This window comes from Bacillus sp. B2-WWTP-C-10-Post-4 (assembly GCF_009183805.1).
GTDB classification, from domain to species: Bacteria; Bacillota; Bacilli; order Bacillales; family Bacillaceae_G; genus Bacillus_A; species Bacillus_A cereus.
This window is the reverse complement of record NZ_WEII01000034.1, coordinates 1-47,529: the sequence shown is the minus strand read 5'-3', so window position 1 is coordinate 47,529 and position 47,529 is coordinate 1. Positions and strand designations below refer to the sequence as shown.

The window sequence follows — 47,529 nt, the reverse complement described above, 5'->3', positions numbered from 1 at the left end:
ATTATGACAGATTGTATATACTTTTTTTGATTAATCATATTATGACTCCGTTTCAATAAAGTTGAATCTCGGGGAGAAAATGCTAATTTAAATAATAGCATATAAAACAGAATGTTTTTTACTATAAAAATTACTTTTTTGAAAAAATGGTGCAAAGTTACAATTTACCACTGTAACATTGCACCACTTATTCTTTTAATTCCTCTTATAGCAGAAAGTTCATCTATTAATTGGAATAGTGCTAAGTCTTTTTGTTTACTTTCAATCATAATATCGAAATTATGATTGTGTTTTTTTGCAATGTGTAAGAAAGGCTTAATAAACTCTAAATCGATATATTCAGCATGAGCCCTAAATTCTTTTTCCGATCTCGGGGAGGAAATGTGAACTTTAGGAGAGATATTTGTATGTGACCAAGTTTCAAAAATTGCAGGAAGCAACTCTTCTAGTGGTTCCTCGCAAAGATTGGCCATATGATGATGATAATCAAATACAAATGGAATATTTTCTTTTTGGCAAATGGATAAAGTTTCAGCGGTTGTATAGGTTTTATCATCATTTTCAAGAGTCATTTGTTTTTTTATATGTGTAGGAAGTTTTTTTATGTTTTCATGGAAGCGCTCAATTGCCTTTTCTTTATTTCCATAGGCTCCACCTACATGAATATTAATGTAAGAAGAATCTGCAATGCCTATAGCATCCAATATTTTATAATGATAAGTCATATCCGTAATAGCGTTAGTAGTAATATGTGGCTTGTCGCTTGTAAATAGCGTAAATTGATTTGGATGAAAACTTATTCGTAAATTGTGTTCTTTAATTAAAGCCCCTATTTTACGCCAAAGTGGTGTGAATACCCCAATATAGTCAAACTCGACTTCGAGATGTGTTGCAAGTGGGACGATGGAAGACGATAGGCGATATAGTGGGATTTCATGCGCTATATTGTAATGAAGGATACGTATTGTGTGCTCTAAATTTTGCTTTATAACATGGTACAGTTTGTCTTCTCGTTCTTGCTTGCTAAGTTTCTTAAAACTTGTAAACGTCATTGTTTTGGCAGGAGAACAGTCCCAGAGTGCCATTGCATGTGAGACATATCCAAACCGTATAATCATATGAGATACACCTCTTTTATTCATTGTCTTTCCTATAAAAAGAAAGCAAGTATTGTTCCAATCCATTCCTTTCCTCTATTGATAAGAGAAGGCGGGTTTACATCGCTATAGGAAAGTACGGATGCATTCTCTAGATCTTCATGAAATTTATTTTTTACTGTTTGAATGAAATGTTTATTATATAACAGGCAGTTTATTTCATGGTTAATATATAAACTTCTCATATCAAAGTTTGCCGTTCCGATATCACAAATATCATCGTCCACTATAATAATTTTGGCGTGAAAAAACCCTTGTTGAAATGCATAAATATTGCAACCAGCCTGTATTAATTTTCGGCAGTACGGGAATTTTGCTTCCCGAACGAGAGGGTGATCAGCTTTTTCTGGAACAAGAATTGTGATTTGAACCCCTCTTTCTCTTGCTTTTAATAAGGCATTCATAATTTTTTTTCCAGGAATGAAATATGGCGTACCGATACAGATTTCTTTTTTTGCTCCGTTAATTAAATGTAAAAAAGTATGCTGTAAATAAGCACCATCAGTCGGAATAAATTGATGCAAGATGGTACCTGGTTGTTGTTTTGGAAAATAAAGAGAAGCATCCAATAAATTCTGTTTCGTATCATCAAACCAATCATGCAAAAATTGCTTTTGTAAATCTTGAACCCCTTCTCCTGTAAGACGTAAATGATAGTCTCGCCATAATCCTAAGTGTTCATTATGACCTAGATACTCTTCGCCAATATTAAATCCCCCGATATAGCCGGTTTTCCCATCAATCACTGTAATTTTTCTATGATTTCTTTGATTGGCAGAAAAGAAAGGAAGAGGAAATTTTACCTTATGACAAAATGAAAAAGATACACCATGTTTTTGCAGGGAGCGAATAGCTTCGTTTGATAAAGAATGGCTGCCAAATCGATCAAGTAAAAGTCGTACTTCAATTCCTTCCTGAGCCTTATCAATCAGCAAATTTAAAAATTCACGACTGATTTTATCGTTTTTTACAATGAAGAATAAAATATGAATGTGGTGCTGTGCTTGTTTTATATCAGTAAATAAAGCGTCATATAAATCTTTCCCATATGTATAAAGGTGAAAATCACTTTGACGTAAAGGGAAAGTGCGAGAGCTTACCCGTTTTAAATGAAGAAGTCTCCCGTATGAAAGGTCAATTGTAATCCAAAGAGCAACGGATATTAACAAAAGAGATAAGTAGAGCATCAGTGAATTCCCTCCTTCGCATTCTTTTCACCTTCAGTGTGTTACAAATGATACGGGTAGCACGGTTGTTATTATAAATTTCATTAGAGGATAGTATGTTGCACTGATTAAAGTTTCACTTTACCCCGCTTTAACGGGTAGTAAGCTTCCTATTTCAAAAATTGATGAATAAGCAGAAGCTAGTTAGGAAATCAACTGCCCGTAAAAGCCCGATTGGTTCAACTAATAATCAGCGGGGGAAGAACCGCCCTTACTGATTAAAGTTTCACTTTATAGTTTCACCGAAATAAACAGCTTTATGAAAAAATGTGTTGTTCTATAACAAAAAACTGTTGACTGAATGCTCACTCATTATATAATGGGGATAGGGGATATAATTCAGAAAATTATATATTTTTGAAGATTCAAAAAGAAAGAGGGCTTACAAAGAGAGGGGTAGCATAAAAATGAATAGCTTACTGATTATTAATTGGCTGGCTGCCATTGCTGTTATTGCTTATGCAGGATATTTGTTTGTATATCTTATACGGACGAGAATGGCCTACATACAATTAGGAAAAAAAATTGAGTTTGACCGTCGTTTTAAAGAGCGTTGGGATCTCCTTAAGGTCAATGTTTTCGGTCAGAAAAAGCTGCTGAAAGATAAGAAAAGCGGCATCATTCACGTTATGTTCTTTTACGGATTTATTCTTGTCCAATTTGGAGCAATTGACTTCGTTTGGAAAGGACTCGCACCAGGATCACATCTTCCACTTGGACCACTATACCCTGCATTTACATTCTTCCAGGAAATTGTCACACTTGTTATTTTAATTGCAGTATTTTGGGCTTTTCATAGACGTTATGTAGAAAAGCTTGTTCGTTTAAAACGTAACTTCAAATCAGGTCTTGTTCTTATCTTTATCGGTGGCTTAATGATTTCTGTGCTACTTGGTAACGGTATGGGACTTATATGGCATGGCGAGGAGCTTTCATGGAGTGAGCCAATTGCTTCTGCAATCGCTTACGTTTTTAGCGGGATAAATGAAACCGTAGCCATTTCAGTGTTCTATTTTTCTTGGTGGGTGCATTTACTAATTTTGTTAACGTTTTTAGTGTATGTTCCACAATCAAAACATGCGCATTTAATTGCAGGACCAGCTAATGTATTCTTCGGTCGTCTTTCAAACCCAGGGAAGCTTGAAAAGATTGATTTTGAAGATGAAACGCAAGAAACATTTGGTGTTGGTAAAATTGAAGAGTTTAGACAAAATCAACTTATTGACTTATACGCTTGTGTAGAGTGTGGCCGTTGTACAAATATGTGTCCGGCAACAGGAACAGGAAAAATGTTATCACCGATGGACTTAATTTTAAAACTTCGCGATCATTTAACTGATAAAGGAGCTGCGGTAACATCAAAAGCACCGTGGGTTCCAGTAGTTGCCTTCAATAATACACAAGGAAATCAGTTAGCGATGATGGCAGCTGGAAAAGGGCAACAAGAATCAGCGTCTACAACGCTCGCTTACGATCCGAGTTTAATCGGAGATGTTATTACAGAAGAAGAGATTTGGGCATGTACAACGTGTCGTAACTGTGAAGATCAATGCCCAGTTATGAATGAGCATGTTGACAAAATTATTGACTTACGTCGATATCTCGTTTTGACTGAAGGGAAAATGGACGCGGAAGCACAACGCGCAATGACAAATATCGAGCGTCAAGGAAATCCGTGGGGGCTGAACCGTAAAGAGCGTGAAACATGGCGCCAAGGTGATGACGAAGTAACAGTTCCAACTGTAAAAGAAAAATCAAAAGCTGGGGAGGAATTCGAGTATTTATTCTGGGTTGGTTCAATGGGATCATACGACAATCGTAGTCAGAAGATTGCGATATCGTTTGCGAAGTTAATGAACGAAGCAGGCATTTCATTCGCAATTCTCGGTAATAAAGAAAAGAATTCTGGAGATACACCACGCCGCCTTGGAAATGAATTTGTATTCCAAGAGATGGCGACAAAGAATATCGAAGAATTTGAAAAGGCAGGAGTGAAGAAAATCGTTACGATTGATCCTCATGCTTATAACACATTTAAAAATGAGTATCCGGACTTTGGCTTGCAAGCAGAAGTCTATCATCATACAGAATTGTTAGCTCAGTGGGTGAAAGAAGGGCGCTTAAAGCCTGTTCACGCTATTGAAGAAACAGTTACGTACCATGATTCCTGTTATTTAGGAAGATACAACGAAGTGTACGAAGCGCCACGTGACATTTTGAAAGCGATTCCTGGAGTGAATCTTGTAGAAATGGCACGTAACCGTGAAACGGGAATGTGCTGTGGCGCAGGTGGTGGCTTAATGTGGATGGAAGAAACAACAGGTTCTCGTATTAACGTTGCTCGTACAGAACAAGCATTAGCTGTACAGCCATCTATTATCGGTACAGGTTGTCCATATTGCTTAACGATGATCAGTGATGGAACGAAAGCGAAAGAGGTAGAAGAGAAAGTTCAAACTCTTGATGTGACAGAGATTTTAGAACGATCTGTTATCGGACAGAAAAAAGAAGCGATGTAGTTTGTAAGAATGTATACAACTTTAGAAAGAGGTGCAATGATTGCACCTCTTCTCAACGTAGGGATATCGAGCGAGCGCTCAGTGTTAAAAAATGAAATGGGGGAAAGAAACATGAGTAAAACAGTTATTTTAAGTGCCGCAAGAACACCAGTTGGAAAATTTGGAGGATCTTTAAAAGATGTAAAAGCGACGGAACTTGGAGGAATTGCAATTAAAGCAGCGCTTGAAAGAGCAAATGTTGCGGCTAGTGAGGTTGAAGAAGTTATATTTGGAACGGTTATTCAAGGTGGGCAGGGACAAATTCCATCGCGCCAAGCTGCGAGGGCTGCTGGAATCCCTTGGGAAGTGCAGACGGAAACAGTGAATAAAGTTTGTGCATCAGGGCTTCGTGCGGTTACGTTAGCGGATCAGATTATTCGTACTGGCGATCAATCACTAATTGTAGCTGGCGGTATGGAGTCGATGAGTAACAGTCCTTACATTTTACGCGGAGCAAGATGGGGATACAGAATGGGCAATAACGAAGTTGTTGATTTAAACGTTGCTGACGGTTTAACATGTGCATTTTCAGGTACACACATGGGCGTTTATGGTGGAGAAGTTGCGAAGGAAGATGGAATTTCTCGCGAAGCGCAAGATGAATGGGCATATCGTAGCCATCAGCGTGCGGTTTCAGCGCATAAAGAAGGGCGTTTTGAAGAGGAAATCGTGCCAGTAACGATTCCGCAAAGAAAAGGCGATCCTATTGTCGTTGCAAAGGATGAGGCGCCACGTGAAGATACAACGATTGAAAAGTTAGCAAAGTTAAAACCTGTATTTGATAAGACAGCAACGGTGACAGCTGGTAATGCGCCGGGACTAAATGATGGTGGTGCCGCACTTGTATTAATGAGCGAAGACAGAGCGAAGCAAGAAGGAAGAAAGCCATTAGCGACAATTTTGGCGCATACAGCAATTGCAGTGGAATCTAAAGATTTCCCAAGAACGCCAGGTTATGCAATTAACGCATTGCTTGAAAAAACAGGCAAGAAAATTGAAGACATCGATTTATTCGAGATTAATGAAGCATTTGCAGCGGTAGCAATTGCAAGTACAGAAATCGCAGGAATTGATCCGGAAAAATTGAATGTAAATGGCGGCGCGGTAGCGATGGGACATCCAATTGGAGCAAGCGGAGCGCGCATTATCGTTACACTAATCCATGCACTTAAGCAGCGCGGCGGCGGAATTGGAATTGCTTCGATTTGTAGCGGTGGCGGTCAAGGGGACGCAGTGATGATTGAAGTCCACTAATTAAAGTTCGAGGGTATAAAATTTATTAACAATTAAGGGGGAAGAAAAAATGGGTGTACAAAACATTGTTGTAATTGGTGCAGGGCAAATGGGATCAGGAATTGCACAAGTATGTGCAATGGCAGGATATGACGTGAAGGTACAAGATTTAAAGCAAGAGCAATTAGATAGAGGAATGGCTATCATTACGAAAAACTTAGCGCGCCAAGTAGAAAAAGGACGCATGAAGGAAGAAGAGAAGGAAGCGACATTAAATCGTCTTACAGTAACGCTTGATTTAGATTGTGTGAAAGAAGCGGATCTTATTATTGAAGCAGCTGTTGAGAAAATGGATATTAAAAAGAAAATCTTTGCGAATCTAGATGAAATTGCTCCAGAACACGCAATTTTAGCGACGAATACGTCATCTCTGCCAATTACAGAAATTGCAGCGGTAACGAAGCGTCCGGAAAAAGTAATCGGTATGCACTTTATGAATCCAGTTCCAGTTATGAAGCTTGTTGAGATTATTCGTGGTTTGGCTACCGATGATGCGGTATATGAAGCAATTGAAGATATTACGAAAAAAATTGGGAAAGTACCAGTTGAAGTGAATGATTTCCCAGGTTTTGTATCAAACCGCATTTTACTACCGATGATTAACGAAGCAATTTATACGTTATATGAAGGTGTAGCGACGAAAGAAGCAATTGATGAAGTCATGAAGCTTGGTATGAACCATCCGATGGGGCCTTTGACACTCGCTGATTTTATCGGTTTAGATACGTGTTTATACATTATGGAAGTGTTGCATGAAGGATTAGGAGATAGTAAATATCGCCCATGTCCATTATTACGTAAGTATGTGAATGCAGGATGGTTAGGGCGTAAAACAGGTCGTGGATTCTACGTTTACGAATAAATGCCCCCTTTGTTACAACATAGTGGTCTTACCAAATTATTTAAAGGATATATAGCAAATGGAGGCGGAATATATGAACTTTCGTTTTAATGAAGAGCAGCAAATGATGAGGAAAATGGTTCGGGATTTTGCACAGAAGGAAATAGCTCCCTTTGTTCCTAGTATGGAACAAGGGGTGTTCCCGAAAGAGATTTTGCAAAAGATGGGTGAGCTTGGATTAATGGGTATTCCAGCGCCTGCAAAATACGGCGGGGCAGAAATGGACTTTATTTCTTACATTCTAGCAATTGAGGAAATCTCAAAGGTAAGTGCAACAGTTGGTGTAATTTTAGCTGTACATACGTCAGTTGGAATGAATCCGATTTTATATTTTGGAACAGAAGAACAGAAGAAAAAATATGTTTCTAAACTTGCAACCGGGGAATATTTAGGTGCATTTGCTTTAACAGAGCCAAATGCAGGATCAGATGCAGGGAGTTTGAAATCAAGAGCTGTGAAAAAAGGTGATCATTATATTATTAATGGATCGAAAGTGTTTATTACAAATGGTGGTGAAGCAAGTACATACATTGTATTTGCTTCTACAAATCCAGAGGCAGGGAAAAGTGGTATTTCTGCATTTATAGTAGAGAAAGATACACCTGGTTTAATCATTGGAAAAGATGAACATAAGATGGGACTTCTCGGTTCTCGTACAGTACAACTTACTTTTGAAGATATGAAAGTGCCAGCTGAGAATTTACTTGGGGAAGAAGGACAAGGATTCAAGGTGGCGATGGCGAATTTAGATGTTGGGCGAATTGGAATCGGTGCGCAGGCGTTAGGAATTGCTGAAGCGGGGCTTGGCTGTGCAATTGATTATGCAAAAGAAAGAGAGCAATTCGGGAAGCCCATTGCGGCGCAGCAAGGGATTGGCTTCAAGCTTGCAGATATGGCAACAAGTATCGAGGCAGCAAGGTTACTCGTATATAGAGCGGCATCTCTTAGGGCACAGGGATTACCATGCGGTAAAGAAGCATCTATTGCGAAATTATTTGCTTCTAAGACAGCGGTTGAAGTCGCGATTGAGGCGGTGCAAGTATTTGGTGGTTACGGTTATACGAAAGACTATCCAGTAGAACGATTTTTCCGTGATGCGAAAATCACGCAAATATATGAAGGAACAAGTGAAATACAGAAACTTGTTATTAGCCGTGCTTTATAAAAGGGCGAGGGGGAGACGGAGATGCATTTTAAACTATCAGAAGAACATGAAATGATAAGAAAAATGGTTCGAGATTTTGCTAAAAATGAAGTGGCACCAACAGCAGCTGAGCGTGATGAAGAAGAGCGATTTGATCGAGAGTTATTTGATCAAATGGCAGAGCTTGGTTTAACTGGTATTCCATGGCCTGAAGAGTACGGTGGAATTGGAAGCGATTACTTAGCATACGTAATCGCTATTGAAGAATTATCTCGCGTTTGTGCTTCAACAGGTGTAACACTGTCTGCGCATACTTCACTTGCGGGATGGCCAATTTTTAAATTTGGGACGGAAGAGCAAAAGCAAAAGTTTTTACGGCCGATGGCTGAAGGGAAGAAAATTGGTGCATACGGCTTAACGGAACCAGGATCTGGATCGGATGCTGGTGGAATGAAGACAATCGCAAAGAGAGATGGCGATCATTATATTTTAAATGGATCAAAAATTTTCATTACAAATGGCGGTATTGCTGATATTTATGTTGTTTTTGCGCTAACTGATCCTGAATCGAAGCAGCGCGGTACGAGTGCATTTATTGTAGAAAGTGATACACCGGGATTTTCAGTTGGGAAGAAGGAGAGCAAGCTAGGGATTCGCTCTTCACCAACGACTGAAATTATGTTTGAAGATTGCCGTATTCCTGTAGAGAATCTACTTGGAGGAGAGGGGCAAGGGTTTAAAGTTGCGATGCAAACATTAGATGGAGGTCGTAACGGTATTGCGGCGCAAGCTGTTGGGATTGCACAAGGGGCTTTAGATGCTTCTGTAGAATATGCAAGGGAGCGCCATCAGTTTGGAAAACCAATTGCGGCGCAGCAAGGGATTGGCTTTAAACTTGCGGATATGGCAACAGATGTAGAAGCAGCACGCCTTTTAACATATCAAGCGGCTTGGCTTGAATCAGAAGGGCTTCCGTATGGAAAAGAATCAGCGATGTCAAAAGTATTTGCAGGCGATGCAGCGATGAAGGTGACGACTGAAGCGGTGCAAGTATTTGGTGGTTACGGTTATACGAAAGATTATCCAGTAGAGCGTTATATGCGAGATGCAAAGATTACACAAATATATGAAGGAACACAAGAGATTCAGAGGCTTGTAATTTCTCGTATGTTAACGAAGTAGGAACGAAAGCGTAGGTATTTTCCTACGCTTTTTCCTTCCAAAAAATAATAGAGAGAGGTGAAGGGAATGGTTAAACATAATGTGCATGCATCGGTGAAAGATGAAAAATTAGTTGCGTTAAGACGTGAACAAATGATTAAAGGTGCGGTGCAACTGTTTAAACAAAAAGGATTTCCGCGTACAACAACGAGAGAGATTGCAAAAGCGGCTGGGTTTAGTATAGGGACACTTTATGAGTACATTCGTACCAAAGATGATGTTTTATATTTAGTTTGTGATAGTATATATGAACATGTAAAAGAAAGATTAGAGGAAGTAGTGTGTACAGAAAAAGGGAGTATAGAAAGTTTAAAGATAGCAATAACGAATTACTTTAAAGTGATGGACGAATTACAGGAAGAAGTATTGATAATGTATCAAGAGGTACGCTTTTTACCGAAAGAATCACTTCCGTATGTATTAGAAAAGGAGTTTCAAATGGTAGGAATGTTCGAGAATATTTTAGAACAGTGTACGGAAAATGGAACATTTACATTAAATAAAAAAGAAATACAGCTTCTTGCGCATAATATTTTTATACAAGGACAGATGTGGGGATTTAGACGCTGGGCGCTGCAAAAACTGTATACGCTCGAAGAATATACAGAAATGCAAATTAGGTATGTATTGCAAGGGGCCCATATGCTTCCGAAATAAGGAACAGACAAATTATAATTTTACTGCCCTATAAAAGTTTCCCGTTTTTTTTGTAGCATATTTGTGCGACTTTTGTTTATAATGAATAGTATGGATTTTTTTAAGCAGGCCGTTATATATAAGGTTATATTTGATGAAAGGAAGTGCCGCATAAGTGGATTTTAAGCAATATTCACCAGAAGAGCTAAAAGAATGTTCAATGATTGAAGTTGTACATAGCGTTTTAGGGGATAAAAAACAAGCAACGACATTCAACGAGTTGGTTCAAGAAATCGCTCAAGTGCTGGGACTATCTCAAGAGCAAGTTAATGCGAAAATCGCACAATTTTATACAGACTTAAACATCGATGGACGTTTCATTAATTTAGGAGAAAATCGTTGGGGACTACGCAGCTGGTACCCATATGAGCAAATTGATGAAGAAATCTTGCCTCAACCAAAACCGAAGAAGAAACGTAAAGTTGAAGAAGACGGTTTTGACGACTACATTGAAGAAGACGAAGATGACTTCGACGATGCAGACGTAAGTGAAGATGAAGACGATGTAGAAGATTTGGACAAGGTTCTTGAAGAAGAAGACGGAGATGACGACGATCTTGATGATTTAGACGAAGATGACGACGACTTCGCTGAAGAAGAACTTGAGTATGATGAAACTGAAGAAGAAGAAGAGGAAGAACTGTAGTTCTTGACTTTTCATTATCGTCCATGTAGAATCATTTTTGGGCTCTTTAAAAAAGGACGATAATACTTTTAAAGTGTAAATATAAAAGAAAATTGCTCCCTACTTATTACTTTTTGTGATGAGGGGAGCAATTTTCTTTTTTGTTTTTTGTTTAGAAAATAAAAAGAGTCTAACAATAAGATGGATACAGTGTTATCTACATACGTTGCGCTTTGCAACGGTGATTATATAACAGCAAAATAGAAGGGAGCTTTTTCATGACTAAGTATATTTTTGTAACAGGCGGTGTAGTATCGTCTTTAGGAAAAGGTATTACAGCAGCATCTCTTGGAAGACTTTTAAAAAATCGTGGTTTAAACGTAACGATTCAAAAGTTTGATCCATACATTAACGTAGACCCAGGGACTATGAGCCCATACCAACACGGTGAGGTATTCGTAACAGATGATGGCGCAGAAACTGACTTAGACCTTGGTCACTATGAGCGTTTCATCGACATTAACTTAAACAAATACAGCAACGTAACAACAGGTAAAATTTACTCTTCAGTTCTTCAAAAAGAGCGTCGCGGTGAATATTTAGGAGGAACAGTTCAAGTTATTCCTCATATTACTAACGAAATTAAAGAACGCGTATATCGTTCTGGTCGTGAAACAAATGCGGATGTTGTTATTACAGAAATCGGTGGAACTGTTGGTGATATCGAGTCTCTACCATTCTTAGAAGCAATCCGTCAAATTAAGAGCGACATCGGTCGAGACAATGTAATGTACATTCACTGTACGTTAATCCCGTACTTAAAAGCAGCGGGTGAAATGAAGACAAAACCAACACAACATAGTGTTAAAGAACTTCGTAGCTTAGGTATTCAACCAAACATTATCGTTGTTCGTACAGAAATGCCTGTTTCTCAAGATATGAAAGACAAGCTTGCATTATTCTGTGACATCGATACAAAAGCAGTTATCGAAGCTCGCGATGCAGATACTTTATATGCGGTTCCATTATCTCTTCAAGAACAAAACATGGACCAAATCGTTTGTGATCACTTAAAATTAGACAATCCAGCTGCAGATATGACAGAGTGGACTGCGCTAGTTAACAAAGTGCGTAATCTTTCTAAGAAAACAAAAATCGCTCTTGTTGGTAAATATGTAGAACTTCAAGATGCTTATATTTCTGTTGTAGAAGCACTTCGTCATGCTGGTTACTCATTCGACACAGATGTAGAAGTAAAATGGGTAAATGCTGAGCATGTAACAGCAGAAAACGTAAAAGAATTAGTGGGCGATACAGATGGTATCCTTGTACCAGGTGGCTTCGGCGATCGTGGTGTAGAAGGTAAAATCGTTGCGATTCAATATGCTCGTGAAAACAAAGTTCCATTCTTAGGAATTTGCTTAGGTATGCAACTTGCATCAATCGAATTCGCACGTAATGTATTAGGTTTAGAAGGTGCTAACTCTTCTGAAATCAACCCTGACACACCATATGCAATCATCGACTTATTACCAGAACAAAAAGATGTAGAGGACCTAGGTGGTACACTTCGTCTTGGTCTATACCCATGTAAGCTTGCTGAAGAAACAAATGCTTACAATGCTTATAATGAGCCGGTTGTATATGAGCGTCATCGTCATCGTTATGAGTTCAACAACCAGTTCCGTCCGGATATGGAAAAAGAAGGATTTGTATTCTCTGGTACAAGCCCAGACGGCCGTCTAGTTGAAATCATTGAATTAAAAGACCACCCTTGGTTCGTGGCAGCACAGTTCCACCCAGAACTTGTTTCTCGTCCAAACCGTCCACAACCATTGTTCCATGACTTCGTAAGAGCTTCTATTACGAATAAAGAGAGCAAGTAATAAAAAAAGCGCCTGAAATAAGGCGCTTTTTTTAATATTCATTTAACATTTCATCGATTGTAAATTTGATTCCGTGATAAGCAAATAAAGCTACTATTAAACTTGGGAATCCGTAGCGATTACCTTCATCGTCTGGAATAAGACCTTTTAACAGTTTTGTATCAATATGTACGTCTGTATATCGTTCGAGTGATTCCGTACCTTCTTGAAGAGCAGAAATGCCGACAATAGAGTGTCCCTCTTCTTGTAGTTTTTTTGCAATTTCTACAACCGCTTCATCTGTTGAAAAACGGCTAATAAGAAGTACACGATCCGCAGAGGTTACTTCTGCTTCTTTACCATTTTCAAATAAGCGTTTTGCTTGCTTCATTGGTTCAGCACCGAATAGTGCCTCGGCAACAACGCCTTCCATTTCATTTGTACCATGTAAATAAATGAAACCATCGCCAACTAGTGCTTGAGCAAGTAAACGAGCACTATCTTCTATATTCATTTCTTCTTTTTGAGAAACTCTGGAGAAATAACCACTTAATTGAGTTGAAAAAATTTTTAACATAATGTTACTCCCTTCGTACGTGTTTGCCGGCTTTCATTATAGTTTATTTTTTTAGAAAGGTGAAATCGTAGGGTAGCATAACAAAATAGGAAACGGTAAAATAAGAAAGAATAGGAAGGAATTTGCCAAAGAATAGCGAAAATAAATCGTTAAGATATAAGAAGCTTTAAATCTTGTACTTACACAGAAAGGTTGGGAATTATGGAAGGTAAAATTTTAATCGTTGATGATCAATATGGGATTCGTGTGCTATTACATGAAGTGTTCCAAAAAGAAGGTTATCAGACATTCCAAGCAGCAAATGGATTTCAAGCTTTAGATATCGTGAAAAAAGATAATCCAGATTTAGTAGTGTTAGATATGAAAATTCCAGGCATGGATGGTATAGAGATTTTAAAGCATGTAAAAGAAATTGATGAGAGTATTAAAGTAATTTTAATGACTGCTTATGGAGAGCTTGATATGATCCAAGAAGCAAAAGATTTAGGTGCTTTAATGCATTTTGCTAAACCATTTGATATTGATGAAATTCGTCAAGCTGTGAGAAATGAGCTCGCTGTAGAGGCGTAAAAATGAATTTTTTATAAAAAATATGGAAAAAAGCGTTTACATGGACTATTGTGCAGGTGAATACGGTTGAGTTTTTGAGTACAAGTTGTTATCCTATTGAGTGTAGAAAAAAGTCCGGTATGTAGATATACATATTTTACCTTATTCTGGTCATACTACCAGCGATAAGAACTTATCGGATACAAAAAACGTTTTTTAGGAGGATTCACCATGCCTTTAGTTTCTATGAAAGAAATGCTAAACAAAGCACTAGAAGGAAAATACGCAGTTGGTCAATTCAACATGAACAACTTAGAGTGGACTCAAGCTATCTTAGCTGCTGCGGAAGAAGAAAAATCTCCTGTAATCCTAGGTGTATCTGAGGGTGCAGCTCGTCATATGACTGGTTTCAAAACAGTTGTAGCTATGGTTAAAGCTTTAATCGAAGAAATGAACATCACTGTTCCTGTAGCGATTCACCTTGATCATGGTTCAAGCTTCGAAAAATGTAAAGAAGCAATCGATGCAGGTTTCACATCTGTAATGATCGACGCTTCTCACCACCCATTCGAAGAAAACGTTGAAACTACTAAACAAGTAGTAGAATACGCACACGCTCGTAACGTATCTGTTGAAGCTGAGCTTGGAACAGTTGGCGGACAAGAAGACGACGTAATCGCTGAAGGCGTAATTTACGCTGACCCAGCAGAGTGTAAGCACCTTGTTGAAGCAACAGGTATCGATTGCCTAGCTCCAGCTTTAGGTTCTGTACACGGTCCTTACAAAGGTGAGCCTAACTTAGGATTCGCTGAAATGGAACAAGTTCGTGACTTCACTGGCGTACCTTTAGTATTACATGGTGGTACTGGTATCCCAACTGCTGATATCGAAAAAGCTATCTCTTTAGGTACTTCAAAAATCAACGTAAACACTGAGAACCAAATCGAGTTTACAAAAGCTGTTCGTGAAGTATTAAACAAAGACCAAGAAGTTTACGATCCTCGTAAATTTATCGGACCTGGCCGCGACGCTATCAAAGCAACTGTTATTGGTAAAATTCGCGAATTCGGTTCTAACGGTAAAGCGTAAGAATAAAATTCCGTTTTGGAAACCGTCTAGTCTTTTAGACGGTTTCCTTTCGTTGTATAATGAAAGCGTGAACAAGTCTAAAGATTTTATCATTTTTGTTTTTAAATAGAAAATAATGTGCATAGTCCTATTAATAAATGTGATAACGTATCTAAATTGATAAAGTGAATTCGATGAATAGTTGATCTTTATCTATTCGTGCTATAGGAGAAATGAAGATAATGGTTTCCTATTTATTGAGTTTTGGGATGGAAAGAGTAATTGAGATTCTTAAGGGGAGCTTTCTATAAAAAGATAGAAAGTAAATACATTCACAAGAAGGGAGCTCAATATGGAAAAATTGCTAATTGAAGGCGGAAGAGCTTTAAATGGAACAATTCGAGTAAGTGGTGCAAAGAACAGCGCCGTTGCATTAATTCCAGCGACAATTTTAGCAGATACTCCAGTAACTATTGGTGGTGTCCCTAATATTTCGGACGTAAAAATGTTAGGAGACTTACTAGAGGAAATTGGAGGGAAAGTAACTTATGGACAGGAGGAAGAGATGGTAGTCGATCCTTCTAACATGGTTGCAATGCCTTTGCCAAATGGAAAAGTGAAAAAATTGCGCGCTTCTTATTATTTAATGGGTGCAATGCTTGGCCGTTTTAAAAAAGCTGTTATTGGGCTTCCGGGTGGATGTCATTTAGGACCGAGGCCGATTGATCAGCATATTAAAGGGTTTGAAGCGCTAGGTGCACATGTTACGAATGAACAAGGTGCCATCTATTTAAGAGCAGATGAGCTACGCGGGGCACGTATTTATTTAGATGTTGTTAGTGTAGGAGCTACGATTAATATTATGCTAGCAGCTGTACGAGCAAAAGGTAGAACTGTTATTGAAAATGCAGCGAAAGAGCCCGAGATTATTGATGTAGCTACATTGTTAACAAGCATGGGGGCACGTATTAAAGGTGCTGGTACAGATGTAATCCGAATAGATGGTGTGGACTCTTTACATGGTTGTCACCATACTATCATCCCAGATCGTATTGAAGCTGGTACGTATATGATTCTAGGAGCTGCATCAGGAGGAGAAGTAACGGTTGATAACGTTATTCCTCAGCATTTAGAATCAGTTACTGCAAAGCTAAGAGAAGCTGGTGTTCAAGTTGAAACGAACGATGATCAAATTACGGTGAACGGTAATAGAAAGTTAAAAGTAGTTGATATCAAAACACTTGTATATCCAGGTTTTCCAACGGATTTACAACAGCCGTTTACGACGCTTTTAACAAAGGCGCACGGGACGGGAGTTGTAACAGATACAATTTACGGTGCCCGTTTCAAACACATTGATGAATTACGTCGTATGAATGCTCAAATTAAAGTAGAGGGTCGTTCGGCAATTGTAACTGGTCCTGTGTTACTGCAAGGTGCAAAAGTGAAGGCGAGTGATTTACGAGCGGGAGCGGCACTTGTTATTGCAGGTTTAATGGCAGATGGAATTACAGAAGTAACAGGACTTGAGCATATTGATCGAGGTTATGAGAATATAGTGGACAAGCTTAAAGGGCTTGGAGCAAACATTTGGCGAGAACAAATGACAAAGCAAGAAATTGAAGAAATGAAGAACGCATAAGTGATACTTCCGCAAGGGGGAAGTGAAGCATCACTACTTGCGGAAGTACACTTTATAGAAAAACACGGTTCACAAAATACGGCAGAAATATAAAGACTTAAAGGAGAGGGATTATCGTGGAGAGAAGTTTATCTATGGAGTTAGTACGTGTAACAGAGGCTGCAGCTTTATCATCAGCGCGTTGGATGGGGCGCGGGAAAAAGGATGAGGCAGACGGTGCAGCAACATCAGCTATGCGTGATGTATTTGATACAATTCCGATGAAAGGTACAGTTGTAATTGGTGAAGGTGAGATGGATGAAGCACCAATGCTATATATCGGAGAGAAATTAGGTACAGGATATGGACCACGTGTAGACGTTGCGGTTGATCCTTTAGAAGGGACAAACATCGTAGCAGCTGGTGGCTGGAATGCTCTTGCTGTTATTGCAATTGCAGACCACGGTAATTTGTTACATGCCCCTGACATGTACATGGATAAAATCGCGGTTGGCCCAGAAGCAGTTGGGGCGGTCGACATTGATGCGCCTATTATTGATAACTTACGTGCAGTTGCGAAAGCGAAAAATAAAGATATTGAAGATGTTGTAGCGACAGTTTTAAATCGTCCACGTCATCAAGAAATTATCGAAGAAATTCGTAAAGCTGGTGCTCGCATTAAATTGATTAATGATGGAGATGTAGCTGGAGCGATTAATACAGCGTTTGATCGTACAGGTGTAGATATTTTATTTGGATCTGGTGGAGCACCTGAAGGTGTATTAGCAGCAGTTGCTTTAAAATGTTTAGGTGGAGAAATTCACGGAAAACTATTGCCACAAAACGAAGCTGAATTAGCGCGTTGTAAAAAAATGGGTATAGAAGACATTAATCGTATCCTTCGTATGGAGGACTTAGTAAAAGGTGACGATGCAATCTTTGCAGCAACAGGCGTAACAGATGGAGAACTATTACGCGGTGTTCAATTTAAAGGTAGCGTAGGAACAACGCAATCCCTTGTTATGCGCGCAAAATCAGGCACAGTACGCTTCGTGGATGGACGTCATAGCTTGAATAAAAAACCAAACTTGGTTATTAAATAAAAAGCGTAAGCAGCTCGTTCAGAATGGGAGGGGGATGGAGCTTCTGACGTAGAGGCGCTTTTTGCCTCGTAGGAAGAAGTGAAGCCACCGACCATTCTAGCTGCTGAAGCTGGATTAAGTAAAAAGCGGAGGTGGCTTGCTCAGAAGGGGAAGGCATTGGAACTCCTGACGAAGAGGCGTTTTGTGCCTCGCAGGAAGGGGTGAAATGACTGATCCTTCTAGACACCGGAGCTGGATTAAATAAAAAGTGCAAGCGGCTCGTTCAGAATCGCAGGCTATTTGGAGCTCTCGACCTTGAAGCGCTCTTTGCTTCGAGTGAGAGAGTGAAATGGTCGACTTTTCTAACTATCGGAGCTGGAACTAAATTAAATAAGAAGCGAAGACAAATTTTCTTGTCTTCGCTTCTTGTATTTGTGTTCCAACGTATTGATTAAAACTAGATAAAAGGGTTACAATAGTGAATATTACCCTACTTGAACTTATTGCCTTTCATTATTAATTATTTGCCTTCCGTATTTTTTCCCTTTACCCATGAAAAAAGAGAATAACGTTAAAGTGTGGTGTCTGAATGAATTTGTCAATTGCAGCATTAGAAAACATGAAATTAAAAGAGTTATACGAGCTTGCGAAAGAATTTAAGATTTCGTATTATAGCAAGTTAACGAAAAAAGAGTTAATTTTTTCTATTTTGAAAGCTCGAGCAGAAAAAGAAGGTTTCTTTTTCATGGAAGGCGTATTAGAAATTATTCAATCAGAAGGATTTGGATTCCTACGTCCTATCAACTATTCTCCAAGCTCAGAAGATATTTATATCTCAGCTTCGCAAATTCGTCGTTTCGATTTACGTAATGGAGATAAGGTTTCTGGTAAAGTACGACCTCCGAAAGAAAATGAACGCTATTTTGGGTTATTACAAGTTGAAGCTGTAAACGGAGATGATCCAGATTCAGCAAAAGAGCGTGTGCATTTCCCTGCATTAACACCATTATACCCAGATCGCCAAATGAAATTGGAAACGGAACCTAAAAAGTTACCGACACGCATCATGGATTTAATCGCACCAGTTGGATTTGGACAACGTGGTTTAATTGTTGCGCCTCCAAAGGCTGGTAAAACAAGTCTATTAAAAGAAATTGCGCATAGTGTTACAACAAATCATCCGGAAGCAGAATTAATTGTACTTTTAATTGATGAGCGTCCAGAGGAAGTAACAGACATTGAACGTTCTGTTAAAGGAGATGTTGTAAGTTCTACTTTTGATGAAGTACCAGAAAATCATATTAAAGTAGCTGAGCTTGTGTTAGAACGTGCGATGCGTCTTGTAGAGCACAAGAAAGATGTTATCATTTTAATGGATAGTATTACCCGTTTAGCTCGAGCTTACAACCTCGTTATTCCACCAAGTGGTAGAACATTATCAGGTGGTATCGATCCAGCTGCCTTCCATAGACCGAAGCGTTTCTTTGGAGCTGCGCGTAATATTGAAGAAGGCGGTAGCTTAACAATTTTAGCAACAGCCCTTGTTGATACAGGATCCCGTATGGACGATGTTATTTACGAGGAATTTAAAGGAACTGGAAATATGGAACTTCACTTAGATCGTTCATTAGCTGAACGTCGTATCTTCCCGGCGATCGATATTCGTCGCTCTGGTACACGTAAAGAAGATCTATTAATTCCAAAAGAACATTTAGACAAGTTATGGGGCATTCGTAAAACAATGCGTGATACACCAGACTTCGTTGAAAGTTTCTTACGTAAGCTTCGTCAAACGAAGACAAATGAAGAATTTTTACAAAACATTGTTGCAGACTCAAAAAGGTATGTAACAACTAAGTAAAGGGAAAAAATCAGGACTCGCTTATTTTATAGTAAGCGAGTTTTTTATGCTGTTTAGGTGATATTAAAGAGAGAGAGAAGTGAGAGAAACTTAGCCAGTCAGAGCTAAACGAGCCGTCTCCACTTTAAGATAATATCCAGCTTCAGCGGCTAGAATGGTCGGTGGCTTCGCGTCTTCCTACGAGGCAAAAAGCGCCTCTACGTCAGAAGCTTCATCCCCCTCCCTACGAGGCAAAAAGCGCCTCTACGTCAGAAGCTCCATCCCCCTCCCATTCTGAACGAGCCGCTTGCGCTTTTAAAATTAAAAAGACAAAAACAGGTAGTTGCAAAATGAAGTTAGCCTTGTTATAATTTCATCATATGTGTTTCATCAATATAGTTGTGTATGCAGCTGAAGATGAAAAACTCTGTTTCGAAAATGATTCAGGGCGGAAGGAGATGAAAAGAATGAAAGCAGGAATTCACCCAGATTACAAGAAAGTTGTATTCATGGACACAAACACAGGCTTCAAATTCTTAAGCGGATCTACTAAAGGATCTAACGAAACTGTTGAGTGGGAAGATGGTAACACTTATCCATTACTAAAAGTTGAGATCAGTTCTGATTCTCACCCATTCTACACTGGACGTCAGAAGTTTGCTACTGCAGACGGACGCGTTGACCGCTTCAATAAGAAATACGGTCTTAAGTAATAAAAACATAAAACAGGCAAGTGTATGTATTCGCTTGTCTGTTTTTTTTGCGAAAATATTATACCTTTACCCTACTTTTAACTGAAAAGTAGATGAAAGGAGAGCTTCATGTACTTAATAAATCAAAATGGCTGGATTGAAGTGATTTGCGGTAGTATGTTTTCTGGCAAGTCAGAAGAGCTAATCCGCCGTGTGCGCCGTACGCAATTTGCAAAACAACATGCAATTGTATTTAAACCATGTATTGATAATCGATATAGTGAAGAAGATGTAGTATCACATAATGGATTAAAGGTAAAAGCAGTTCCTGTTTCAGCTTCAAAGGATATATTTGAACATATTACAGAAGAGCTGGATGTTATTGCAATCGATGAGGTGCAATTTTTTGATGGGGACATTGTGGAAGTGGTGCAAGTATTGGCAAATCGTGGCTATCGTGTCATTGTAGCTGGTTTAGACCAAGATTTCCGTGGTCTACCATTTGGACAAGTTCCTCAGCTGATGGCGATTGCTGAACATGTAACAAAACTACAAGCAGTATGTTCTGTATGTGGATCTCCAGCAAGTCGTACACAACGATTAATTGATGGAGAACCAGCGGCATTTGATGATCCAATTATTTTAGTTGGAGCTTCAGAATCGTATGAACCGCGTTGTCGTCATTGTCATGCAGTACCTGCAAACAAAGATAAGTAAAACTCGCTGCGCAAGGCGGGTTTTTTTCAAAATAGAGAGAATGAGCGGTGTGAGCCGCTTACGCTTTTAAATATATCTAGTTCTGGTGGCTAGCTCTTCGCATCTAAGAACCTTCCGCCCAAAAGGTAAAAAGCACCTTTAGGTCGAAAGAACCTTAGCTGGTCAGAGCTGAAAGAGCCACCGCCACTTTTAAATATATTATCTAGCTCCAGCGGCTAGAATCTCCGGCCATTTCGCTCTCTCGCTCGAAGCAAAAAGCGCTTCAAGGTCGAGAGCTCCAATGGCCTGCGATTCTGAGCGAGCCGCTTGCGCTTTTAAATATAATTTGCGTTTTTTTGAGTAAGTACCATATACTATTTGTATTAGATACTAGGATGTAGAGGTGAATGATGTGTTAGATCGTTTGCAAGCTGTAGAAAATCGTTATGAGAAGTTAAATGAATTGTTAAGTGATCCAGCGATTATTAGTGATTCAAATAAGCTTCGTGAATATTCAAAGGAACAGTCTGATATACAGGAAACGGTAGAGGTGTATCGTGAGTATAAGGATGTTCGTGAGCAATTAAAAGATGCGAAAGCAATGTTAGAAGATAAGTTAGACGCAGAAATGCGTGAAATGGTAAAAGAAGAAGTTTCTGAGTTAGAATCACAAGATAAAACATTATCAGAGCGTCTGAAAATTTTACTTGTTCCAAAAGACCCTAATGATGATAAGAACGTTATCGTTGAGGTTCGTGGAGCTGCTGGTGGAGACGAGGCAGCTTTATTTGCTGGTGACTTATACCGTATGTATAGCCGTTACGCTGAGGTACAGGGCTGGAAAACGGAGATTATTGAGGCTAGCTATACAGAGTTAGGTGGATATAAAGAGATTATCTTTATGATTAATGGTAAAGGTGCTTTCGCGAAGCTGAAATTCGAGAATGGTGCTCACCGTGTCCAACGTGTTCCTGAAACGGAATCTGGTGGACGTATTCATACATCTACAGCAACTGTAGCTGTATTACCAGAGGCAGAAGAAGTAGAAATTGATATTCATGAGAAAGATGTTCGTGTTGATACATTCGCTTCTAGTGGACCTGGTGGACAGAGCGTTAATACAACGATGTCAGCGGTGCGTTTAACGCATTTACCGACTGGTGTAGTTGTATCTTGTCAGGATGAGAAATCACAGATCAAGAATAAAGAAAAAGCGATGAAAGTATTACGCGCACGTGTTTATGATAAGTTTAGACAAGAAGCGCAAGCTGAGTATGATCAAAACCGTAAACAAGCTGTTGGTACGGGAGATCGTTCAGAGCGTATTCGTACGTATAACTTCCCGCAAAACCGTGTTACAGACCATCGAATCGGTTTAACGATTCAAAAGCTAGATCAAATCTTACAAGGTAAGTTAGATGATTTCATCAATGCCTTAGTGATGGAAGATCAGGCTCAAAAGATGGAGGCAGCTGAGTAATGCGTGTCTATGAAGCCCTGAAATGGGCTTCTTCTTTTTTACAGGAAAATGGACGAGATGAAAATGCGGGAGAAATTGTCCTTTGTCATGTATTAAAGGTGAACAGAACAGGATTACTTATGAATATGCGTGAAGAAATAACTGAGGATCAAGAGAAAAGCTTTACGGAGTTTATCCACAAGCATGTAGAAGGTATTCCTATTCAATATATGATTGGTTATGAAATGTTTTATGGACGGTCTTTCTTTGTGAATGAAGAAGTATTAATACCAAGACCGGAAACAGAAGAGCTTATAGTGGGAGTATTAGAAAGAATCGAGCGCCATTTTGGTGATGAGAAACTACATGTAGCAGATATAGGTACAGGTAGTGGAGCGATTTCTATTACGCTTGCTTTAGAAAATGAAAATCTTCATGTTTATACAGTAGATATTGCACAAGAGTCGATTGAAGTTGCAAAAGAAAATGCAAAAGCTTTAGGTGCAGAAGTAACGTTCTATCACGGTGATTTATTGTCACCATTTCATAAAACGGGTCAAAAGCTAGATGTTGTTGTTTCAAATCCTCCATATATACCGGAAGAGGATTGGCGTGGTCTTTCTCCTGTTGTGAAAGAGCATGAGCCGAAGAGAGCACTTGTTGGTGGTGAAGACGGATTAGATTTCTATCGCCGTTTTATGGAAGAATTGCCGAATGTGTTGCAGAAGAAAGCGATTGTGGCGTTTGAAATTGGAGTAGGACAAGGTGAGGATGTAAAAAGATTGTTACAACAAGCTTTTCCACATGCTCATGTTGAGGTTGTTTTCGATATTAACGGAAAAGATCGTATGGTATTTGCAGAGATGGAGTAAGGTTCACACCTTACTCTATTTTTTTGTGGAAAAATTCATATAGATTTTGAATTTAATAGTTTAGAAAGATGAAAGTCTGTCCACACTGTTTGTAGAAGGGACGGTGGAGGAAATGAAAAAACAAGTTATTGCTTATCTTCTTATACTATTAATTGGTGCACAGTTACTTGTGCAGTTTGGATATATGAAAGCTGATGCGAAAGGGCCTTCAGTTATTCCGAAAGAGGCCGTTCGATTACGAATTTTAGCAAATAGTGATTCAGATAAAGACCAGGCATTGAAACGTAAAGTGCGTGATGAAGTAAAAGCACAAATTGATGGGTGGGTAGCGGATTTAACTTCATTTGAAGAGGCACGCAAAGTAATTCAAAGTCATATTCCAGAAATCGAGAAAACGGTGGAAAATACGTTAAAAAGAGAAGGAAGTAAAGATTCATTTCAAGTTAAATTTAGTAAGAATGTAAAGTTTCCTACAAAGGTATACGGGAATTTTATTTATCCAGCAGGAGAATATGAAGCGGTATTAATCACAATTGGAGAAGGTGAAGGGGCGAACTGGTGGTGTGTATTATTTCCACCAATGTGTTTCTTAGATTTTTCGAGCGGGACAGCTGTAAGAAAAGAAGAGCACGTTGTGAAGGCGGAATCTCCTGAAGAGGAGCAGGTGAAACAACTAGATGAGGAAGTAATAGATAAAGAAGAGAAGAAAGTAGATAAGGTAAAAGAAACGAAAGCTGTAAAGCAGGAAGTAGTAAAAAAAGTAACAGCTTCTGAAAAGAAAGTAGTAAAAAATGAAACAAAAGTCGAAGAGCAGCCTGTAAGTAAAGAAGAAATGAAAACTGTGGAAAAAGTGGAGAAACCTGTGGAGAAAAAACAAGAAAAGCAAAATGAGTATGTAAAAGTAGAAGAGGAAGAAGAAAAGCCAGAAGTTAAATTGTTTATTGTAGAAGCTTTTACATCTTTATTCTCTAAATAGTACTATTAATAAATCCCTCTTCATATATAAAAATGAGGAGGGATTTATTATGAAGAAAGTGTATTTTGCTACGAAAGCAGATGTGGAAAGATTACATTCTTTTTTCGGACAAGCTAATAAAAAAGATGATAAAATAAATGAGTTGTACGCACAATTTATGATTTTGGAAGAGGCGGAAGAAATACGAGCTGTAATTGGTTATGAACAAAGTGGGGAAGATGTGCTTATTCGTTCTTGTTTATTCACACCTCATGTGGATAAACAGACTTTCTTATATTTTTTTGAAATGTTTTTGCAGTATATGAAAGAAAAAAGTGTTCAACAATTGTACTTACTAACAAATCATCCACAATCTGTACCGATCTTTCAGTTTTTTGACTTTTTTACTATAGAAAAGGATGAGGTTCCAGAGGGAATTCAACAACTAGAACATTTTTGTAAAAATATAAAAGAGCAGAATGCAATAATACTAAATTGTCAGCTATTCACAAAGTTATCCACGGATTAATTAGGTTTATCCACATTTTGTGGATAAACCTTGTTTGTCTTTTGGATAAATCTCATAGTAAACTAAAAATATACAAGTATTTAAGGGTAGAAAAGGACGTGGAAAAAAATGCATACAAACATGTGGGTTGTGGATAATGTTGTGGAAAGAAAAAAATATTATCCACAGTTACAAGAAGCAGCAAAATTATTAAGAGAAAATGAGGCGGTGGCTTTCCCTACGGAAACAGTATATGGGTTAGGTGCAAATGCGATGGATGATGAAGCAATCGCGAAAATTTTCGAAGCGAAAGGAAGACCGAGTGATAATCCACTCATTGTCCATATAGGTACAAAATCTCAGTTAGATGGGATTGTGAAAGAAATTCCACCAGTTGCAGAGAAGTTAATGGCGCATTTTTGGCCAGGACCATTAACAATTATTTTGCCGAGAAAAGAAGGGATTTCAGAGAAGGTGACGGCAGGACTTAATACGGTTGGAGTAAGAATGCCTGATCATCCAATTGCACTTGCTCTTATTGAAGAGGCGAATGTACCTGTTGCAGCACCAAGTGCGAATCGTTCAGGGCGTCCAAGTCCAACATTAGCTTCTCACGTATATGAAGATTTGAATGGGAAGATTGCAGGTATTGTTGATGGTGGTGCAACTGGAGTAGGCGTTGAATCAACTGTAATTGATTGTACAAGCGCGGTTCCAACAATATTACGTCCAGGTGGGATTACGAAAGAACAATTAGAAGCGGTGATAGGTACTGTTTCTTTAGATCCAGCTTTAAAGGATGAGAAGGAAAAACCGAAATCGCCTGGAATGAAATACACACATTATGCGCCGAAAGCACCACTTAGTATTGTTGAGGGTTCACGTGAGTTTATTCAGCATCTTGTGGATGAGAAAAAGGAAGAAGGATTTAAAGTAGGCGTATTAACGACAGAAGAGTATCAGCATGTATATAGTGCAGATGTTATATTATCTTGTGGTGTTAGAAGTGACTTAGCTAGTGTTGCGACTAAATTATATGATGTACTTAGAACATTTGATGCAAGTGAAGTGGATGTTATTTTTAGTGAGTCATTCCCTAATGAAGGAATAGGGAATGCAATTATGAATCGTTTAACAAAAGCGGCAGGACATCATATTATTATTGAATGATAAGGTAAGATTAGCAAACAGAATATTTCTCCTTGGATAAGCATATTGTGAAGTAGCACGTCCAAGGAGGGGCATGAATGACGTTTGAACAGCTAATACCTTTAATAATTATGGCATTCGCCTTAGGGATGGATGCGTTCTCGGTGAGTCTTGGTATGGGGATGATACCCCTAAAGTTAAGACAAATCCTGTATATTGGTATGACGATAGGGATATTTCATATTATTATGCCGTTTATAGGAATGGTACTAGGTCGTTTTTTATCAGAGAAGTATGGAGATATCGCACATTTTGCGGGTGCTATTTTATTAATCGGACTAGGGTTTTATATCGTATATTCGAGCATTTTACAAAATGAAGAGACTAGAACAGCCCCTATTGGAATTAGTTTATTCGTATTTGCATTTGGCGTCAGTATAGATAGTTTCTCAGTAGGACTTAGTCTTGGTATTTATGGGGCACAAACAATTATTACGATTTTACTTTTTGGATTTGTTAGCATGTTATTAGCGTGGATGGGTTTATTAATTGGGAGACATGCGAAAGATATGCTCGGTACATATGGTGAGATAGTAGGTGGTATCATTTTGGTTGGGTTTGGATTATATATCCTTTTTCCTATATAATTTTATGTAGGAGGGAATTATGAACAAGCTATTGGAATGGTATGTTAAATTTTTGACCTTCTATCCTCGATGGCTAAGAAGACTTATAATTTGGGGTATTATTTTGCAAATTTCGATGTTAGGTTGGATTAAGTTAATTCGTGAATGGTGAGATAGTTCCTTTCTGTGAATATTTTGTTTGTACTATATTTATTGCGCTAAAAATTACAGATATAGAAAGGATGAGATGAATGACGAGATTGAAGCAAGTTTTTGGTATTATTATTAGTTTTTTTGTTTTTTGGTTTAGTATGCTCGGTGTACAAATGTTTGCTGAGTTTTTAGATATTGAGTCATTGAAATTTGTTGCGGGAAAGACTGAGGCGGCGCGTGCCTTTTACTCTCCGTACCCGTTTTTAATTGTTTTTCTTATTACATTGCTTTCCCTATACTTCTTCGTAATTAAGCTAGGGAAGCCGAAAAAAGAGAAAATGCCTACTTTAGAGGAAAAGAAGGAAGAATTACAATGAGAAAATCCCCTGCTAAAAAGCAGGGGATTTTATATTTGAGTGATGGGAGGAATCTAGCCGCCTTGCTTTTAAATATATCCAGCTCCAGCGGCAAGCTCTTCGCATGAAGCAAAAAGCGCTTCAAGGTCGAGAGCTTGAAGTGTCCTGCGATTCTGAACGAGCCGCTTCCGCTTTTAGATTGGCCTAACCAATTCAAATTGTTCTCCTAATTTTGCATAGTTGTGTCCTGCTAGGCGGCTTATTGGTTTGAGTCCTTCGGCGTGAATGCGCCCTTTTTCATATAGATGTTCGGCAACGTGGAAACGAACGACGCGTCCAATTAGTAGATCACAAGCTGGTGAGTCTTCCGTTCCGCCAAGTGGAATTGCACGTTCTAATACGCATTCCATTCGAATATTTGCTTCTTTTACACCTGGAACAGAGATGACTTCACTTTCGATTGGTGTTAGTTTTGCTAGTTCAATTTCACTTTCATTTGGCGGGAGATTAGCTGCTGTTTCGTTAATTGCTGCTACATATGATTCGTCAGAAATATGTACGACAAATTCTCCTTTTTCAATTGCGTTTCGGGAAGTGTCCTTTCTTTCTCCGGCTTTTCGTTGTACAGATACTGAGATAAGTGGTGGATTAGCAGCGACAATATTGAAATAACTATATGGTGCTCCGTTTAGTACGCCTTCTTTTGTTACAGAAGTAACGAATGCGACAGGACGAGGGATGATACTTCCAGTAAGTAATTTGTAATTATCTTTTTCAGTTTGTTCATTTGGATTAATGGATAACATGCTTGTAATCCCCTTTCTAAATATGAATACTTATTGTTTGTTTACAAGATAACGATGAGAAAATCCTGCTGGAAATAATATTTTGTTTCATAAAAAGAACTTACTTCAATTGTAATGAAGTAAGTTCTTTTTTCAAGAATCTCAAATTTGAGATAAAAATTAAAGTAAAACGTATGCGCCAGGTCCGATTAAAGCTACACCAACAGCGACAGCGATTAACATTAAGTTATATTCATATCCGTTTTGTGTTACCCAGTAACCATTTTTTCCGTGAACAGTGAAGATAGCCATTAACATTGTTCCAACGATAAATAATGAACCAACTACAATGAAAATACCTGATGCAAATAAGAAACCACCTAGTAATTCAGTTGCGCCAGCCATAAATGCCATAAATACACCAGGACGTAAACCGATTGACTCCATCCAGCCACCTGTTCCTTTTAAACCGTAACCGCCGAACCAACCAAATAATTTTTGAGCGCCATGACCCATGAATGTAATTCCTATAATAAGACGAATAATAAGTAGACCGAAATCCATCATTTTTAAAAACCTCCTAAAAGTTATTAACTTACCTTACGTAAGTAATAATAAGATAGTTACTTACTTTAGTCAAGTTGATTTTGAAAAAAGTTTGAATTAAATTTTACAAATTAACAACAAAAAATAAAATGTAGTAAAGACCTCTAGACAAGTTGGGCAAAAAAAGAGAAAATATAAATAGAAGTTAACTTCTAATTGTTATTCAGACAATCAGAATTGACTGGAATTTTGTGAAGCGCTACAATAAGAGTCTATTAGTAATGACGTAATTTATTTCGAAAGCGTTTTTACAGTATAATATTCGAAGTATGAAGTCTTACATGTATCCCGAGCTTTACTAGGGATTGCCCTATAAACTTTTAGGTAAATTATAAGGAGGACTATCCTATGTTTAAAAAATTATTCGGTCTTGGTTCAAAAACAAATGAAGAAACAATCGTAGCTCCATTAACTGGAGCAGTGAAAAATATTGAAGAAGTACCAGATCCAGTATTTGCTGGTCGTATGATGGGTGACGGTGTTGCAATCGATCCTACTGAAGGTGTAGTTGTATCTCCAGTTGATGGTGAAATCGTACAATTATTCCACACAAAACATGCTATCGGAATTAAAGCGAAAAACGGTACAGAAATTTTAATCCACGTTGGATTAGAAACTGTAAAAATGGAAGGCGAAGGTTTCGAAGCTCACGTTTCTGAAGGCCAAGCTGTAAAAGCTGGAGATAAATTAATCTCATTCGACTTAGAATTAATCCGTGAAAAAGCGAAAAGCACAATTACTCCAATTGTTATTACAAACACAGATGCAGCTGAGTCTATTAAGACAACTGTAGGCGTAGCAGCTACAAAAGGTTCAACAGAAGTAATGAAAGTTACAATGAAATAATTGCAATATAAGAGGAATCCGTTTCGTATGAAATGGATTCCTTATTTTGTTGCATGTTCAGCATGTATGTTAAAATACTCTAGGCACTTGGAAATAGGGTTTCACATATATGTGGATAAGGCGCATTTTTCTTAGAAAAAATATAAGAGAAATGCGCCTTTTGTATATTCACATTTCTTTTGTTCTATTCTAATGTAAGTTATGATGAATGGTAAGAAATCGAATATAGGGGTGGGTTTGAATGAAACGAGTGTTATTTGTTTGTACTGGCAATACATGTCGTAGTCCAATGGCTGAGGCGTTGCTTCGTCATCACGGAGGAGATAAGTTTGAAGTGCAATCTGCTGGTGTTTTCGCCTATCCTGGGAGCGATGCATCGGTACATGCGAAGGAAGCTTTAGCTGAAAAAGGAATTTTAATTGATCATGCGGCGCAGCAAATAAATGAAACTTTGCTTGATTGGGCTGATATTGTCGTAACGATGACAGAAAACCATAAGCAAATTGTACTTGGGCATTATCCGAGCGTTGAAAAGAAATTAAATACGTTATATGGATTAACTGAAGGTATAGGCAAGGACATTTCAGATCCATTTGGAGGCTCGCTTTCTATTTATAAAGAAACGTTAGATGAGATGGAAAAACTTGTACAAACTTTACTGAAAAAACATTCAGTAGGTTGATGTTTCGTGTATAATACGATATTGGAGATCACTTCTTCCTATGTGAGGTAGCGAGTGTGAAATGAAGATAATTGATTGAAACTTTGGAGGGGTAAAAATGAAAGTAGTAATAGCATCTGATCACGGCGGTATGAATATCCGCAAAGAACTTGTAAGTTTATTAGAAGAGTTAAATATTGAATATATTGATTTAGGTTGTGAATGTGAAGCTGGTTCTGTTGATTACCCTGACTTTGCGTTTCCAGCAGCTGAAATGGTAGCGAATGGTGAAGTAGATCGTGGTATTTTAGTTTGTGGGACAGGCATTGGTATGTCAATCGCAGCAAACAAAGTAAATGGTATCCGTTGTGCGTTAGTTCATGATACTTTCAGCGCGAAAGCAACGAGAGAGCATAATGACACTAATATGCTAGCGATGGGTGAGCGTGTAATTGGTGCTGGTCTAGCGCGTGATATCGCGAAAATCTGGTTAACAACTGACTATGAAGGTGGTCGTCACGAAAACCGCGTAGGAAAAATTAAAACATACGAAACAAAGTAATAGATTCTAACTATCAGTAGTGTGAAATATAATTTGGTGAACCAACCTGTGAAAGGAAGAGGCGTAATGACAGAAATCGTAAAGGTAAGAGAACAGCTACAAATGTCGCTTTCTGATTTCCAAGAACAAGCTTCATTACAAAGCGGTCAAATTTTTGTAGTGGGTTGTAGCACGAGCGAAGTGCTAGGCGAAAGAATTGGAACATCAGGAACGATGGAAGTAGCAGAGGCGATTTTCTCTGAGTTAAAACAATTTCAAGAGCAAACAGGTATTGAATTAGCGTTTCAATGTTGTGAGCATTTAAACCGTGCTTTAGTAGTTGAGAGAGAAGTAGCGATAAAATATCAATTTGAAATTGTAACAGTTACGCCTGTTAGATCAGCAGGTGGTGCATTGGGGACATACGCGTATCACAATTTGAAAGATCCGGTAGTAGTTGAGTTTATTAAAGCTGATGCAGGAATGGATATTGGTGATACATTTATCGGTATGCATTTAAAGCATGTAGCTGTTCCGGTTCGTACAAGTGTGAAGGCAATTGGAAGTGCGCATGTAACGATGGCCAAAACACGTGGAAAACTAATTGGTGGAGCGCGTGCTGTCTATGCGGCAGTGGAAGAGACTACCACTTGCCGTTAAATATGAGAAATTAGGAAGTCATATAGTAACTGTTTATCATAAGATAAAAGGTATGTTGTCTGACTTTATAATAGAAGAAAGAAAAGACCGATTTTCGGTCTTTTTTTTCTTTTATGATATAGAAAGTCATGTTAGAATGTAGTTGAAAACATGAAGGTTCGAAAGAATTACAACCTGAATTTTCGTTTTTTCTGAATAAATAAGAAAAAACTGTTGGGAATCGATGTAATTCGTTCAGAAAAGGGGGATTTTGGTGGATCATTTAAAACGTCAAGATGAAAAGGTATTTGCTGCAATTGAGGCAGAACTAGGAAGACAGCGTTCAAAGATTGAGTTAATTGCTTCGGAAAACTTCGTAAGTGAAGCAGTAATGGAGGCACAAGGTTCTGTTTTAACGAATAAGTATGCTGAAGGATATCCTGGAAAACGTTACTATGGTGGCTGTGAACACGTAGACGTAGTAGAAGATATCGCACGTGATCGCGTGAAAGAAATTTTCGGCGCAGAGCACGTAAATGTTCAACCACACTCTGGTGCACAAGCGAACATGGCAGTATACTTTACGATTTTAGAGCAAGGCGATACAGTACTTGGTATGAACTTATCTCATGGTGGTCACTTAACACACGGAAGCCCTGTTAACTTCAGTGGAGTACAATATAATTTCGTAGAATATGGCGTGGATGCTGACTCTCACCGTATTAATTACGATGATGTATTAGCAAAAGCGAAAGAACATAAACCAAAATTAATCGTTGCAGGTGCAAGTGCATACCCTCGTGTTATCGATTTCAAGCGATTCCGTGAGATTGCAGATGAAGTGGGCGCTTATTTAATGGTTGATATGGCACATATCGCTGGTTTAGTAGCTGCTGGTTTACACCCAAATCCAGTACCACATGCACATTTCGTTACAACGACAACACATAAAACGTTACGTGGTCCGCGTGGTGGTATGATTTTATGTGAAGAGCAATTTGCAAAACAAATTGATAAATCAATCTTCCCTGGTATTCAAGGTGGTCCACTTATGCACGTAATCGCTGCAAAAGCTGTTGCATTTGGTGAAGCACTTCAAGATGATTTCAAAACATATGCACAAAATATCATTAACAATGCGAACCGCTTAGCTGAAGGTCTTCAAAAAGAAGGACTTACACTTGTTTCTGGCGGAACAGACAATCACTTAATCTTGATTGATGTTCGTAACTTAGAAATCACAGGTAAAGTAGCAGAGCACGTATTAGATGAAGTTGGTATTACAGTGAACAAAAATACAATTCCATTTGAAACAGCAAGCCCATTTGTAACAAGTGGTGTACGTATCGGTACAGCAGCTGTAACATCTCGTGGTTTCGGTTTAGAAGAAATGGATGAAATTGCGTCACTTATTGCTTATACATTAAAAAATCATGAAAATGAAGCTGCATTAGAAGAAGTACGTAAGCGTGTAGAAGTGTTAACTAGCAAATTCACAATGTATCCAAATCTATAATAGATTGAAGAAGACTGCCGAGACTTAATTGTTTTGGCGGTCTTTTTTGTGGACATATATTATTTTTAAAGTATGTATACAAATGATGAATAAATTTTGGCGATATAATGAAGGATACAGCTCCCATAATTGGTAAAGATACTAGATAGATTCATCGTAAAATCATGATTTTGCCAAATTTGCCCTTGAATATTAGTAGCGTTTTCTTTACAATCGTAAATAGTGTAAAAAAGCGTGCAAACGCATGAATATCATCTAAAGGAGAGATTCACATGGGAAAACTGTATGTATTTGATCACCCGTTAATTCAACATAAGATTACATATATTCGCGATAAGAATACAGGTACGAAAGATTTTCGTGAATTAGTGGACGAAGTAGCAAGCTTAATGGCTTTCGAAATTACTCGCGACCTTCCACTTAAGGACATTGAAATTGAAACACCTGTAAGCAAAGCGACAACAAAAGTGATCGCTGGTAAAAAACTTGGTTTAATTCCGATTTTACGTGCAGGTTTAGGAATGGTTGATGGAATTCTGAAATTAATTCCAGCAGCAAAAGTAGGACACGTTGGTTTATACCGTGACCCTAAAACATTGCAACCGGTAGAATACTATGTGAAACTTCCAACGGATGTAGAAGAGCGTGACTTTATCGTACTAGATCCGATGCTAGCAACAGGTGGTTCTGCGGCTGAAGCAATTAACTCTCTGAAAAAGCGCGGTGCGAAACAAATTAAATTAATGTGTATCGTTGCAGCTCCAGAAGGGGTAAAAGTAGTACAAGAAGAACATCCTGATGTTGATATTTATGTAGCAGCATTAGATGAGAAATTAAATGACCACGGATATGTAGTACCAGGTCTTGGTGATGCTGGTGACCGTTTATTCGGAACGAAGTAAGACAACTGACGAGCAGGGGAGATTCCCCAGCTCGTCTTTTTTGTTGTAAGCAAGTAGGGGAGGGGGAGAGGATAAATATACATCGTATATACAACATAAGTTGCATACACCTCACATATAATATAGAAGTCTTACGTCTGAGGAACACTATATTATGGAAGAAAAGCGTTATATCTCGAAAATATAATAGTGACAAACTTGTGAACATTTCCTTCTATTATAAAGAGAAAACTGTTAGAAATTGCATATATGTAACCAGTATTTAGAAGGGGAACGTTTTCATTTTTGGGAGGAAATGCCTAATACTCAAATTTTTAGATTTTTTACGATTTCTCGTTGACACTGTTAATACCCTATTGTATGCTAACAACGGGGATAGATGGTAGGGCTTTCAGTGACAAAATTACATCTATTCCGTGACGAAAATGTAAACTTTTTGTTTTGTATAGGATTTATGCAAAAAAATGAGTTATTATTAACACATCGTGAATGAGGGTTACATATTGGAGGGATGAATCCTTGCAAAAAAACGATCGCAGCCATATAAAAGCTTATGCTTTAATGTCAGGTATTCTTGCTCAATTAGTCGGTTCTATTCTTGTTGGAATCTTTGGTGGGCAGTGGATTGATAATAAGGTTGGAACGTTTCCGTTGTTTCTTATTATAGGGTTATTACTCGGACTAGGAACAGGGGTATACGCAATGATTCGACTCATTCGACATTACTATTCGGGAGAGCAATGATGATAGACGTACATGGACTTGTCCAAAGACAAAAGAAATATATGTACTACTTGCTTGCGCTTCTAGTGCTAGGATGGGGATTTACCTCTTACAAGGATGTATTTCTTGGACTGATTATCGGGACGATTTTCAGTTTTCTTAGTTTGCGCATCATTGCACGTAGAACAGACAAGCTGCTAGATCGCGTAACAAATGGAGAAAACGTGAAGTTCAAGGCAACAGCGGTAAGTACATATTCAAGATTCGCCACGATTGGGTTATTAATTTTATTTGCAGCCAAATATCAAGAGTTAATCGCGATGTGGGGCCTAGGTGTAGGATTGCTGACAGGATACCTTGTCATGATCATAGATTTTCTTTATTTAGAGTATAAGAGCAGGGAAGAGAGGTGAATTACTAGTGGAACACGGTAAATTAGTTGAATTTCTAGGTTTAACGTTCGATTTGTCATCAGTTATGATGGTTACTGTAGCAGCAGTTATTGTTTTCTTAATCGCTGTTATCGGAACTCGCAGCTTAGCTCTTCGCCCAACCGGGATGCAAAACTTCATGGAATGGGTGTTTGACTTCGTGAAAGGGATTATCAATAGTACGATGGACTGGAAAACAGGTGGACGTTTCTTAACGCTTGGCGTTACGCTTATCATGTTTATCATCGTATCGAACTTCCTTGGTTTACCATTCATGTATTCAGCAACTGAAGCTGGCGAACATATTGCATGGTGGAGATCACCAACGTCTGATCCAGCAGTTACATTAACATTAGCCGTGATGGTAGTTACCCTCACCCATTATTATGGAATTAAGATGAAGGGTACGAAAGAGTACGTAAAAGGTTATTTCCAACCTATGAAATTCTTATTCCCATTAAAGGTTATTGAGGAGTTTGCTAACACATTAACGTTAGGTCTTCGTTTATTTGGTAACATTTATGCAGGTGAGATCTTATTAGGATTACTTGCTAAGTTGGGCGGAGCATCATTCCTTGGCGCATTAGGTGCACTTGTACCTATGTTAGCGTGGATGGGATTCAGTGTATTCGTTGGTTCAATCCAAGCATTTATTTTCGTTATGTTAACGATGGTTTATATGGCTCATAAAGTAAGCCATGACCATTAATATAATTTAAGTAAGAAAAAATTTATTTTTTTATAATACAAAGGAGGACAAATTAAATGAGTTTAGGTGTAATCGCAGCTGCAATTGCAATTGGTTTATCAGCATTAGGTGCAGGTATTGGTAACGGTCTTATCGTATCACGTACAATCGAAGGTGTTGCTCGTCAACCAGAACTAAAAGGCGCACTTCAAACAATTATGTTCATCGGGGTTGCTTTAGTTGAGGCACTTCCAATCATCGGTGTAGTTATTGCTTTCATCGTAATGAACAAATAAGGGAGACTCCCCTTACATAGATGGCGAAGAGTGTTTTTCCGAACTTTCTTCGCCATTGCTTTATGAATGAAACGTATGTCTTTTTTTTTCATATGATCAATTTAGATATTTTGAAGGGAGTGAATCCTTGTGCCAACTTTATTATTAGGTGCTGCCATTCCATTTGGAACGATTGCTTATACATTGTTCATTTTCTTACTTCTATTAGTAATGCTACGCAAATTTGCGTGGGGTCCTTTAATGGGAATTATGAAAGAACGTGAAGAGCATGTTACTAATGAAATCGACGCTGCAGAAAGAAGTAATGCTGAGGCGAAGAAGTTAGTAGAAGAACAACGTGAAATGTTAAAACAATCACGTGTTGAAGCACAAGAGTTAATCGAAAGAGCGAAAAAGCAAGCTGTAGATCAAAAAGATGTTATTGTTGCTGCTGCGAAAGAAGAAGCAGAATCAATTAAAGCATCTGCTGTACAAGAAATTCAACGCGAAAAAGAGCAAGCAATTGCTGCTTTACAAGAACAAGTTGCTTCTTTATCTGTTCAAATTGCTTCTAAAGTAATTGAAAAAGAATTAAAAGAAGAAGATCAAGTGAAGTTAATTCGCGATTATATTAAAGAAGTAGGAGAAGCGCGATGAGCAATGGGATTGTAGCAAAACGTTATGCTGTCGCTCTTTTTAAAATTGCTAAAGAAAAACACGTATTAGAAATGTTTGAAGAGGAATTACGCCTTGTACAAAACGTTTATGTAAAGAACGGAGAACTACATAGCTTTTTAACGCAACCGAACATTTCAAAGGAACAAAAGAAAACGTTTCTTGCAAACGTATTCGGATCTGTTTCTGAATCTATTTTAAATACGTTATATATTTTAATTGATAACAAACGCATTGATATCTTACCTGAAATTGCAGATGAATATGTTGTTCTTGCTAATGAAGAACGTAACGTAGCGGACGCAACTGTATATTCTACTCGTCTTCTATCAGAAGAAGAGAAGCTTAACATTGCAGAAGCATTTGCGAAGAGAACAGGAAAAGATGCAATTCGCGTGAAAAATGTTGTAGATGAAGATTTACTAGGCGGAATTAAAGTACGTATTGGAAATCGCATTTATGACGGAAGTTTACAAGGAAAATTAGCACGTATTCAGCGTGAATTAATGAAGAATAGATAGGGGTGAAGCACATGAGCATCAGAGCTGAAGAAATTAGCGCACTGATAAAGCAACAAATCGAGAACTATCAGTCTGAAATCGAAGTTAGTGATGTTGGTACAGTTATCCAAGTTGGTGACGGTATCGCGCGTGCTCATGGTCTTGATAACGTTATGGCTGGTGAACTTGTAGAGTTCTCTAACGGCGTTATGGGACTAGCACAAAACTTAGAGGAAAATAACGTAGGTATTATCATTTTAGGACCTTACACAGAAATTCGTGAAGGTGACGAAGTTCGTCGTACTGGTCGCATCATGCAAGTACCGGTAGGAAAAGAACTAATTGGTCGTGTTGTAAACCCATTAGGTCAACCAGTTGATGGTTTAGGCCCAATCAATACAACAAACACTCGTCCAATTGAAAGTCCAGCACCAGGTGTAATGGATCGTAAATCTGTTCATGAGCCACTTCAAACAGGTATTAAAGCGATCGATGCTCTTGTACCAATTGGCCGTGGTCAACGTGAGTTAATCATTGGTGACCGTCAAACTGGTAAAACAGCAGTTGCACTTGATACAATCATTAACCAAAAAGATGAAGATATGATTTGTATCTACGTAGCAATTGGACAAAAAGAATCAACTGTACGTAACGTAGTAGAAACACTACGTAAGCACGGTGCATTAGAGTACACAATCGTTGTAACTGCATCTGCTTCTCAACCAGCTCCATTATTATACCTAGCTCCTTACGCTGGTGTAACAATGGGTGAAGAGTTCATGTACAATGGTAAACACGTATTAGTAGTATATGATGACTTATCAAAACAAGCAGCGGCTTACCGTGAGCTGTCATTACTATTACGTCGTCCTCCAGGTCGTGAAGCTTACCCAGGGGATGTATTCTACTTACATTCTCGCTTATTAGAGCGTGCAGCAAAATTAAGTGATGCAAAAGGCGGCGGTTCTTTAACTGCACTACCTTTCATCGAAACACAAGCAGGGGACGTATCAGCATACATCCCAACAAACGTAATTTCTATTACGGATGGACAAATCTTCTTACAATCTGACCTATTCTTCTCTGGCGTACGTCCAGCGATCGATGCGGGTACTTCTGTATCTCGTGTAGGTGGATCTGCTCAGATTAAAGCAATGAGTAAAGTATCAGGTACACTTCGTCTTGACCTTGCATCTTACCGTGAGTTAGAAGCGTTCGCTCAGTTCGGTTCTGACCTTGATAAAGCAACTCAAGCGAAATTAAACCGTGGTGCTCGTACTGTTGAGGTATTAAAACAAGGATTACACAAACCATTACGTGTAGAGAAACAAGTTATCATTCTTTACGCTTTAACACGTGGATTCCTAGATGATATCCCAGTAGTAGATATCACTCGTTTTGAAGAAGAATTCCATGCTTGGTTAGATTCTAATGCGACTGACTTATTAGAAGAAATCCGCACAACTAAGAAACTTGCGGATGACGACAAATTTGCAGCAGCAATCAATGGATTTAAAAAAGTATTTGTAGCTTCTGAATAATAATAAAAAGTGAAGCCGACTGTTCAGCCCCATCGGCTAAGGTTCTTTCTCACAGAAGGTGCTTTTTACCTTCTTGTGGGGAAGGTTCTTAGACGAAAGGGGCTAGGAGGCGGAACTAGATTAATAAAAGCGGAAGCGGCTCGTTGTGAATGTGAGGGGGATGGAGCTTCTGACGAAGAGGCGGTGTTTGCCTCGTAGGAAGAAGTGAAGCCACCGAGCATTCAAGCCGCTGGAGCTAGATAGTATATATAAAAGGCATCTCGGGCTCTGAGATTGCTAAAGGTCATGTAAAGGAAAAGAGTAGGTGCACCTATTCTTTTCCTTCAATCATGAGCAAGAATATCTTGCAACGTAGATTAGGAAGAGGATTCTTACTAATCGTGCCAACTTCCGGAAAAAAGGTGGTGAAAACCTGTGGCATCTTTACGCGATATAAAAGCGAAGATTAACTCGACAAAGAAAACGAGTCAAATTACGAAAGCGATGGAGATGGTATCTGCATCTAAGTTAAACCGTGCAGAGCAAAATGCTAAATCTTTCGTTCCGTATATGGAAAAGATTCAAGAAGTAGTAGCGAGCATTGCGCAAGGAAGCAAAGGGATTAATCATCCAATGCTAAATGCGCGTCCTGTAAAGCGTACAGGATACATCGTTATTACGTCTGATCGCGGACTAGCAGGTGGTTATAACAGTAACGTATTACGTACAGTAAGTAACGTAATTCGTGAACGTCATAATATGGATTCAAACCAATATTCTATTATTGTGCTTGGACGACTAGGACGTGATTATTTAAAACGTCGCGGCTTTAACATTATTGATGAAGTAGTTGGATTATCTGACCACCCATCATTTACTGATATTAAAGACCTTGCTTCTCGAGCAATTGCGATGTTTGCAGATGGTGCTTATGATGAGCTGTACATCTACTACAACCATTACGTAAGTAAAATTTCACAAGAGGTAACGGAAAATAAAATTTTACCGCTTACTGATGTGGCGTCTGACAAACCGACGACAGCTTATGAATTCGAACCTTCTGAAGAAGAAATTTTAAAAGTACTATTGCCACAATACGCAGAAAGCTTAGTGTACGGTGCATTACTAGACGGTAAAGCAAGTGAACACGCAGCGCGTATGACAGCAATGAAGAGTGCTACAGACAACGCAATGGAAGTTATCGATTCACTTACACTTTCATTCAACCGTGCGCGTCAGGCAGCGATTACGCAAGAAATTACGGAAATCGTTGGTGGAGCAGCAGCGTTAGAATAGTATTAAAAGGCGGAAGCGGTTCGTTCAGAATGAGAGGGGGATGGAGCTTTTGACGTAGAGGCGATTTGTGCCTCGTAGGAAAAAGCGAAGCCACCGAACATTCTAACCGCTGGAGCTGGATTCAATAAAAAGTGTAGGTGGCTTGCTCAGAAGGGGAGGGCATTGGAACTCCTGACAAAGAGGTGTTCTTTGCCTCGTAGGAAGGGGTGAAATGACCGACCCTTCTAGCCACCGGAGCTAGATTCAATAAAAGGCGGAAGCGGCTCTGTCAAAAGAGTCGCGTAAGCTATAAACCAATAAAAAATTAAAAGCTAGCTGCTCGTAGAAAGTTGGCTAATTAAAAGAAAGCTAGGAGGGAACCCGATGAATAAAGGGCGCGTTACGCAAATCATGGGTCCGGTTGTAGACGTTAAGTTTGATGGCGGAAAGCTACCAGAAATCTACAACGCCCTTACGGTAAAACAAAGCAACGAAAACGGAAGTATTAACTTAACATTTGAAGTTGCACTTCATTTAGGTGATGATACAGTTCGTACAGTTGCAATGTCTTCCACAGATGGACTTGTTCGTGGCACAGAAGTAGAAGATACTGGTAAACCAATCTCTGTACCAGTTGGTGATGTAACACTTGGTCGCGTATTTAACGTATTAGGTGATGCAATTGACTTAGATGGTGAGGTTCCTGCAGATGTACATCGTGATCCAATTCACCGTCAAGCACCTGCATTCGAAGAATTATCTACTAAAGTAGAAATTCTTGAAACTGGTATTAAAGTAGTAGACTTACTTGCTCCTTACATTAAGGGTGGTAAGATCGGCCTATTCGGTGGTGCCGGCGTAGGTAAAACAGTATTAATTCAGGAATTAATTAACAACATCGCACAAGAGCACGGTGGTATCTCTGTATTCGCTGGTGTAGGTGAGCGTACTCGTGAGGGTAATGACTTATACCACGAAATGAGCGATTCTGGCGTAATCAAGAAAACTGCGATGGTATTCGGACAAATGAACGAGCCACCTGGAGCACGTCAACGTGTTGCATTAACAGGTTTAACAATGGCTGAGCATTTCCGTGATGAGCAAGGACAAGACGTACTTCTGTTCATCGATAACATCTTCCGTTTCACGCAAGCGGGTTCTGAAGTATCTGCCCTTCTTGGTCGTATGCCATCTGCGGTAGGTTACCAACCAACACTTGCAACAGAAATGGGTCAATTACAAGAGCGTATTACATCTACAAATAAAGGGTCTATCACGTCTATCCAAGCGGTATATGTACCAGCCGATGACTATACTGACCCAGCACCAGCTACAACGTTCGCTCACTTAGATGCAACAACAAACTTAGAGCGTCGTTTAACGCAAATGGGTATTTACCCAGCCGTAGATCCATTAGCATCTACATCGCGTGCACTTTCTCCAGAAATCGTAGGAGAAGAACATTATGAAGTAGCTCGTCAAGTACAGCAAACTTTACAACGTTATAAAGAGCTTCAAGATATCATCGCTATCTTAGGTATGGATGAGTTATCTGAAGAAGATAAGTTAGTTGTACATCGTGCTCGTCGTATTCAATTCTTCTTATCTCAAAACTTCCACGTAGCTGAGCAGTTTACAGGTCAAAAAGGTTCTTACGTACCTGTAAAGAATACAGTTAGTGGTTTCAAAGAAATTCTAGAAGGAAAATATGATGACCTTCCAGAAGATGCATTCCGCTTAGTAGGTGGCATTGAAGAAGTTATTGAAAACGCGAAGAAAATGATGGCGTAAGGCCTTAGGAGGGACGAAGTATGAAGACATTTCCAGTCAGTATTGTAACTCCTGATGGACCGGTTTACGAAAAAGAAGTAGAAATGGTAAGTGTAAAAGCAGAGAGTGGGGAAATGGGGATCTTACCAGGTCACATTCCAACTGTTGCACCATTAAAAATTAGTGCAGTTCGTCTGAAAAATGGTGGACACACTGATTATGTAGCAGTAAGCGGTGGCTTTATCGAAGTTCGTCCAGATAAAGTGACTGTATTATCATCATCTGCTGAAGAAGCAAACCATATCGATATCCATCGCGCAAATGAAGCGAAGCGTCGCGCTGAGCAACGTCTGCAAGATAAACAAGCGCATGTTGACTTTAAACGTGCAGAAATGGCATTACAACGTGCCGTGAACCGTTTAAACGTTTCCGATATGAAGTAAAAAAATCCGTAAGGGCTTTGCCTTTACGGATTTTTTTTGCGTATTTTATGGATAATTTTACAAAACTGGTATAATTATATTGATGCTTGTATAAGTAGAAGTGTACAACAATTTATATTTCATAAAGGGGATGAATCAATGATTGGTGAAATGAAGCGAGAAGCATTGTACTCTTTAAAGGGAAAATGGGGACTAGGTGTTGGATCAACAATTTTATATTTTATTTTAAGTTATGTCGTTTCGATGGCTGCAATGCTTATACTATTAATTCCAGGAATTATTATATTTCTCTCAGTTGCAAGCTTAACTGGATCATTTGAAGAGGAAACGATGTCAATTGGAGCAGGTATTACCTTTGGAATTTTTTATTGCATTATAATAATTTTGAGTAACGCATCGTATGGGATCACGTCATATGGTTATACAAATGTATTTTTACAGATTAGTAAACGAGAAGATGCTAAAGTAGATTACTTATTTGAAGGATTTCGTGGCTTTAAAAGAATGATGAAAACAATGTGGGCAATGCTTGCGATTTTGTTATATACAGGTACATGGATTCCGATGCTGTTAATAGGCTTATTTGCATTGTTAGGTGAAGAAGGGAATACGTCATTTGCAATAGCTTTCTTCGTACTATTAGCAATTTCAATTGTTGGTATGATTGTGATGTATTTTTCTTATGCACTGACGTACTATGTGATGATTGAAAATCCAGAATATAGTGTTTCGCAGGCGATGAAGGAAAGTAAGAATCTTATGAAGGGTCATAAGTTAGATTTGTTTCTTTTATGGCTGAGCTTCATAGGATGGGCTATTTTAGCGCTTCTTACTTTTGGAATAGGATTTCTTTGGCTTAGTCCGTATATGAGTACGACGACAGCACACTTTTATCGCTATATTTCAAAAGGTGAATTTCAATAGGAACATGCTATACTAATAGAATTATTGTGTATAGGAGGCGAGGCTACGCATGATCAGTGATTTAAAAGGAGAAGCACTAGATTCATTAGAAGGGAAATGGGGATTAGCTGTTGGAGCTACACTACTCATTTCAATTCTTATCACGGCTTTTAGTTTTAGTGTTGATTGGGGATTTTCTTTAATTTTCGGTTGGCAAAAAACAAATGGTTCACTTTCAACGAATATTCTTACATTTTTTGTTACTGGACCGTTAACTTTAGGTGGATATTACCTTGGTTTAAATATCCTTCGTGAAAAGCAAGCTAGTATTGGTAATATATTCATTTGGTTTTCAGAGGGAAAGAGATTTCTAAAATCATTTTTATTATATTTATTAGTAAATCTTTATCTTTTTTTATGGACGTTATTGTTCATTATTCCAGGTATTATTAAATCTTTTTCTTATGCGATGACATACTTTATTATAAACGATCATCCTGAGTATTCACTGAACCAAGCTATTACAGAAAGTCGTCGTATGATGGATGGACATAAGATGGAGTATTTCATTTTATGTTTAAGTTTTATTGGCTGGTTTATATTAAGTTGTATTACATTAGGAATTGGATTCCTGTGGTTAATTCCATATTTCTATACGACATCTGCAGCTTTTTACGAAGCGATCGCAGAAGACTATTCTGAGAAAACTATTTAGCATTATAAAATCCCCAGTATGAATTATTTGTTCATACTGGGGGTTTTTTGTAGAAATTTTATAAACTGATTACTAGTAAGTGGTTTACTGAAATAGTAACCTTGCATATATTTACAGTTATGTTTTTGCAGAAACTTAAGCTGTTTTTCGGTTTCAATTCCTTCGGCAACGACTGAAAGATTTAAAGTATTTGCGAGGGAAAGTATTGTAGAAACGATGGCTCGTTCTTCAGGACGATGATCAGCTAATTGTGTAAATTCTCTCGGTACTTTTAATGTGTCGATTGGAAAAATTGATAAATAAGCAAGAGAAGAATACCCAGTACCGAAGTCATCAATGGAAGTTTGGATACCGTATTCTTTTAATTGCTTCAGTCTCAATAACGTTTCTTTCTCGTCAATCATTGCAATTCTTTCTGTTAACTCAAGTGTTACATATTTTGGATTGACTTGCACGTCGTTTAATATTTGTGAAATGTTTTCGATTAATTGATCTTGCCGGAATTCTTTTGCGGATAAATTAACACTTATTTTTAAATTTTGGTAGCCAAAGGTATGCCATATTTTTAATTGGAGACAAGCTTCTTGTAATACCCAATGTCCAAGTGGGACTACTTGTGGCGTCTCTTCTACAATTGGAATAAACTCACATGGTGAAATGTCACCTAATAGTGGGTGTTTCCAACGTATTAAAGCTTCAGCACCGATAATTTTATTTGTTGTCGTATCAATTTGTGGTTGATAAACGAGATAAAATTCTTTGTTTACTAAAGCGATTGGCAAATCTTTTTCAATTCGAGCTTTTCGTTCCATTTTTTTATATAGTTCTTTCGTGTAAAGAGAGCTACCGTTTTTTCCTTTATTCTTTGCTTCGTACATGGCCATATCAGCATGCTGCAAAATGGATAGCGCATCTTCACCTGCTTCAGGATATATTGCAATTCCGATGCTCGGTGAGATTTGTAAATGTTGATTTTCGATTTCAAATGGCTCATTCATGGCCGCTACAATCCTATCAGCTATTTTTTGGACATCTGGCTTTTTTTTGTAATTCTCGATAAGGATTGTGAACTCATCCCCAGCTAGCCGCGCGAGTTTCATATTTGATGTTGCTATTCTTTCGAGCCTTTTTGCTACTGCGATGAGCAACAGGTCTCCTACTCGATGACCGAGGGTATCATTAATAACTTTAAAACGGTCTAGGTCGAGAAACATAACAGCAAAAGGCTTTTTCGATATTTTTGCTCGTGCAATTGCCTGTTCTAAATGTTGATGAAATGCACGTCGATTTGCAAGCTCTGTTAAAGTATCATGGTATGCTAGGAAATTAATTTGTTCTTGTTGTTGTTTGCTTTCCGTAATATCTTTAATCATTAAATAAACCCCAGAAATTTTCTCCTTTAAAAAGATCGGTACGGCGGTAACGTGCAAGTAGTAAATATCTCTGTTTTTATGGTACGCCCGTATTTCTAAAGAGATAGAATACCCCTTTTTCACGCGATGAAAGGCGTTAATCATTTCTTCTAAATCTTCTTCGTATATGAGTGAATAGTAAGGCTGGTTTAATAATTCATTCGTTTGATAACCGAGTAAAGTAGTACCAGCGTTATTTACTTTGAGAAAATTACCGTACAAATCTAATGTGAAGATTGGATCTGGATGATGCTCGTATAAAGATTTAAACATTTGTTGATTATGATAGAGTTCATTTTTCTGTTCTACTAAATCTTCTGTACGTAGTTTAATTTGTTTCTCGAGTTCTGAGTTGAATTGCATTTGAGCTAGCAATAAGATTTTATTTTGTTTTCGAACTAAACTATGACGTATGAGAACGAAAGAGAAAGTTATTATAAGTCCGATTACTATAATAGGCGCAAAAACGTATTCAACTAATATGAAAACAATAAGCATTACTACCGAAATATACGGTAATGATAATCGGATTGATTCACCAATTTTAGGTGTTAGTAGTACTTGTTCTTGTTTTTCAGGCTTTTTTGTATGGAGAATACAGGCGATTGCTACTAGTACTAAGGTTACTTGATAGAAAGGAGTAACTGTAAACATAGAATACTCTGGTATGAAGTATTTTATATACGCATAAATCGCATCTGTAGTAGCATATAAAATTAAAGCACTGCCAAGAAGTGCACCGACCTTTTTAGGTAATAAGGATAGTGGTTTGAATAAAAGGTTGATTCCTATTAAGAGAAAGAGTAAATCAGCCATTGGATAGGTAAGTTGAACAAATATGTCGATATAGGATGTTGTAAAGATATGAATAGTTCGTTCAATAAGTAAGTAGTAACTTAAAGTAAATTGGGCTGTAACGATAATACAAATATCACATAGCATAAAAAGTTTTTCTAATAAATCTCGGTTATAAATGATTTCGTATAGAAAGGCAAACGTAAAGCTAACTAAAAAAAGTAAGTAAAAAAAGTCAGATGGATCAACGAACGTATAGAAGTCCTTTACAATTAAACGCTGATAGGCAACGACTATATCACCGATAAAATAAGAGAGAGCTCCAACAGATAATATGATCCAAAATAAACGAGATAGCCCTTCTTTCATGTTTGAAAAATAAAGTATATAACTACAAGCGATAATATCAATTAATAGGGTACTCGTTCCGATTAATAGCTGAAAAGAAAATGAGTATTCATATAGAAAAGGCATCGCTACATAGTGAAGCGTTATAGACAGCAATACAATGCTTATAAGAATACTTACATGTGTTTGTTTTTTCATTTATATCACCTACGGTTTCTTGAAAAGCATATATAAGTTTATATTTATTTTGCACAATTATAGCAAGTTGTAAAGATAGATTTTAATAATTCTTGTTTCTGCCTCCCAACATATCGACATAGGAATTTGAAGTTTGCTATAATGATTAGAATAGTTGCATTATTTAGAAAAATTTAAAAATAATAATTACTGCAACTAGGACATATTGTTTACTATGTGAACTTGTTCTTAATTTAGGGGGGAGGGTTTCACAATGGCAAGTGTATATGAAAATAGTTATATGATCGTTTTGATTTTCTTGCTATTAGGTATATTGCTGCCGGTAGTGGCTCTTACATTAGGAAGGATGCTGCGCCCAAATAAACCAAGTGCAGCAAAGGCGACGACGTATGAGAGTGGAATTGAGCCTTTTCATGATGCAAATATTCGGTTTCATGCTCGTTATTATATTTTCGCTTTATTGTTTGTGATCTTTGATGTAGAAACTTTATTTTTATATCCTTGGGCTGTTGCGTATGACAAGCTAGGTTTATTTGCATTAATTGAAATGCTCATCTTTGTTGTAATGTTGCTAGTTGGATTAGCGTATGCTTGGAAAAAGAAGGTGTTACAATGGTTATAAATTTTGAGGAATTACATCCAAATGAGCGAGCAGAATTAGAACGAAATATCTTTTTTTCTACATTGGAACAGTTGAAAGGATGGGCGAGGAGCAATTCTTTATGGCCGATGACATTCGGACTGGCGTGCTGTGCAATTGAAATGATGGGAGTAGGTTCATCACATTATGATTTAGATCGATTTGGGTCATTTTTTCGGACTTCACCAAGGCAATCGGACGTCATGATTGTATCGGGAACGGTAACGAAGAAGATGGCTCCTATTGTTCGGCGCTTATATGATCAAATGCCCGAACCGAAATGGGTTATTGCGATGGGATCTTGTGCGACAGCAGGTGGTCCGTATGTAAATTCATATGCTGTTGTGAAAGGTGTAGACCAAATTGTACCAGTTGATGTGTATATTCCTGGTTGTCCCCCAAATCCAGCTGCTTTAATTTATGGAATTAATAAATTAAAAGAAAAAATTCGTTACGAAGCAAAGACCGGGAAGCAGGTGACGAATAAATGAGCAATCCAAATAAAGATTTAGAGGAGCTGAAAAAAGAAGCAGCTAGGCGTGCAAAAGAAGAAGCGAGAAAACGCCTTGTAGCGAAACACGAGGCGGAAATAAGTGAGCTTGAGGAAGAAGATCAAGAAAAAGAGAAAGCGCTACCAAAAAAAGATGATATTACTATAGAAGAAGCAAAAGCGGCAGCGTTAGCGAAGCAGAAAAGAGAAGGAACCGAAGAAGTAACGGAAGAAGAAAAAGCGAAAGCCAAGGCGAAGGCAGCAGCAGCTGCAAAAGCAAAAGCGGCAGCATTGGCGAAGCAGAAAAGAGAAGGGACAGAAGAAGTAACGGAAGAAGAAAAAG

Annotated in this window: 50 protein-coding genes and 1 pseudogene; 45 read left to right on the top strand and 6 right to left on the bottom strand. The window is 38.2% G+C overall.

Going from position 1 to position 47,529, the window contains the following annotated elements; genetic code table 11:
- Nucleotides 1-164: 164 nt before the first annotated feature.
- Together uvsE and cls are read right to left on the bottom strand one after the other, a co-directional pair.
- Nucleotides 165-1,118: a UV DNA damage repair endonuclease UvsE gene (gene uvsE, locus GBN78_RS15325; RefSeq protein ID WP_098293341.1), complete on the bottom strand. Its 954-nt coding sequence runs from the start codon at nucleotides 1,116-1,118 to the stop codon at nucleotides 165-167.
- Between the two features lie 32 nt (nucleotides 1,119-1,150).
- The gene (gene cls, locus GBN78_RS15320; RefSeq protein ID WP_088067758.1) at nucleotides 1,151-2,344 is read right to left on the bottom strand and encodes a cardiolipin synthase; all 1,194 of its coding nucleotides are present in this window, start codon (nucleotides 2,342-2,344) and stop codon (nucleotides 1,151-1,153) included.
- A gap of 446 nt (nucleotides 2,345-2,790) precedes the next feature.
- Between cls and GBN78_RS15315 the strand changes: the two genes are divergently transcribed.
- From GBN78_RS15315 to pyrG, 8 genes are all read left to right on the top strand, one after another.
- Complete coding sequence (locus GBN78_RS15315) at nucleotides 2,791-4,902, top strand: (Fe-S)-binding protein (protein WP_098293331.1); 2,112 nt, start codon at nucleotides 2,791-2,793, stop codon at nucleotides 4,900-4,902.
- Nucleotides 4,903-4,911: 9 nt separating this feature from the next.
- On the top strand, nucleotides 4,912-6,195 hold the full coding sequence (locus GBN78_RS15310; protein ID WP_141444455.1) for an acetyl-CoA C-acetyltransferase: 1,284 nt from the start codon (nucleotides 4,912-4,914) through the stop codon (nucleotides 6,193-6,195).
- Nucleotides 6,196-6,244: 49 nt separating this feature from the next.
- On the top strand, nucleotides 6,245-7,096 hold the full coding sequence (locus tag GBN78_RS15305; RefSeq protein ID WP_000538880.1) for a 3-hydroxybutyryl-CoA dehydrogenase: 852 nt from the start codon (nucleotides 6,245-6,247) through the stop codon (nucleotides 7,094-7,096).
- A gap of 73 nt (nucleotides 7,097-7,169) precedes the next feature.
- Nucleotides 7,170-8,300 carry an acyl-CoA dehydrogenase gene (locus GBN78_RS15300; protein WP_098293330.1) on the top strand — a complete coding sequence of 377 codons (1,131 nt, stop codon included), beginning with the start codon at nucleotides 7,170-7,172 and terminating at the stop codon, nucleotides 8,298-8,300.
- 21 nt (nucleotides 8,301-8,321) lie between these two features.
- Nucleotides 8,322-9,461 (top strand): acyl-CoA dehydrogenase AcdA, encoded by a 1,140-nt coding sequence (gene acdA / locus GBN78_RS15295; protein ID WP_000545545.1) that lies wholly within the window; start codon nucleotides 8,322-8,324, stop codon nucleotides 9,459-9,461.
- Nucleotides 9,462-9,527: 66 nt separating this feature from the next.
- Nucleotides 9,528-10,157 (top strand): TetR/AcrR family transcriptional regulator, encoded by a 630-nt coding sequence (locus GBN78_RS15290; protein ID WP_000238599.1) that lies wholly within the window; start codon nucleotides 9,528-9,530, stop codon nucleotides 10,155-10,157.
- A 154-nt stretch (nucleotides 10,158-10,311) separates the two neighbouring features.
- The gene (gene rpoE / locus GBN78_RS15285; protein ID WP_000346280.1) at nucleotides 10,312-10,842 is read left to right on the top strand and encodes a DNA-directed RNA polymerase subunit delta; all 531 of its coding nucleotides are present in this window, start codon (nucleotides 10,312-10,314) and stop codon (nucleotides 10,840-10,842) included.
- A gap of 257 nt (nucleotides 10,843-11,099) precedes the next feature.
- On the top strand, nucleotides 11,100-12,707 hold the full coding sequence (gene pyrG, locus GBN78_RS15280; protein ID WP_000170460.1) for a CTP synthase: 1,608 nt from the start codon (nucleotides 11,100-11,102) through the stop codon (nucleotides 12,705-12,707).
- 31 nt (nucleotides 12,708-12,738) lie between these two features.
- Here the strand turns inward: pyrG and GBN78_RS15275 are convergent, their stop codons facing one another.
- On the bottom strand, nucleotides 12,739-13,263 hold the full coding sequence (locus GBN78_RS15275) for a DUF2529 domain-containing protein (protein ID WP_000912402.1): 525 nt from the start codon (nucleotides 13,261-13,263) through the stop codon (nucleotides 12,739-12,741).
- Between the two features lie 201 nt (nucleotides 13,264-13,464).
- On the opposite strand from GBN78_RS15275, the gene spo0F reads away from it, so the two are divergent.
- From spo0F to GBN78_RS15200, 15 genes are all read left to right on the top strand, one after another.
- Entirely contained in the window at nucleotides 13,465-13,833 is a 369-nt protein-coding gene (gene spo0F, locus GBN78_RS15270; protein WP_000398594.1) for a sporulation initiation phosphotransferase Spo0F, read from the top strand.
- Between the two features lie 210 nt (nucleotides 13,834-14,043).
- A complete protein-coding gene (locus tag GBN78_RS15265) occupies nucleotides 14,044-14,901 on the top strand; it encodes a class II fructose-bisphosphate aldolase (protein WP_001131855.1) in 858 nt (285 codons plus the stop codon).
- A gap of 331 nt (nucleotides 14,902-15,232) precedes the next feature.
- Nucleotides 15,233-16,522 (top strand): UDP-N-acetylglucosamine 1-carboxyvinyltransferase, encoded by a 1,290-nt coding sequence (gene murA, locus GBN78_RS15260; RefSeq protein WP_000413254.1) that lies wholly within the window; start codon nucleotides 15,233-15,235, stop codon nucleotides 16,520-16,522.
- Between the two features lie 116 nt (nucleotides 16,523-16,638).
- Nucleotides 16,639-17,604, top strand: coding sequence for a class II fructose-bisphosphatase (gene glpX / locus GBN78_RS15255; protein ID WP_000442340.1), 966 nt, complete (start codon nucleotides 16,639-16,641; stop codon nucleotides 17,602-17,604).
- A gap of 568 nt (nucleotides 17,605-18,172) precedes the next feature.
- Entirely contained in the window at nucleotides 18,173-19,444 is a 1,272-nt protein-coding gene (rho, locus tag GBN78_RS15250; protein WP_001053903.1) for a transcription termination factor Rho, read from the top strand.
- Nucleotides 19,445-19,890: 446 nt separating this feature from the next.
- On the top strand, nucleotides 19,891-20,136 hold the full coding sequence (locus GBN78_RS15240) for a type B 50S ribosomal protein L31 (protein WP_000643433.1): 246 nt from the start codon (nucleotides 19,891-19,893) through the stop codon (nucleotides 20,134-20,136).
- 108 nt (nucleotides 20,137-20,244) lie between these two features.
- Nucleotides 20,245-20,832, top strand: a complete 588-nt coding sequence (locus tag GBN78_RS15235; RefSeq protein WP_000280859.1) for a thymidine kinase — start codon at nucleotides 20,245-20,247, stop codon at nucleotides 20,830-20,832.
- Between the two features lie 391 nt (nucleotides 20,833-21,223).
- Nucleotides 21,224-22,291, top strand: coding sequence for a peptide chain release factor 1 (gene prfA, locus GBN78_RS15230; protein WP_000887064.1), 1,068 nt, complete (start codon nucleotides 21,224-21,226; stop codon nucleotides 22,289-22,291).
- Complete coding sequence (gene prmC / locus GBN78_RS15225; protein ID WP_001267055.1) at nucleotides 22,291-23,142, top strand: peptide chain release factor N(5)-glutamine methyltransferase; 852 nt, start codon at nucleotides 22,291-22,293, stop codon at nucleotides 23,140-23,142. The genes prfA and prmC overlap by 1 nt, the downstream gene beginning before the upstream one ends.
- 112 nt (nucleotides 23,143-23,254) lie before the next feature.
- Nucleotides 23,255-24,118, top strand: coding sequence for a stage II sporulation protein R (spoIIR, locus tag GBN78_RS15220; protein WP_002097913.1), 864 nt, complete (start codon nucleotides 23,255-23,257; stop codon nucleotides 24,116-24,118).
- Between the two features lie 49 nt (nucleotides 24,119-24,167).
- The gene (locus tag GBN78_RS15215; protein ID WP_000758437.1) at nucleotides 24,168-24,626 is read left to right on the top strand and encodes a GNAT family N-acetyltransferase; all 459 of its coding nucleotides are present in this window, start codon (nucleotides 24,168-24,170) and stop codon (nucleotides 24,624-24,626) included.
- Between the two features lie 108 nt (nucleotides 24,627-24,734).
- Complete coding sequence (locus tag GBN78_RS15210; protein ID WP_000557351.1) at nucleotides 24,735-25,775, top strand: L-threonylcarbamoyladenylate synthase; 1,041 nt, start codon at nucleotides 24,735-24,737, stop codon at nucleotides 25,773-25,775.
- 77 nt (nucleotides 25,776-25,852) lie between these two features.
- Nucleotides 25,853-26,401 carry a manganese efflux pump MntP gene (locus tag GBN78_RS15205; protein ID WP_000142463.1) on the top strand — a complete coding sequence of 183 codons (549 nt, stop codon included), beginning with the start codon at nucleotides 25,853-25,855 and terminating at the stop codon, nucleotides 26,399-26,401.
- Nucleotides 26,402-26,420: 19 nt separating this feature from the next.
- The gene (locus GBN78_RS30885) at nucleotides 26,421-26,552 is read left to right on the top strand and encodes a hypothetical protein (protein WP_001037636.1); all 132 of its coding nucleotides are present in this window, start codon (nucleotides 26,421-26,423) and stop codon (nucleotides 26,550-26,552) included.
- Between the two features lie 79 nt (nucleotides 26,553-26,631).
- Entirely contained in the window at nucleotides 26,632-26,910 is a 279-nt protein-coding gene (locus GBN78_RS15200; RefSeq protein ID WP_000197472.1) for a DUF3935 domain-containing protein, read from the top strand.
- Between the two features lie 173 nt (nucleotides 26,911-27,083).
- Here the strand turns inward: GBN78_RS15200 and GBN78_RS15195 are convergent, their stop codons facing one another.
- Both GBN78_RS15195 and GBN78_RS15190 read right to left on the bottom strand, forming a co-directional pair.
- Nucleotides 27,084-27,695, bottom strand: a complete 612-nt coding sequence (locus GBN78_RS15195) for a flavin reductase family protein (RefSeq protein WP_000949054.1) — start codon at nucleotides 27,693-27,695, stop codon at nucleotides 27,084-27,086.
- Between the two features lie 159 nt (nucleotides 27,696-27,854).
- Nucleotides 27,855-28,241 carry a DoxX family protein gene (locus GBN78_RS15190; protein WP_000968616.1) on the bottom strand — a complete coding sequence of 129 codons (387 nt, stop codon included), beginning with the start codon at nucleotides 28,239-28,241 and terminating at the stop codon, nucleotides 27,855-27,857.
- A gap of 387 nt (nucleotides 28,242-28,628) precedes the next feature.
- On the opposite strand from GBN78_RS15190, the gene GBN78_RS15185 reads away from it, so the two are divergent.
- From GBN78_RS15185 to GBN78_RS15095, 19 genes are all read left to right on the top strand, one after another.
- Entirely contained in the window at nucleotides 28,629-29,126 is a 498-nt protein-coding gene (locus tag GBN78_RS15185) for a PTS sugar transporter subunit IIA (RefSeq protein ID WP_000473665.1), read from the top strand.
- A gap of 241 nt (nucleotides 29,127-29,367) precedes the next feature.
- Nucleotides 29,368-29,808 (top strand): low molecular weight protein arginine phosphatase, encoded by a 441-nt coding sequence (locus tag GBN78_RS15180; protein ID WP_000832368.1) that lies wholly within the window; start codon nucleotides 29,368-29,370, stop codon nucleotides 29,806-29,808.
- Nucleotides 29,809-29,905: 97 nt separating this feature from the next.
- The gene (rpiB, locus tag GBN78_RS15175; protein WP_000869542.1) at nucleotides 29,906-30,349 is read left to right on the top strand and encodes a ribose 5-phosphate isomerase B; all 444 of its coding nucleotides are present in this window, start codon (nucleotides 29,906-29,908) and stop codon (nucleotides 30,347-30,349) included.
- 66 nt (nucleotides 30,350-30,415) lie between these two features.
- A complete protein-coding gene (locus GBN78_RS15170; RefSeq protein ID WP_000136376.1) occupies nucleotides 30,416-30,988 on the top strand; it encodes a TIGR01440 family protein in 573 nt (190 codons plus the stop codon).
- 253 nt (nucleotides 30,989-31,241) lie between these two features.
- Nucleotides 31,242-32,483 carry a serine hydroxymethyltransferase gene (gene glyA / locus GBN78_RS15165; protein WP_061139589.1) on the top strand — a complete coding sequence of 414 codons (1,242 nt, stop codon included), beginning with the start codon at nucleotides 31,242-31,244 and terminating at the stop codon, nucleotides 32,481-32,483.
- Between the two features lie 272 nt (nucleotides 32,484-32,755).
- Complete coding sequence (upp, locus tag GBN78_RS15160; RefSeq protein WP_000517539.1) at nucleotides 32,756-33,385, top strand: uracil phosphoribosyltransferase; 630 nt, start codon at nucleotides 32,756-32,758, stop codon at nucleotides 33,383-33,385.
- Between the two features lie 379 nt (nucleotides 33,386-33,764).
- Nucleotides 33,765-33,878 carry a DUF4024 domain-containing protein gene (locus tag GBN78_RS15155; protein WP_000232962.1) on the top strand — a complete coding sequence of 38 codons (114 nt, stop codon included), beginning with the start codon at nucleotides 33,765-33,767 and terminating at the stop codon, nucleotides 33,876-33,878.
- 26 nt (nucleotides 33,879-33,904) lie between these two features.
- On the top strand, nucleotides 33,905-34,129 hold the full coding sequence (locus GBN78_RS15150) for an AtpZ/AtpI family protein (protein ID WP_001171223.1): 225 nt from the start codon (nucleotides 33,905-33,907) through the stop codon (nucleotides 34,127-34,129).
- Nucleotides 34,129-34,521: an ATP synthase subunit I gene (locus tag GBN78_RS15145; protein ID WP_000567600.1), complete on the top strand. Its 393-nt coding sequence runs from the start codon at nucleotides 34,129-34,131 to the stop codon at nucleotides 34,519-34,521. Before GBN78_RS15150 ends, GBN78_RS15145 begins: the two co-directional genes overlap by 1 nt.
- 7 nt (nucleotides 34,522-34,528) lie before the next feature.
- Entirely contained in the window at nucleotides 34,529-35,248 is a 720-nt protein-coding gene (atpB, locus tag GBN78_RS15140; protein WP_000399870.1) for a F0F1 ATP synthase subunit A, read from the top strand.
- 56 nt (nucleotides 35,249-35,304) lie between these two features.
- Nucleotides 35,305-35,523: a F0F1 ATP synthase subunit C gene (gene atpE, locus GBN78_RS15135; RefSeq protein WP_000052064.1), complete on the top strand. Its 219-nt coding sequence runs from the start codon at nucleotides 35,305-35,307 to the stop codon at nucleotides 35,521-35,523.
- Nucleotides 35,524-35,652: 129 nt separating this feature from the next.
- Nucleotides 35,653-36,159 (top strand): F0F1 ATP synthase subunit B, encoded by a 507-nt coding sequence (gene atpF / locus GBN78_RS15130; protein WP_001142618.1) that lies wholly within the window; start codon nucleotides 35,653-35,655, stop codon nucleotides 36,157-36,159.
- Nucleotides 36,156-36,698, top strand: a complete 543-nt coding sequence (gene atpH / locus GBN78_RS15125; protein WP_000064683.1) for a F0F1 ATP synthase subunit delta — start codon at nucleotides 36,156-36,158, stop codon at nucleotides 36,696-36,698. Before atpF ends, atpH begins: the two co-directional genes overlap by 4 nt.
- 11 nt (nucleotides 36,699-36,709) lie before the next feature.
- Nucleotides 36,710-38,218, top strand: coding sequence for a F0F1 ATP synthase subunit alpha (gene atpA, locus GBN78_RS15120; RefSeq protein WP_000027518.1), 1,509 nt, complete (start codon nucleotides 36,710-36,712; stop codon nucleotides 38,216-38,218).
- Nucleotides 38,219-38,632: 414 nt separating this feature from the next.
- A complete protein-coding gene (atpG, locus tag GBN78_RS15115) occupies nucleotides 38,633-39,493 on the top strand; it encodes a F0F1 ATP synthase subunit gamma (RefSeq protein ID WP_000157696.1) in 861 nt (286 codons plus the stop codon).
- Nucleotides 39,494-39,856: 363 nt separating this feature from the next.
- Nucleotides 39,857-41,263, top strand: coding sequence for a F0F1 ATP synthase subunit beta (gene atpD, locus GBN78_RS15110; protein ID WP_001032593.1), 1,407 nt, complete (start codon nucleotides 39,857-39,859; stop codon nucleotides 41,261-41,263).
- A gap of 20 nt (nucleotides 41,264-41,283) precedes the next feature.
- Nucleotides 41,284-41,685: a F0F1 ATP synthase subunit epsilon gene (atpC, locus tag GBN78_RS15105; RefSeq protein WP_000847211.1), complete on the top strand. Its 402-nt coding sequence runs from the start codon at nucleotides 41,284-41,286 to the stop codon at nucleotides 41,683-41,685.
- Nucleotides 41,686-41,823: 138 nt separating this feature from the next.
- Entirely contained in the window at nucleotides 41,824-42,609 is a 786-nt protein-coding gene (locus GBN78_RS15100) for a DUF975 family protein (protein ID WP_000578830.1), read from the top strand.
- A 49-nt stretch (nucleotides 42,610-42,658) separates the two neighbouring features.
- A complete protein-coding gene (locus GBN78_RS15095; protein ID WP_152127494.1) occupies nucleotides 42,659-43,303 on the top strand; it encodes a DUF975 family protein in 645 nt (214 codons plus the stop codon).
- 23 nt (nucleotides 43,304-43,326) lie between these two features.
- Here the strand turns inward: GBN78_RS15095 and GBN78_RS15090 are convergent, their stop codons facing one another.
- The gene (locus GBN78_RS15090) at nucleotides 43,327-46,056 is read right to left on the bottom strand and encodes an EAL domain-containing protein (protein ID WP_070184496.1); all 2,730 of its coding nucleotides are present in this window, start codon (nucleotides 46,054-46,056) and stop codon (nucleotides 43,327-43,329) included.
- Between the two features lie 253 nt (nucleotides 46,057-46,309).
- Here GBN78_RS15090 and nuoA point away from each other — a divergent pair, with 253 nt between their 5' ends.
- From nuoA to GBN78_RS15075, 3 genes and pseudogenes are all read left to right on the top strand, one after another.
- The gene (nuoA, locus tag GBN78_RS15085) at nucleotides 46,310-46,678 is read left to right on the top strand and encodes an NADH-quinone oxidoreductase subunit NuoA (protein WP_000179273.1); all 369 of its coding nucleotides are present in this window, start codon (nucleotides 46,310-46,312) and stop codon (nucleotides 46,676-46,678) included.
- On the top strand, nucleotides 46,669-47,187 hold the full coding sequence (gene nuoB, locus GBN78_RS15080; protein WP_000236331.1) for an NADH-quinone oxidoreductase subunit NuoB: 519 nt from the start codon (nucleotides 46,669-46,671) through the stop codon (nucleotides 47,185-47,187). The genes nuoA and nuoB overlap by 10 nt, the downstream gene beginning before the upstream one ends.
- Nucleotides 47,184-47,529, top strand: a pseudogene (locus GBN78_RS15075) (NADH-quinone oxidoreductase subunit C); the annotation flags it as partial. The gene nuoB and the pseudogene GBN78_RS15075, both read left to right, overlap by 4 nt.

Excerpts from the sequence above, each read along its gene's own strand:
- GBN78_RS15265 (WP_001131855.1), top strand. The coding sequence starts at position 14,044 with ATGCCTTTAGTTTCTATGAAAGAAATGCTAAACAAAGCACTAGAAGGA.
- GBN78_RS15190 (WP_000968616.1), bottom strand. The coding sequence starts at position 28,241 with ATGATGGATTTCGGTCTACTTATTATTCGTCTTATTATAGGAATTACA.
- GBN78_RS15235 (WP_000280859.1), top strand. The coding sequence starts at position 20,245 with ATGTACTTAATAAATCAAAATGGCTGGATTGAAGTGATTTGCGGTAGT.
- spoIIR (WP_002097913.1), top strand. The coding sequence starts at position 23,255 with ATGAAAAAACAAGTTATTGCTTATCTTCTTATACTATTAATTGGTGCA.
- GBN78_RS15180 (WP_000832368.1), top strand. The coding sequence starts at position 29,368 with ATGAAACGAGTGTTATTTGTTTGTACTGGCAATACATGTCGTAGTCCA.
- GBN78_RS15145 (WP_000567600.1), top strand. The coding sequence starts at position 34,129 with ATGATAGACGTACATGGACTTGTCCAAAGACAAAAGAAATATATGTAC.
- atpC (WP_000847211.1), top strand. The coding sequence starts at position 41,284 with ATGAAGACATTTCCAGTCAGTATTGTAACTCCTGATGGACCGGTTTAC.
- prmC (WP_001267055.1), top strand. The coding sequence starts at position 22,291 with ATGCGTGTCTATGAAGCCCTGAAATGGGCTTCTTCTTTTTTACAGGAA.
- GBN78_RS15215 (WP_000758437.1), top strand. The coding sequence starts at position 24,168 with ATGAAGAAAGTGTATTTTGCTACGAAAGCAGATGTGGAAAGATTACAT.
- GBN78_RS15240 (WP_000643433.1), top strand. The coding sequence starts at position 19,891 with ATGAAAGCAGGAATTCACCCAGATTACAAGAAAGTTGTATTCATGGAC.
- GBN78_RS15310 (WP_141444455.1), top strand. The coding sequence starts at position 4,912 with ATGTATACAACTTTAGAAAGAGGTGCAATGATTGCACCTCTTCTCAAC.
- GBN78_RS15305 (WP_000538880.1), top strand. The coding sequence starts at position 6,245 with ATGGGTGTACAAAACATTGTTGTAATTGGTGCAGGGCAAATGGGATCA.
- atpE (WP_000052064.1), top strand. The coding sequence starts at position 35,305 with ATGAGTTTAGGTGTAATCGCAGCTGCAATTGCAATTGGTTTATCAGCA.
- nuoA (WP_000179273.1), top strand. The coding sequence starts at position 46,310 with ATGGCAAGTGTATATGAAAATAGTTATATGATCGTTTTGATTTTCTTG.
- GBN78_RS15170 (WP_000136376.1), top strand. The coding sequence starts at position 30,416 with ATGACAGAAATCGTAAAGGTAAGAGAACAGCTACAAATGTCGCTTTCT.
- GBN78_RS15185 (WP_000473665.1), top strand. The coding sequence starts at position 28,629 with ATGTTTAAAAAATTATTCGGTCTTGGTTCAAAAACAAATGAAGAAACA.
- GBN78_RS15290 (WP_000238599.1), top strand. The coding sequence starts at position 9,528 with ATGGTTAAACATAATGTGCATGCATCGGTGAAAGATGAAAAATTAGTT.
- upp (WP_000517539.1), top strand. The coding sequence starts at position 32,756 with ATGGGAAAACTGTATGTATTTGATCACCCGTTAATTCAACATAAGATT.
- spo0F (WP_000398594.1), top strand. The coding sequence starts at position 13,465 with ATGGAAGGTAAAATTTTAATCGTTGATGATCAATATGGGATTCGTGTG.
- GBN78_RS15090 (WP_070184496.1), bottom strand. The coding sequence starts at position 46,056 with ATGAAAAAACAAACACATGTAAGTATTCTTATAAGCATTGTATTGCTG.
- rpiB (WP_000869542.1), top strand. The coding sequence starts at position 29,906 with ATGAAAGTAGTAATAGCATCTGATCACGGCGGTATGAATATCCGCAAA.
- GBN78_RS15155 (WP_000232962.1), top strand. The coding sequence starts at position 33,765 with ATGGTAGGGCTTTCAGTGACAAAATTACATCTATTCCGTGACGAAAAT.
- GBN78_RS15300 (WP_098293330.1), top strand. The coding sequence starts at position 7,170 with ATGAACTTTCGTTTTAATGAAGAGCAGCAAATGATGAGGAAAATGGTT.
- atpD (WP_001032593.1), top strand. The coding sequence starts at position 39,857 with ATGAATAAAGGGCGCGTTACGCAAATCATGGGTCCGGTTGTAGACGTT.
- atpA (WP_000027518.1), top strand. The coding sequence starts at position 36,710 with ATGAGCATCAGAGCTGAAGAAATTAGCGCACTGATAAAGCAACAAATC.
- murA (WP_000413254.1), top strand. The coding sequence starts at position 15,233 with ATGGAAAAATTGCTAATTGAAGGCGGAAGAGCTTTAAATGGAACAATT.
- GBN78_RS15315 (WP_098293331.1), top strand. The coding sequence starts at position 2,791 with ATGAATAGCTTACTGATTATTAATTGGCTGGCTGCCATTGCTGTTATT.
- nuoB (WP_000236331.1), top strand. The coding sequence starts at position 46,669 with ATGGTTATAAATTTTGAGGAATTACATCCAAATGAGCGAGCAGAATTA.
- pyrG (WP_000170460.1), top strand. The coding sequence starts at position 11,100 with ATGACTAAGTATATTTTTGTAACAGGCGGTGTAGTATCGTCTTTAGGA.
- GBN78_RS15095 (WP_152127494.1), top strand. The coding sequence starts at position 42,659 with ATGATCAGTGATTTAAAAGGAGAAGCACTAGATTCATTAGAAGGGAAA.
- atpH (WP_000064683.1), top strand. The coding sequence starts at position 36,156 with ATGAGCAATGGGATTGTAGCAAAACGTTATGCTGTCGCTCTTTTTAAA.
- GBN78_RS15205 (WP_000142463.1), top strand. The coding sequence starts at position 25,853 with ATGACGTTTGAACAGCTAATACCTTTAATAATTATGGCATTCGCCTTA.
- GBN78_RS15275 (WP_000912402.1), bottom strand. The coding sequence starts at position 13,263 with ATGTTAAAAATTTTTTCAACTCAATTAAGTGGTTATTTCTCCAGAGTT.
- GBN78_RS30885 (WP_001037636.1), top strand. The coding sequence starts at position 26,421 with ATGAACAAGCTATTGGAATGGTATGTTAAATTTTTGACCTTCTATCCT.
- GBN78_RS15210 (WP_000557351.1), top strand. The coding sequence starts at position 24,735 with ATGCATACAAACATGTGGGTTGTGGATAATGTTGTGGAAAGAAAAAAA.
- acdA (WP_000545545.1), top strand. The coding sequence starts at position 8,322 with ATGCATTTTAAACTATCAGAAGAACATGAAATGATAAGAAAAATGGTT.
- cls (WP_088067758.1), bottom strand. The coding sequence starts at position 2,344 with ATGCTCTACTTATCTCTTTTGTTAATATCCGTTGCTCTTTGGATTACA.
- rho (WP_001053903.1), top strand. The coding sequence starts at position 18,173 with ATGAATTTGTCAATTGCAGCATTAGAAAACATGAAATTAAAAGAGTTA.
- GBN78_RS15200 (WP_000197472.1), top strand. The coding sequence starts at position 26,632 with ATGACGAGATTGAAGCAAGTTTTTGGTATTATTATTAGTTTTTTTGTT.
- GBN78_RS15195 (WP_000949054.1), bottom strand. The coding sequence starts at position 27,695 with ATGTTATCCATTAATCCAAATGAACAAACTGAAAAAGATAATTACAAA.
- uvsE (WP_098293341.1), bottom strand. The coding sequence starts at position 1,118 with ATGATTATACGGTTTGGATATGTCTCACATGCAATGGCACTCTGGGAC.
- GBN78_RS15100 (WP_000578830.1), top strand. The coding sequence starts at position 41,824 with ATGATTGGTGAAATGAAGCGAGAAGCATTGTACTCTTTAAAGGGAAAA.